Here is a 57,671-nt window from a genome sequence, read left to right as displayed (position 1 = left end):
TCCTGCAAAGCCACACAAATAGTGTTGGGCAACTCCCACTCTTGAGCAACACGGTAACTTAATAAGGCGCTGTTTTCAGATAGCATACCTACCAACGCTTCAGGAGGTGGCGGTACTTTTATTCCGGCGGTACTCATAATGCGGCACATTTCATGAAGCAAGGTTAAGCGCCCCATTTCATGCATAAGCCCCACAAGATAAGCATCTAGGCCATCCAGCTTACGGCTGCGAGCCAACATTTCCGCCAGAGCCGCCACCTGATGTGAGTGCAACCAAAGGTGTTTACCTGCTTCACCGAAAAAGGATGTCTGACGCTGTATCACCGGCTGCAATAACGCTGCCGTCATCACCAAACGTAGGCCATCCATTCCCAAATGCACCACCGCTTTGCGAATATCACTCACCCGGCGTTTACGAGGATTAAAATAAGCGCTGTTCACTTGGCGTAAGACCGTACTGAGCAGCAATGGATCTTGGATAATAATTTTTACAATGTCTTCAGTACTGGCGTTTTTATCCCTTAAACTCCGCATGAGCTTCGGCATCACACTGGGCATACGCGGTGCTATTTTGGTGAGAGGTTGATCTCTAACGGAGCGATTTAACAGTACGCGAATTTTTTTCGCTTTTTCCAATTGCGCCGCAGGAATAGCCACTTCCGCTGTTTTCTCAACATCAGGATCACCACCCAATAGAAACACCACAAATTGCTTATCGAGCTTCACAAGCGCTCGCGCATCCACCCCCAAAAATCCACAATCTTCCATCGACTCACGAGTGTTGGATGTTGAGGATTCTGAAAAAAGATTTTTAAAACGCCCAAGAAAGCCTGCCATCCAGATATCCCCTTTATCTTCAGTAAACAAATTATAGAGCAGAGGAATATTAAGTCTCACCCACAAAAAAGCCGCACCTCACGGCGCGGCTTCAATCAGAAAATGCATCTCCAAGAAATGAATGCCCTAAAGAGCATCAACTCTCGTTCAGTTTGGCCCGTAAACCGGGTAGTCGGCACACAGCCCGAGCACTTTCTCTTTCACTTCTGCAATGACTGAGTCTGAATTTCCATTTTCCAAACTCTCCAACACGTCACAAATCCAGTGGGTTAATCGCTCAACTTGTTCTTCTTTAAAGCCACGTGTCGTAATGGCCGGAGTCCCCACACGCAAGCCTGAGGTAATAAACGGAGAGCGAGGGTCATTAGGAACAGCATTTTTATTGACGGTGATATTCGCCTGACCAAGCGCTTCATCGGCATCTTTACCGGTGTATTCTTTACCAATTAAATCCACCAACATTAAGTGGTTTTCGGTGCCACCAGAAACAATTTTTATACCTCGATCCATAAAAGTATTGGCCATCGTTTTCGCATTGGCCACTACTTGTGTTTGATACGCCTTGTACTCATCGGTCATGGCTTCTTTAAAGCTTACCGCTTTGGCTGCAATCACATGCATCAACGGCCCACCCTGACCACCAGGGAAGACGGCAGAATTGAGCTTCTTTTCGATTTCTGGATTTGCTTTCGCCAAGATAATACCGCCGCGTGGGCCGCGTAACGTTTTATGGGTTGTGGATGTGGTGACATCTGCGATCCCCACAGGGCTTGGGTAAACACCCGCTGCAACCAGCCCCGCCACATGCGCCATATCCACTAATAAGTAGGCACCAACTTTGTCCGCAATATCACGGAAACGCTGCCAATCCATGATTTGCGAGTACGCAGAAAACCCGGCAACGATCATCTTGGGCTTATGCTCTTCGGCTAAACGCTCTACCTCTTCGTAATCCACCTCGCCGGTTTCAGCGTTCAAGCCATACTGCACAGCGTTGTAAATCTTGCCTGAAAAATTCACTTTGGCGCCATGAGTTAAATGACCGCCATGAGCCAAACTAAAACCCAAAACCGTATCCCCAGGTGCACACAATGCCTGATACACCGCCGCATTCGCCTGCGAGCCAGAATGGGGTTGGACATTGGCGTAATCCGCACCAAATAAGGTTTTAGCACGCTCAATCGCCAACACCTCAGCCTTATCAACGTACTCACATCCACCGTAATACCGCTTATTAGGATAACCTTCCGCATACTTGTTGGTAAGCTTGGTGCCTTGAGCCGCCATTACCATCGGACTGGTGTAGTTTTCTGAAGCAATCAGCTCAATATGCTCTTCCTGTCGACGATCCTCATTCGTAATGGCTTCCCAGAGCTCTGGATCGTACGTTTCTATTGTCAGCGATTTGTCAAACATGGCGTCACCCTACCGTCTGTTGGTCTTAGCACAATAAATGGCCCTGGCACAAAATGCGGGACTCGTTTTAAAGAAGCGCAGATTGTACATGAATTCACAAAATCGGCATCCAGATTTGCTCATCATGATGATGAACCTTGCTCAATCAACCATTTCTAATTCTAGCCACACTAACCGGTGGTCTGACGATGCCTCTCGCGACTCCACCAATCTATACAGGGGGCTGTTTTTTTCGGGCCAGAAAACAGCACCGTCGATAACATTGAAGCCTGATTTAGAAGGTAGAACATAATCAGCTCGGCTCTTCCACGCAGCCGTAAACTCTTTGGCATAAGGTAGCTCAGGAACAACTGCCGCCCCGGCCCGACTGGTCGGAATGAAATCGCTGTTCACTTTAGGGTGATTGAGCAAACGCTCCATTGCCCCTGGGTACGTGGCATCGCTATAAATACTCGCATTCAAATCCCCCAAGATGACAAATCGGTCACCCGACAACCCTCCTCTATTACCTTTATCGTCATAAATATAAGTCGAGGTTTCTTCAGAAAGGTAATCGGCGGTCAATCTCAACTCGTCATGGTTTCGCAATCCATTTCGATTTTCAGGCCCATCAAAGACCGGCGGTGTAGGGTGTTGAGCCAATACATGGATTCGCTTCTCACCCACCATAACCGGTACATCCCAATGAGATTTAGATGATAGTCGCAATGCCTGCCATTGCTCTTGTGAAAACCAAGGCTGATTGGTCTCAGGGTGCTTTGGCTGCAGCGCCCCAGGCATATCACTCCATTTAAATAATTGAAGTGTTCGCGCTTCCTCCTTATTAATAGGGAAACGACTCAGCAAAACCATTCCATATTGCCCCGGATATTTGCCAAAACCCCAAGCATCGCCTCCCACACCCGATGCCACACCATCCTGATCAAAATCGTATGGGCTGGGCGCACCCGTATTGGTAGGTGCGAGGAAAATATGAGGATAATTGATAGGGGACACGCTCTCATGCTGAGCGATAGACAGGTAATTTTGTTGAAAAGCATCAACTCCCTTAGATCGATCTTCTATAAAATCAAACTCATTCAATAACACAATGTCTGGTCGAGTGCGCTGTAATATTTCAGCGATATTACGCATCTGCTGATTCCTGCCAGTCGACAAATGATACTGCAAGACTGAACTGCCTTTTTCTAACTCCTGTTCAATTGGATAGTTTTCCTCCTCCATTGATACATTAAATGTTGCAATACGCACCACACTCAAATCGCCCCTTTTTTTAACATCGTTACATCCAACTGCACCAAAAATGAACAAAAACACAAAAATACATTTGGAAAACTTCACAGTTTCATCCCCAAAATTCTCATAACAGTAAAAATTAATCTATATAAGGAAATCATAATGGCTCTGCTTATAGCGGCGCCTAATTGAAAAATGAACTATATGGTCAGAAAAAAAAGCGCCGAACTTTAACATTTCTGTAACAATTTGGGATAAAAATTGCTATCCAAATTACTCTGAATACAAGCATACCTTGTAAAAAGGTAGCAAACACACTTCACAATTTAGGGCTGGAGCATTAAGCATTATGAAATTTCTTAACCGCAAATCTCTTGCGGCAGCGGTTTTAGTAGCCATTGGCTCGACCGGTGCTATAGCACAAGAAACTTCTTCCTCAATTCGAGGAAAAATTCTAGATACAGATGGTACTCCCTTAGAAAATGCCAGTATTTCTGTTGTCGATACTCGCACAGGGGTTACTCGCACATACTCCACGAACAACAGTGGTTCATTTATCGCTCCACGGTTACCTGTAGGCGGCCCTTACAACGTTATCATCAACGGTAAACAAAAGGTTGAAGTTACCTCTATTGGTCTAGGTGATGTATTTAAGCTCAACTACACCATGCAAGCATCTCAGCAAAACGGCATTGAAGAAGTAATTGTAGAGGCGGAAGCATACTCAGCCGAAACTGTTGCTGCTGGGCCCTCTGCTGTATTCGGGCTTTATGAAATGGAAACTGCAGTTTCTTTCGGACGCGATATCGCAGATGTCTATGCACTTGATCCACGTATCAGCATTGATCCAAGTGGTGGTGTGAACTGCGGTGGTAAACACCCTCGCTTCAACAGCACCACACTGGACGGCGTAAGCCAAAATGACCGATTCGGTCTGAACAATAATGGCTACTCTACCGCGACTGGTATGCCTTTCCCTTTTGATGCGGTTGAACAAATTTCCGTTGAGTTAGCGCCGTTTGATGTTGCCTACGGAAACTTTACCGCTTGTAACATTAATGCTGTTACCAAATCCGGCTCTAATGAGTTCCATGGTGGCGCTTTTTATGATGTTACCAATGAAAGCTTGCGTGGAGACAGCGTTGGCGATGGCCAAGATCTTTCCAGCCCAGATTACGACGAATTCCGCCGGGGGTTCAATGTAAGCGGCCCAATTATTCAAGATAAATTATTTTTCTCTTTGGCTTACGAGGAGTCAGAAGCACCAGAATTTACTGCAATGGGTTTCGATGGCTCCGGCAGTGGTGTTGAACGCCCCTGGTTAAGCCAATCTGATTACAACCGCATCTTAGATATTGCTCAGAATCAGTATGGCTACAATCCTGGTGGCCAACCTGGTAATGGCACTCTTGAAGATAAAAAGTATTTGGTTCGTTTAGATTACAATATCAACGAAAACCATGATTTAGCATTTACCTATAACTACTACGATGGTTCTCAGTTACGCTCCTCTGATGGAGACCGTGATGAGTTCGAATTCTCAAACCACTTCTATACAAAAGGTTCTGAGTCTGAAACTTACACCATTAAATATTCTGCTCAATGGACAGATATTTTCTCTACCGAAATCTTCTACAGCAATAACACCATGGATGACAGTCAAGTTACTATTGGTGACCCAAGCTTTGGTGATATGCAGATTGAAATAGATAACAATACTGTTTACCTAGGAGCAGATGATTCCCGCCAAGCCAACGGCTTAAATACTGAATCCGACTATTTCAAGTTCAGTGCACAATTACTCGCTGGAGACCACTTAATCTCTGGTGGATATGAGCGTGAAGCCCTGTCTATTTTCAACCTGTTCGTTCAACACTCACGTGGTGGAGAATATGACTTCAATGATGGCTCTGCCTCAAATCCAGATTACTGTGACGCCCTGACCGCAGCCCAACGCCAGAGCGATCCAGGGTGTGGGCTATCAGGAATCGATAGGTTCGAATTAGGTGCTGCAAGCTTCATATATTACGGCAGTGGTGGCGGAACCAATGTTGCTGCAGATGCAGCAGCGTCATTCGAAAACGTACTCCACACATTTTATGTTCAAGACGAATATTACTTCGCAGACATAGACTTAACGCTCGTTGGTGGACTACGTTATGAACGATTTGAAAGTGATGACAGCCCCAATGAAAACCCCACATTTACTGATGCATATGGCTTTAGCAACACAGGTACTATCGACGGAGTTGATTTGCTAATGCCTCGACTAGGCTTTACTTGGGGTTTCAGCGACCAAACAACCTTCAGAGGGGGGGTTGGCTTGTTCTCGGGGGGAAATCCAAACGTTTGGCTATCTAACGCTTGGAGTAACGACGGTCTAACTAATGTTCAAATCGATACTGAAGACCTATTTGGCGAGGACATGGTTCCATCCGTATTTGGAGGGCTTCCCCTTTCTGGTGCAGGGCGCCCAGGATTTGACGTTCCTCAAGCGTTAGTAGATTTTGTCGCAGGCGTAACTCCAAGTGATGCATCAAACAGCAGAGTCGTCTCAATCGACCCCAATTATGAACAACCATCCGAATGGAAGTTCGCTTTCGGCGGGACCCACGAGTTCAACAATGGTATAACTGCTGATTTCGATATACTCTACTCTGTTTCCAAAAACTCTGCCTATTATGTAGACATAACCCAAGAGATCAAAGGTTATACCCAAACTGGAACGCCTATTTACGGATATATAGACAGAGACACATTAGGCTCACAGAACCTGATGCTAACCAATAGCGATGAAGATGCAGAGTCTTTGGTATTCTCCGCATCACTTAATAAATCGTTCGATTTTGGCTTAGATGTTAGCGTGGGATACTCTTCTGCCAGTACCGAAGATATCAGCCCAATGACCTCTTCAACTGCAGGCTCAAACTTCCAAAATACAGCACTTAGAGACATCAATGACCCACAAGCAGGAACCTCTAACTATGAAGTTCCACACCGCTTTACTCTGAATTTAACCTACACCAAAGAGTTTATATCTGGGTTAGAAACACGAGTCACACTAAGTGGCTGGAGACAGGCTGGACAAGCTACTAGCTATACAATGTCTTCTGATGACCTTGAAGGACGTGGTCCTCGCTCAGGCCGTCACTTATTGTATGTCCCAACCGGTGCTGACGATTCAAACGTCGTATTTGCAGACACTTTCGATCAAGATGCCTTTTTCCAGTGGGCTAGTGACGAAGGTTTAGGTAGTGGCTACGTAAGTAGAAATAGCGCTGAAGCAAAATGGAGCACGCTATTCAACTTGCGTCTAGAACAAGAACTTCCAACCTTCATAGATGATACGTATGGTTCTGTTTACCTTAAGGTCTACAATTTGGGTAACTTACTCAATGACGAATGGGGTCACCAAAACGACGCTGCTTTCTTCTCTCAAGAAATCGTTGATGTTAGCGTGAATGATAATGGACAGTATGTATTTAACTCCTTCTCTGAACGCGATCCTAACGACTTCGATGAGCAAGCTTCATTGTGGGAAATTCAAGTTGGTGCTCGCTTCATGTTCTAATCGAAGATCGAAGTTAGCCTCGATAGTCAAAAAAAGCCAACCTTAGGGTTGGCTTTTTCTTTTCTGATATAGAATCCGTCATTATTTTAGATGCCTTTAATTTTTGCGGCTAGAATTCCATTCCTTCCCAATCCAAACTAATCAAAAAAAACAACCAAAACCAACTCCGGGTTCAGAAATTCTCCATACATGCGTAAAATGCAGCCCATCTACCGTACAAGCAAAGCATTAGAAAAATCTAATTTACTTAGGGATTCATTTTGACTAAGACCATTATTGCCATCGTTGGGGCTTCCGCATCCGGAAAATCGCTGTTTGCACAGACTATCTACCAAGAGCTTAGCGCTCAAATTCCCGCCAAAGATCTTGCGATCATTGAGGAAGATGCCTATTACCGGGATCAATCCCACCTGCCGATCAAAAATCGTACTGCAACCAACTACGATCACCCCGATGCTTTTGAACACGAACTGTTGGTGGAACACTTAGAATCCTTACGCAGTGGTCAGTCCGTCGATGTACCCGTGTATGACTACAACCTGCATACTCGCAGTGATATTACCCGACGCGTTGAGCCCGCAACGGTTGTTATTATTGAAGGTATCCTGCTATTGAGCGATGAAACACTTCGTGAGCAGTTCGATATAAAACTGTTTATAGATACGCCCCTTGATATCTGCCTACTTCGCAGAATTGCCCGTGATATTCAAGAGCGCGGTAGAACATTGGAATCGGTCTCACAACAATATGAATCCACTGTTCGTCCCATGTTTTATGAGTTCATTGAGCCCTGTAAGAATCATGCTGACATCGTTGTCACCCGGGGAGGCAAAAATCGTATTGCCATCGACTTGGTCAAACACAAAATCCGCGCTCTACTCAATACACATAATGTAAACGACTAGCGTACCGATACGCACTCTCATTCCAACCCATTGAGAGTGCATCAAACGAGCCAACCTTCACCTCGTTGATAAGGACACATGTAACAGCCCATGTAACTTAAGTAATTACCTAATTTTCCAATAAGAGGTTTACCATTGAATACCATCATTAGTTTGATCGGCATTGCAACGTTATTGCTGATTGCCTTCGCCTTTTCCAGCCATAGAAGCAACATCAATTGGCGTACTGTGGGAGTGGCCTTTGCCCTGCAATTTATTCTGGGTGGTATTGCACTCTATATTCCCGCTGGCAAAGCCGCATTGGAGGCTATTTCAATTGGCGTTTCAGGCATTATCAGCTACGCGCAAAGCGGTATTGACTTCGTCTTTGGTGATTTAGGCAGCATGAAATATGGTTTTATTTTTGCCATCAATGTACTCCCAGTCATCATCTTCTTTTCGGCATTTGTTTCTGTGCTTTATTACATCGGCATCATGAATTGGATCATCAAGATCATTGGCGGCGCCTTGCAAAGAGTGTTAGGAACCAGCCAGCCTGAGTCTATGTCTGCCACGGCGAATATTTTTGTCAGCCAAACCGAAGCTCCGATGGTAGTCAAACCCTTCATCGCTACCATGACCCGTTCTGAGATTTTCGCCGTCATGGTCGGTGGTATGGCCACGGTTGCGGGATCTGTGCTCGCCGGCTATGTCGGTTTGGGAGTAGAACTAAAGTATTTGCTCGCTGCCAGCTTTATGGCCGCACCAGGTGGATTTTTGATGGCAAAATTATTTTTGCCAGAAACACAAACCATCAACGATGGCGAGAAATCCGTTCAGTTTGAGCACGACCAATACGCTAATGTCATCGATGCCGCTGCTGCAGGGGCCAGTAACGGATTGCAATTGGCTTTGAATATCGGTGCGATGCTATTGGCATTTGTTAGCCTTATTGCCTTACTGAATGGTTTATTGGGATGGGCCGGCGGACTGATTGGCATGGATGATCTGTCGCTGCAATTTTTACTGGGTTACTGTTTTCAACCATTGGCTTTTCTTCTTGGTATTCCATGGTCAGAAAGCCAAATCGCCGGTAGCTTTATTGGCCAAAAGCTAGTGCTGAACGAATTTGTCGCTTTTGTAGATTTTGCTGAACAGAAGACACAAATGAGCGAGCATACCCAGGCCGTGGTTACATTCGCCCTATGCGGTTTTGCCAATTTCTCTTCCATTGCGATTTTATTGGGTGGCTTGGGGACTATCGCCCCTAATCGACGTAAAGATGTTGCTGAGCTAGGAATGAGGGCCGTTTGCGCGGGCTTTATGGCAAATTTAATGAGCGCTGCTATCGCTAGTTTTTTCCTGTCTATTATCTAAAAATGCTTTCCTCATAAACTTCAACGACTTTAATAGGGAAAAACTGTGAAAAAAAGCAGTTTTTTCCTTAAACCACTTCTTTTTTATTTTTCTGATTCTAGATTCAAGTTCCTTTAGATATCTCATTTAAATAAATTTAAATTTTTTAAAAAATTTAGTGAATAACCAAGCCAATAAATTTCCATTACCTTTCCACTTTAAAGTAAAAATTAAGAAAAACATCCGGAATGTGTCTATAACAAATAGTGTTGTTTAGGTATCCATGATTAAAAACACTTTGGAGTTTTCCGGTATGAAAGCGTTTTATCGTAATCCGTTAACTTATGGTGTCTTACTCGCACTAAGCACCACAGTAGCCCAAGCACAAGAAACCTCATCATCCATTAGCGGATACGTGAGCACACCAACAGGTGAGCCCGCTGCAAATACCACAGTCATTATCTTGCATGTTCCCTCCAATACATTGAAAACATTTGAAACCAATTCAGGCGGTCGCTATTCAGCAAAAGGGCTTCGCGTTGGCGGCCCCTATCGAATTACTATTGATTCAGATACTTATGACGATACTATTTTAGATGAGTTATACCTTCAGCTGGATCAAACGTTAACACTCAATACACAATTGGAGTCCCAAAGTATTGAGGAGTTGACTGTTATTGCGGAAGCCTCTGCGTACGAAAGAAATACTGGTACCGAAAGTTTATTCAATGCGGTAACGGTAGAAGTTTCCCCCTCGATGGATCGAGACTTAAAAGATGTGATTCGGATTAATCCATTGGCTGTAATTAGTAACAATGATGAATCAAGCTTATCCATAGCTGGCATAAACCCCAGATACAACAGTCTAACGGTAGATGGTATTAATCAGAACGATGAATTTGGATTAAATAATGGCGGCTACCCAACTCAACGTTCTCCAATTTCAACCCAGGCGGTTGAAGCCGTCTCCGTTTCTCTTGCACCCTTTAATGCTCGAAGTAGTGGTTTCTCGGGCGGGCAAATTAACGCAGTCACCAAAAGCGGTAGTAATGAATTCCATGGTTCTTTTTTCTATGAACGTAGAGATTCTGAATGGGGTGGAGAAGCTGAGAGTATAGAGCCTGGTAGTAATGATGTAGACGTAATAGAACTTGAGTATGAAAGAACCAACTGGGGAGCAACGTTTAGCGGCCCTATTATGGAAGACTCACTGTTCTTTTTCTTAAGTTACGAGTTTTTTGAAGAACCCACTTTCCAAGAATGGGGCCCGACTGGCAGCGGAAGACCTAATGAAGTCTACTTAACAGAAGAGCAGTACGATGAAATTCGCCAGATAGGTCTAGATGTATACGGCATTGATGTAGGTGATTGGAGGCTGTCCCCTCAAGAGGAAGACGAAAAAATTCTGGCGAAAATTGACTGGAATATCAATGAAGATCACCGAGCAAGCTTGACCTACCAATATACAAACGGTAATAGAACGATACTCTTTAATTCATCTTTATCTAGATTCAATAGCCGCAGTAATGCATATGATTTATCAGATGAAATGACCAATTACGCTATACAATGGTATGGCTATTGGTCTGACAACTTCAGCACCGAATTCAGTTTAGCGTACAAGGACCTTCAGAATGGGCAAGATCCTTATACAGACCTACCAAGCATATCGATAGACGCTATTACAAGAGCGGAGTGTGATTCCGGAAATGATGGTTTAGACCCTTGCGAAACCTTTGTACGTCTTGGTACCGATACATTTCGTCATGCTAATGAGCTCGAAAATCAAAGACTTAATCTAGAAATTGTTGGTGAATACCTGCTAGATAAACATACCCTAAATTTTGGACTTAAATGGGAACAATTAGATATCGAGAATCTATTTGTTCCTGGCTCCAAAGGATCTTATCGGTTCAATAGTATTGAGGACTTTCAAAATGGTTTAGCAGACCGAATCACCTATTCCAATTCTTTTCGAGACAACCCCAATGATGTGGCAGTTGAGATAGATTTATCAACACTTTCTCTATTTGTCCAAGATGACTGGTTCATAACACCTGACCTCGAAATGAATATAGGGTTACGGTACGAAACCACAATAAGCGATAGCGAACCTGAATTTAATGAAAATTTTTCTGCACGAAATGGGTTTAGCAATCAGGAGAATCTTGATGGTGTAGATATTTTTTTACCTCGTATTGGTTTTCGCTGGACACCTTCAGACGATATAACTATTAGTGGAGGCTTAGGCCGCTACAGCGGAGGGCGCCCAAATGTATGGCTCGGTAATTCATGGAGAACTGATGGGGTGACCTATATTGAAGCCGCCGATCTAACGAATTTTTCCATTACCAGAATAACACCCCTACCAAACGAAATTCTTTTCAATGAAGATGGCAATGGGGATTCATTTCGTGGCAACGGAAGTGTAGAGTTAATTGATCCTGATTTTGAATTACCAAGTGATTGGAGAGCGGTTGTTTCTGTAGACGCGGAACTTCCACAAGAATGGCAATTAAATGTAGCGTACACAAGAATAGAAGGAGAAAATGAAGTCATTTGGGTCGACTTAGCCAGAGAGGCCTCTCTTTCACTTGCTCAACAAGACGGACAACCTTTACGACGAACAGTAGACGGCGGCAGAATTATCTACCCTACTGCTACTTACCCAGTGGTTCCAGGAATGCCTGGAAACACTGATATAATGCTGACTAACGCTGACGATAATGGATATAGCAACATCTTTACAGTTGCTCTAAATAAATATTGGGATAACGGGTTTAGCTTAAATTTATCTTATGCCAGCCAAGATGTAACAAGCGGAAATAATGCTTCAGATTCGTCCGGTGTTCGCAATCTACGTTTTTCACCGTCGATCAACAGAAATGAAGTTGAAATTGGCCGATCTTTATACGAAATTGAACATCGATTCGTACTTAATTTAACCTATGCCACGACATTTATTGCAGATCTGCAATCAACCTTTAATTTATTCTTCGAACGCCGCTCTGGCACACCGTTTAATTACACATTAGGCGTAGATTTCGATCGCAGAACAAACGACGTTGGCCGAATTGTGGGAACTCAAAGCCTTGGAGACCAAGGTGTCTTTTTTGGATCTGAGTACTATTTACCATATATACCTTTTGGGCCTGATGACCCTGCCGTAGCATTTGGAGAAAATAACTCTCTTTCATATGAAGAAATTATGGCGCGTGCTGCTAGCGTAGGCGCCGATAGATATGCAGGGGGTTATGCCGAGAAACACACTGGTAGAACACCCTGGATTAGCCAAATGGACTTCAAGTTTACGCAAGAAATACCCGGTTTTATGGAAACACACAGGGGGCGTTTAGAATTAACTGTCCGAAATGTATTCGACTTCTTAGATGAAACTGGAATATATAGCAATGATCATGGAGTGGTTAGGGAGTCAGAATTCAGCGATAACACTCTTTTTGACTTTGATATAAATGACCAAGGTCAATATGTTTACTATATTCCTGAAGACAACATCACTCTTTACAACTGGGACACATACAACGCAGAGGCCTCAACATGGGAACTCAAGCTTGGTGTGGTATATGAGTTTTAAATCCAAATAAAAACTAACCAAATAGTCAGAAAAGTAGCCCTGCTTATTTTTTCTAAAAATGAGCAGGGCTACGGTTACTCACTTAGCAGAAAATCTATTGAAATCAGCTTTTTACACCCAATAATGAGAACCAAATCACAAAAAAAAGAAATAAAAATTTAAATTCTTAGAAAATAAAACTTCCTTCCTGGTCAAGTAATTGATTTACCTGCAACCATCCGTTATTTTTCGCGTCCATTTGTGGATAAATAACCGCCAAATACGGTTCTTTCTCAAAATTGATCATAAATCAACCAAATCATGCGAGATTTTTATTTTTGTCATATCAATCTTGTAGGTAGGCTTAGTTAATGATCTTCACAATGGAAGGCGGCGATGCCCATGTCTCTGTGATCCCATCCAAATAAGAAGCGATACCGCGTTGACGTTAAACGCTCACTCGCCAGAAGGAAGCAACATCACCTTCATGAGAGATCTCCTAAGAAGCAAGTAAACAGAAGCATCGTTGTGCCACAGCTGGTCGTGTTTAGACCTAACAAACCGAACCTCTTACTTACCCATCGTCATACCTGGGAGTTTTTCTCAATGAGTGTATTTACTCGCAATCGCTTGGCTGCAGCGACCTTAATGGCACTTTGTGCTGGAGGCGTTCACGCACAACAAACTTCATCTTCCATCAACGGTGCCATCACTACCCCAGATGGAACCCCTGCAACCAATACCACCATCGTGGTGTTGCATGTGCCTTCAAACACCATTAAACAATTCGTGACCAACAACGAAGGTCGTTTCTCTGCCAGCGGTTTACGTGTTGGCGGTCCATACCGCATCACCATTGATTCTCCTGTCTACAAAGACAAAACTTTAGATGAAGTCTATTTACAGCTCGATAAGCCATTCAACTTAGACATGTCTCTAAGTAACGAAAGCATTGAAGAGCTTACAGTGGTTGCAAATGCTTCAGCGTTTGAAAGAAATTCAGGTACTGACAGTTTATTTAATGCCGTTACCGTAGAAGTCTCTCCTTCTATGGATCGAGATCTTAAAGATGTTATTCGTAATAACCCATTTGCGGTCGTCTCTTCAGGAGACGACAACGAACTTTCAATCGCAGGTACAAACCCCAACTACAATAGCTTGACTGTAGATGGCATTAACCAAAACGATGAGTTTGGTCTGAACGGCAGTGGCTATCCAACATTGCGCTCACCCATTTCAACCCAAGCTATTGAAGCGGTATCTGTATCATTGTCACCTTTCAATGCTCGCAGTAGCGGTTTTTCTGGTGGCCAAATCAATGCTGTAACCAAATCAGGCAGCAATGAATTCCACGGCTCTATGTTCTATGAAGAGCGTCAAAGCAAATGGGGCGGTTCTGCAGAAAACCCACTCACAGGAAGAGATGCTGAGATAGATTACGAGCGCACTAACTGGGGGGCTACATTCAGCGGGCCAATCCTTGAAGACGAATTATTTTTCTTTCTTAGTTATGAATACTTCAAAGAGCCTTCAACTCAAAGTTGGGGCCCTGCGGGCAGTGGCACCAGCAATGAAACCTATCTTTCAGAAGCTCAATACGATCAAATACGTCAGATTGGCATGGACGTATATGGAGTAGACGTAGGTGACTGGCGTTTATCTCCAGAAGAAGAAGACGAAAAGATCTTGGTTAAGCTGGACTACAATATCAACGATGATCATCGTGCCAGCTTCACCTACCAATATACAAATGGAAATCGCACTAGCTTTGGAGGCTCTCGTCAATCGCGACTTCTTGGTGGAAGTGGCGCATTTGATCTGTCCAATGAAATGACCAGCTATGCATTTCAACTCTACTCATACTGGAGCGATTCATTCAGCACTGAACTCAGTCTTTCTTACAAAGATGTTGTAAACGGGCAAGACTCATTTTCAAGCCTACCCGGAATCATCATAACCGCTGACTCTGATTCAGAGTGCAACAATAGCAGAGGATGCGAAACAAGAGTAAGTTTAGGTTCTGATGCCAACCGTCATGCTGCTCGCTTAGACAACCAACGAATTAACTTTGAATGGGTCGGTGAGCTGCTCGTTAATGAACACACACTAAGCTTTGGAACAAAAATTGAGGATTTAGATGTTTTCAATTTATTTGTGCCCAATTCTCGTGGTACCTACCAGTTTAATAGCATCGAAGATTTTGAAAATCGCCAAGGCTACATAGAGTATTCAAACGCCTATACAAACGATGCTGAAGATGCCGCCACTGATATACAAATGCGGACAACATCTTTATTTATTCAAGATGACTGGTTCATTACCCCTAATCTAGAATTGAACCTAGGCTTAAGATACGAATTAACCAGCAGTAGTTCTCAGCCACAGCTTAATGAGCAGTTTGCAGAGCGGTATGGCTTTAGTAATACTGAAAACCTTGATGGTGTCGATTTATTCTTACCGAGAATAGGCTTCCAGTGGACAGCTAGCGATACGATAACGTTGAGCGGCGGCCTTGGTCGCTATAGCGGTGGACGACCAAATGTCTGGCTTGGGGATGCATGGGTACGGGATGGTGTTACGCTAGCCAGAGAAGAAAACTATGGGAGCGAAGAAAATACCCGTACAATAAGTTCATTTGACTCATTACCGAGTGAAATTTTGTACACTGACGACGATAGAGGCGATGGCAATGTCACTGCCATTGATCCCAACTTTAAAATGCCAAGCGATTGGCGTGCCTCTATTAGCCTTGATGCTCAACTCCCCTATGACTGGAACTTCAATGCTACTTATGTGCGTGTAGAACAAGAAAATGATGTTTATTGGGTTGACCTCGCAAGAGAGAGAAACATCGAGCAAGCAGGTGAGGTTACGACTACCGTAGACGGGGGAAGAATTATTTACCCGGTAAATTCTGACGACCCAGAACGCTTCGATTTATTAATGACAAACGCCGACAAAAGTGGTCACAGCAATTTATACAGCTTGTCCTTAAATAAATTTTGGGATACTGGCTGGAATGTTGGCATGTCCTACGCACACCAAGATATTGTTCAGGGTAACCCTGCGGCAGGAAACAACGCATTTAGCAACTATCAACGCAACCCATCGGTCAACCGAAATGAAGTGAGGCTTGGTCGATCTGACTTTGAGATAGAACATCGCTTTATCTTGAATGTTGGTTACGATGCGACGTTATTTGCAGACTACCGCTCTACATTTAGCCTCTTCTTCGAGCGCCGCTCGGGCAACCCTTTCAGCTGGGTATTGGCAGACCAAAGTACCTTTAGAAATGGGCCTGTTGGCGACCCCGGCCCCTTAAGAAACGTTTTCTCAAACGCTTATCTACCATATATACCAACAGGAGAAAGTGATAATGCAGTTGCTTTCGGCGAAAACGGATCGTTGACTTATTCCGAGGTAATGGAAGAAGTTTCCCAAGCCGGCCTAGAAGGTTCAGCTGGTAGCTATGTAGAAAAGAATTCAGATAGCACTCCTTGGATCAGCCAATTGGATTTCAAATTTACGCAAGAAATCCCTGGTTTCAGTGAGAATTACAAAGGCATCGTAGAAGTTACTCTTCGGAACGTTTTTGATTTCTTGGATGATAAGGGCATCTACACAAACGACCACGGACAAGTTCGTAGAATGAGCTTCCCAAGTCGCGCTTTGTTTAGATATGACATCAACGAAAACGGACAGTATCGCTATTATCAGCCCCCTAGCTTTAATGGAGCTTCAAACTGGAACCAGTTTGATGAAGAAGCATCATCTTGGGGTCTAAAACTCGGTGTTCGCTTCGAGTTCTAATCTCATTTAGAGATACTCCCATAGAGGGTTACCCGAACAAGGCAGCCCTCTTACGAAAAAGCCAGCATTCTTTGCTGGCTTTTTCATTTCCCCACTGAACATTCCCACTGTGGTGAATGGCAATTGAATTGCCACTTCAGTTCCGGTAAGTTGCCGTCATCTTAGATCTGCTAGCGCTTTAGATCAGCTAGTACCACAGATCTATGAGTACCATTGAGAATCCTATTCACCACGCCATAAGATGGCGAAGTGAAAAACCAATCAGCTATCCTATAAATTCACTGATTTCTGCAAATTAAAGGGGTGTATCGCCGCATGGCACAGTACGTCTACAGTATGAATCGCGTTGGTAAAGTGGTGCCGCCAAAACGCGAAATCCTTAAAGATATTTCTTTGTCGTTTTTTCCTGGCGCCAAAATTGGTGTATTGGGCTTAAACGGCGCGGGTAAATCCACACTACTGCGGATCATGGCGGGTGTAGACACCGACTTTAACGGTGAGGCACGCCCAATGCCGGGCATTAAAGTGGGTTACCTGCCTCAAGAGCCTCATCTTGACCCAGAGAAAGACGTTCGCGGCAACGTCGAAGATGGTGTTCGTGAAGCCCTAGATGCCATAGCAGGGCTTGAGCAAGTTTACGCCGATTATGCCGAACCCGATGCGGACTTCGATGCGTTGGCTAAAAAGCAAGGTCAGTTTGAAGACATCATCCAAGCGTGGGATGCGCATAATCTGGAGCACAAACTGGAAGCCGCCGCTGATGCCTTACGCCTGCCCCCTTGGGATGCGGATGTCACCAAGCTTTCTGGCGGTGAGCGTCGTCGTGTAGCTCTGTGCCGCTTGCTGTTGTCACGCCCAGATATGCTGTTGCTGGACGAGCCCACCAACCACTTGGACGCCGAGTCTGTCTATTGGCTGGAGCGCTTCCTAGTAGATTTCCCTGGCACGGTTGTGGCCATCACCCATGATCGTTATTTCCTTGATAACGCCGCAGGCTGGATTTTGGAACTCGACCGTGGACGCGGCATCCCTTACGAGGGCAACTACTCTGACTGGCTAGAAGCCAAAGAGAAGCGATTGGAACAAGAAGAGCGCTCCGAAGCTTCTCACCAGAAGGCGATCAAAGCGGAATTGGAGTGGGTAAGGCAGAACCCGAAAGGCCGCCAAGCCAAAAACAAAGCCCGTTTGGCGCGTTTTGAAGAAATGCAATCCCAAGAGTTTCAGCAACGTAATGAAACCAACGAGATTTACATTCCACCGGGTGAACGCTTGGGTGACAAAGTCATCGAGTTCCATAACGTGACCAAAAGTTTTGGCGATCGTGTACTTATCAATGACCTCTCGTTTACCGTTCCTAAAGGCGCAATCGTCGGTATCGTAGGGGGTAACGGTGCGGGTAAATCCACACTCTTTCGAATGATTGCAGGGGCCGAGACACCGGATTCCGGTAACATCGTCATCGGTGAAACCGTTCAAGTGGCCTTCGTCGAACAAAGCCGTGAAAACCTGGATGACAGCAAATCCGTGTGGGAAGAAATCTCCGGCGGTGCCGACATCTTAAAAATCGGTAATTACGAAGTAAGTTCGCGCTCTTACGTGGGCCGCTTTAACTTCAAAGGCACTGACCAGCAAAAACGCGTGGGTGAACTTTCTGGTGGTGAACGCGGTCGTTTGCATTTGGCCAATACGCTCAAACAAGGTGCAAATGTTTTGCTCCTCGATGAGCCGTCTAATGACCTCGACGTCGAAACCCTACGCGCACTGGAAGAAGCCCTTCTCAACTTTCCTGGTTGCGCCATGGTGATCTCCCATGACCGTTGGTTCCTCGACCGTGTTGCGACCCATATTTTGGCCTACGAGGGCGGCAGTGAGGCCGTATTCTTTGAAGGTAATTTCACCGAATACCACGAAGACTTTATTAACCGCAAAGGAAAAGATGCGGAACCAAAGCGGATGAAGTACAAGCCCTTAAAAGACTAATCCTAACAATAGGAATAAAAAGGCCCTGTTCTTTGAACTGGGCCTTTTTATTTTAGCGATGAAAATTTACCATAATTATTCCACATTATTATTTGCTCACCTTCCTGATATAAAACTCCCTTTTAAAAGCATTCTCACAGAGTAAACCTTGGCTAACAAACGGGTTTTTGCATGAAATCCGTCGCCAAAAGCACTACACTTTCTCATTACAATACAGTTAAAAGCGTGATGAATTAAGTTCATACATCATTGCATCACACCACCCAAATTTCAGAAAAATTATTAATGACAACCTTGGCAAATAATGAACGCAGACGATTTAATCGGGTAACGTTTCACTGCCCGGTAGAATTAACAACCACAGACTCCCATGATGAGCAGATGGATTCACCACCCTATTGGCAAGGTCAGCTCATTGATATTTCTTTGAAAGGCGTTTTAGTCAATGTAAAAGCATGGCAACACCAGCACTTGCCCACCACCCCGACGTCAGAATCATTACAGGTGGGAATAGAATTAGGGGGTGATGCTCGGATTCACATGTTTGGCCATGTCGTTCGTATTGATGGGGACATGCTCGCGATTACGTGTGACAAAATAGATATGGACAGCATCAGCCACCTTCGCCGCCTACTGGAATTAAACTCCAGTAACGAACAAGCACATCAACGGGAGCTTCACGAACTCATTGAACATCATATTTGAAGAAAGCACTAAAACGTGACTCTGTATTCAACTGTGTGATACCAAAATGGGAAATAGTAGGCAATCATTTATGTATTACACATCAGAAAGTGCCAAAAACTATGAACCAGCATTTCCTAATTCTATGAAAAGGTTTACTCTCTCGTCGGAATTAACTGATCGACAAAACCGTCGAAAAAAGCGAGAGTGTTCTGCAATTGAAAACTCATTTCATCCAATACCCACCAATCGTAGACGTAGATCTCAAGGAAGGGAGATTATGAGAAACAAACAGCGTGGAGATAGCTCAAGTCGTGAACGGAGATACTTCCCAAGGGTGAGATATCGTGCCAACGCATTATTGATTTCCGGGGAGAGTCGATGGCCCGTAGAAGTCATTGATATTTCTTATAATGGTGTGCTGGCAGCAACGCTCCAGCAATTGCCACTTCATACTCGTGACGAAGTGACTCTGCACTTACCTACTGATAGCGGCGAAACCATACGTCTTCAGGGTTCTTTGGCGCATCGTAATGGTCAATACCTAGGGTTACAGTGCAAAGCCACCAATATCGACTTCAGATCAAGATTAAGAGAGCTTATTGAGCAACGCCAGCCGCTTCAATAAGCGTCATAGCAACAATAAAAACCAAAATAATGCGCAATCGACCTTTTCAGGACGCAGTTATTCTCCAACAGACGCCCTGTAAATGCTTTATATGTAAATACTGTTGGAACAAAAATACATTAGGTGTTGGGCTGAATTCCTGACAAATATTCAATGAATTCAGTCTGCTTCGTGGTAAATAATTGACTTAGGCTTTGTTCCCAGATTGAACCAATCAACTTTCCATTTTCTTTAATCTCTTCTAACTCTTCAGTCATCACTGTCTCCCCCTGAAAAGGATAATTTAAAGGGAATACAGCGCCATCTTCACTGATAATTTCGGCTTGTAATTCAATAGACACCGGATCTTTTTGATCTCCCGGCGCTGATTTAAAACCATAACGAATAATCTTTAACTGTAACGTTAATGGTGAATGAAAACGCTCTTGTATCACCTCACCTTGTATTCGCTCTAAAGTTCTCTTTAACGATTGCTCAACGATATCTGGAATGTAAACCTGCTCTTTCTCAGCACTGGTTTGAATATCCTTGGAAATACCTTCATCAATGGCCACACCAATGGCAATTCCCATTGCCCCCATTGAACCCATCATCATCATTCCTGCTCCTGCGCCTTTTCCTTGAAAACGAATACGATCTTGTTCTGGTTTTATTATCGTCAACGAGTAAGGCGACATCTGGGACGTCATTGCCCCTTCATTCGCACAACCCCAAACGAAAAAAGAAAAAATTCCGATTAAATAAATCGACAATATTGATTTCATAATAAACGTCTCTCACAACTTTCAGCTGGGGCAAATAAACCGCTAGGCTAATTCAAAATCAGAGATATATTCAAAAACTAAGACAAATTAACCAGTCACTTTGCCAGCTAGCTCATAAATCAATTGCTCATGCTGTGTAATGATAGAAGGAAGGGCGCAGAATCCAAAATAGCATTGAAAGCTTTCATTGAATCTAAGATCGAGGCAGTAAATTAATTAAAATTCCTGACCAGTTAGTCGTAAAAAATAAGACTAATTGCTAGACAAAAAATACAAAAAATTTAAATATACCCCCTATATTTAGTGATTCAAATCACACTTTAGTCGTATTCATCACCACGCAATACAAAAAAGCTGGCTAATATGACAGCTTTCTCATCAAAAAATAATCATCCTTTATTGGATGATAATAAACATTAGGACACCAAATTTCGGGCCATCGTTAAACGTTAGCTCGACAAAACTGCAACACCTTGAACTATTCGGCTGACAAGCCAACAAAAAACGGGATTAAACTATGAATAAGTGGCTTTTTACTGCCCCTTTACTGGCAACCAGTATTGCTGCCAATGCAGGTTCTCCGCTTTGGAGCGCACTTGCTCAATGGAAGCACTCCATCTACTCATCACACGCCAAAACCAGTGAAAGCGCAGGCTTTTATGAGAACTCGCCCTCTGGTATCGGCCACTGCTTCTTTAGCCCGTCTACCGGCATTCACGATATTCAAGGCAGCGGCTCAGAAGTTAACTTTGCTGGCGAATCCGTTGTGGTAGAAGGGGTCGTCACCGCTATTCGTGACGGAGGCTTCTTCGTCCAAGAAGAAATTTGGGATACAGACCGCTCACGCGATACTTCGGAAGGCATCTTCGTCTCCAGTGACGATTCTGCAGTATATGTAGGCCAGAGTGTACGAGTTCAAGGTACACCGGAAGAGCGTTTTGGTAACAGCCAGTTAGTAGCAGAAGAAATTGCCGATTGTGGACGCTACGCCTTCAGCGTGAGAGTTGCCCAAATCCCAATGCCTTATGAAGGCAAAATGGATCTTGAATCCGTTGAGGGCATGTTAGTACGAGTCACCAACGCGACCGTTTACAGCCTAGATAACTTCACCCGTCATGGTGAAATCTTCTTAAGTGATGGCGTAAAATGGACACCAACCGATGTCGGCGCACCTTTCTCCGAAGAGTACGAAAAGGCCGTAGCCAACATCAACGCAAATATCCTGTACGTTGAAGACAACACCAGCGCCTCCTTCCCAGATACCATCAGCTATTACGCAACCGATGATTTCGATGGTTTAGACTACGCCAACGCCCCAAGTATCGGTGATACCGTGACGGCTATTGGTCCATTGAACTATGCCTTCGGTGCCTACCGTATCAACACTCGCAAAGATTGGTTTGATATCAAATCGTCTCGTGAAGAGTCACCACAAGTCAAATCTGGCGATGTCTCCATCGCAAGCTTCAACGTTTTAAACTACTTCAATGGTGAGTACTTGGAAAACGGTGAAGTCACTTTCGATTATGAGTCCAATCGTGGTGCCTTCAATGCTGAGCAATTTGCATTACAAAAGTCTCGCATCGTTGACGCCATTATCAGCCTAGATGCCGACATTATTGGCTTAATGGAAGTTGAAAACGACGGCTTCGGCGGACAATCTTCTATTGCCGATCTTGTGAATGCGCTTAATGTCAGTTTAGACGCCGATGTTTACGCCTATGCCACCCCTGAAGATGACAGCATCACCGGCGGTGACGCCATCACTAACGCCATTGTTTATCGCAAAGACGTTGTTGAATTAGATGGCCAGTTACAAGCAATCGAAATGCCTCGCCAAGTGGTAGATGACATCTTTGCCGCTATGCGCCCGTCGCTCGTTCAAAGCTTCAAACACACCGACACTGGTGAAAGCCTTGCTGTTGTAGTTAACCACTTCAAAAGTAAAGGTGGCGGCTGTATTGAAGACATTGAGCCAACAGATCAAGATGACATACAAGGTTCTTGTAACGCCTTACGTGTTTCTGCTTCTGTCGCACTTGCGGAAGGCTTAAAAGCGTTAGACTTACCAGAGAAACAAGTTCTGTTAGGCGACTTCAACTCTTACTCTGCTGAAGACCCTATGGCCGTTCTGACTACGTTTAACGCTGAAGAACGTGGTTATACCATTAACACCGCCGAGCAGACCTTCCTGAACGAAGGCCAATCCATCGAAGTATCAGAAGGGTACGGTTTCTTACCCGTCGCGAAAGACTTTGACGAGGATAGCTTTTCCTATTACTACTTCAGAAGTGACCAAGTGGGTTCTCTTGATCATGTCTTAGTCAGCCCAGCCACAGAAGAAAATGTTGTGGATGTCGCTCACTGGAACATCAACTCAACCGAAATGTTCCAATTGCAGTACAACCAGGCGTTACGATTCTACAATGGTCCAGAAGGCGCCTCGATCGACTTCACTCAGTCTGGCCCTTACCGCAGCTCAGACCACGACCCTGTCATTATCGTTTTAGACTTGGATAGTGATGGCGACGACGATTAATCCTCGTCTTCTTAAAAACCGGCTTTTTAGCCGGTTTTTTTATACTTTACCCGCAATGCTCTCATAGTGCAGATAACCAAGACGCTGCCAAAAAGCGGCCGCAGCCTCACTAGAAATATTTTCACGCTCTGAATGACGCCATGCCACTTGAAGTGCCTTAGCACCTTTTTCTCGCAATTGATTCTCTAGCGCCAAAACCAATGTTCTTCCCACACCCTGACGGCGGAACTCAGCACTTACCCAAAGGTTGTAGAGAATACCAAGAGGAGAGGTGTCGAACTCAGGCCTATCATGAATGTGGCCCGCAATACACCCGATGACGGCTTCATCAAGATTTCTTGATCCCACCTTTGTCTGCTCGCCCTTCCTTTTATTCCTCACAGAAGAGATCGCCAGCAGGGCAACACTGGCAGATGAAGAAGTCACATGCTCAGCCAATGACTGAAGCCGCTCTTTTTGCGCAGCTTGGTTGGAGGGAAATACAGATTCGGGGAGATGAGAGGACAATGCCTCCCAAAAAGACAAAAGTATCGGGATGTGCTTGGGTTTGGCCGTAATGATTTCGATCAATCACTCACCTCCACATCGTATTCGGCTGAATTAGTGCAATGTTTGATGCGTGTCTGGGAATAAATCGGGTAAATCCGCTTCCGTAAATTCATACTGCTGATTACAAAACTGACAATCAATTTGAATCACAGGGCTTTCTGCCAGCATCGCCTTAACCTCTTCCTCACCGGCTGACTTCAACGCATTCGCTGATCGATCACGCGAGCAACTGCACGCAAACACGATACTCTGTGAATCAAACACTCGTACCTGCAATTCGTGGAACAATCTAAACAGTAACTGCTGCTGATCCAACGCCAGCATTTCCTGAGATTTTACCGTTTCGGCAAGGTGCACGGCAGTTTCCCAACAATCTTGATAGGCGGTTTCACTGTCGCTAATTTGCCTAGGTAATGCTTGAACCAATAAGCCTGCGCAGGTGAAATTATCCGCTGCCAACCAAATACGGGTTTCCAATTGTTCTGATTGACGGAAATAATGCTCCAAACATTCTGCTAATGTATCGGCATCTATCGGGACAATGCCTTGATAACGCTCTCCCCCCTTTGGCTCTATCGTGATTGCCAATACCGCCTCCCCTAACAAAGAAGAAAGCTTACTGGTATCAAGAGTGGATAAGTCCACCCCTTCTGACAATCGCGCAATAGCACGCACTTCACACTGCTTAGAACACTCCGCCATCAGAATAGAAATCGGGCCTTCTCCTCTGGCTTGTATCGTTAATCTCCCATCAAATTTTAGTGTGGAGGATAACAAGGTTACCGCCGCCAAAAACTGGCCCAGTACAGGACGTAAAGGCGCAGGTAAATCGTTGTTGACGAGTACTTCTCTGTAGCTTTCATTCAGCGTCACGACTTCGCCACGAATATCTGCTTGGTCAAAAATAAAGCGACGTCGTTGATCAATATTCTTCATGTATTACCTGCATAGGTTGTCAACATCGGGGATGAATCTCATTGGGGTGGATTGCTATAACCACACCTTAACGGTGTTACCAGTCACATAGACCGCCAGTAAACACTCATTGCTGGATCATACGAAAGAAGCGGTACTTGTTGAGTATGGTTCAATTTGGCGCACTTACGCAGTGACACAGACACCCATTGGGTCATTATTTCTGCAAACCACTGCGTCTAAGACAATCTCACACCACAACAGTGCGGGCGACGGCGCTAAAAACAACCTATTGAGAGAAACAAAAGTTTCGAAAGAAAGCGAAATCAGGCAGAAGCCTGCCTATCCCGTAGAGGCTAGTGGGCTCCTGCATCATTTGGTTCAGCAACGGCTGAGGTGGTAATGACGGGTGCGCCCAAATGAGACCGAAACCGCTGCACGACCTGATCCCCTTTTAGTCGAGCAACTGTATCCAATAAGCCTTTCGAAAAGCTATTTGGCAAGCCGTATATGTCCCGAATCGCCCGCTCCTGAGATAAGGCATCTTGATGATCGATGACCATCTTGTACCCTTGGTCATCCTCCAATTGGACGTATTCTCCATCGTAGGCCAATAGGTTGGCCGCAAAGGAGGTGAAGTCCACAATCGGCTCATCGTTCAGCGATTCAACCACCCAATTTTTCCAATCGTGATAACCTAAGTTGACGTCTGCAGCGAGTACTTTCAACGCCACAACCGCTTCTCTCCGTTGGGGGCCAGACCACTTATTACGCGCCTGTAAAAAATCCACAGGCGCTTTACTGTGCCAATCACGCCCCCAACGTTTAATCAAATTCATATTCAGTGGGACAAACACCACCCCCCCATACACAAGGTAACGAGGAACTTCATCATACTGAATGCCTTGCACCAAAGTGCGACTTTTGACCACAGGCTCTGCCCGCACCGACAGAGTAATACGTTCACCTCGTCGAACCACCGTGATAGGGAGCGACTCTCCCGGCTGGTGATGATCCACCGCAAACTTAAAATTGGTGCGAAGGTCATCGGTTAGGGCAATGGTTTGATCGTCCGCAATGTCATAACCATCAATATTGACCAAAATATCATTGACGAGCACAACACCAAAATTGGCAGAATCCTCAAAGACTTTCGTCACTAATGCGCCACTCTCATCATCGCTCAGCCCATGAGCCCTTTTTGCAGCGGGGCTTTCCAAACTTTGAGTACGAAAACCAATATCCGGCGTGCCGTCAAACACCCCATCTTGTGCATCCTCCAGAAAATGAGAAATCACCGACGGTGGCACAAAATACCCCAAGTTTTCCGCACGCCCTCCCGCATTGGCCTGCATGACGATACCGACAATTTTATTGCCTACAATCACCGGGCCGCCGCTGTTACCTGGGTTAATGGCGGCATCAATCTGCCCCGCCAAAAGGAAGCTACCGGCATGGGCGTAGAGCTGATGCTCGACACGAGACAAAATGCCTTTGGTGATACTTAACGATTGCCCACCAAAGGGATAACCAAACACTGACACTTCCGTAAGAGGATCGGGCAATTTACCAAACTTCAATGCGTTCAAACCCTCAAAAAATTCGCCCTCATCCACTGTAAGCATCGCTAAATCGGCCTCATGAGACACAAATGCCACCTTGGCCAAATACTTCTTTGGGTCACCGTGTTTCTGCACTTGCAGGTAACGAGCATCCGCAATGACGTGGGCATTGGTCAAAATGCGCTGGCCATCAATCACTACCCCAGAACCACTGGTTTGATCGATATTTAACAGTCGCCAAGGGGTGAAGTAATCCGGTGCGGCTTGAGAAGTGTAAATTTTGATGACGGCCTGTTTGAGGCGGTGCAAAGATTTCGCATCATTAGACGCCGCCAAGGTCAACGGTGATAAGGACACAGCCCAGATTGAGATGATAAAAATAACGATTCGTGTAAACATAGAACAATAATAGCGTTGTTTGTGATTAACGTTGCTTTGAACCAAAGTTGTTTGGATCAAATGCGGTTTAACCAAATACAGTTATTGATTGGCAGTTATGTATTGTTGGTTGTTATGCATTGTTGGCTGTTATACATCGAATGCATCACAGCGGTTCTTTATCCCCGCCACTGTGATGAAAATAACGAGAGGGACTATTCGCCAGATCACTCGCCCCACATCGGACGAGCTATCACAATGTCACAAGTTCACCGTGAAACCAATACGTGTCGCTCATAGACCCGTGCTCTGGCGAATAATTCTTGTTAACTATGAACTTAAGGGGATTTTTCATGAAAATCATCATTGTTGGAGGTGGCGCCGGGGGTCTTGAACTCGCAACGTACCTAGGTCGTAAACTAGGAGCAAAAAAGAAAGCGGAGGTGTTGTTGATTGATCGGCAACCTACGCATCTATGGAAACCACTACTGCATGAAGTGGCCGCCGGCAGTCTCGACTCTGAAGTCGACAGCGTCAGCTATCGCGCCCACGGCCATCAAAACGGTTTCCAGTTCAAGCTCGGAGAATTCTGCGGCCTGGATTCGGATCGCCAATGTATTCAACTGGCGCCGTTACTGGATGATGAAGGTGAGGAAATCTTGCCTCAGCGGGAAGAGCCTTACGATCAGCTTGTACTCGCAATTGGGAGTGTCTCTAACGACTTCCGTATTCCCGGTGTTGCCGATCACTGCCGATTCTTAGACGGCACCGCTCAAGCGAAAAACTTTCATCGCAATCTGGTCAATCGCTTCATTCAATTGAACCGACAACTCAAAGATGACCCAGCCATGAAACTTCGCGTCGCCATTGTGGGCGGTGGTGCTACCGGTGTCGAGCTTACCGCAGAGTTGTTCAATGCCCGCGAGCTGTTCAACATGTATGGGCTAGAGCAAGTGACAGCAGACAACCTGGATGTCACCTTGATTGAGGCAGGCCCGTGCTTGGTGCCCGCACTCTCACCCAGAGTCTCCAATGCGGTGCTGGAAGAAGTGAAAAAACTGGGCGTAGACGTCCGACTGAATACCCAAGTCTCCAGTGCTGAAAAGGGGATTTTTCATACGAAAGATGAAAATAAAATAGAGGCCGATATTTTAGTGTGGGCAGCCGGCATTAAAGTCCCTGAATTCATCACTGATATTGAAGGCCTAGAGACCAATCGCCTGAATCAAATACTGGTGAAGCCCACATTACAAACCACCGTACACGACAATATTTATGCGATTGGCGATTGCGCAGGTTTGCAACTGTCGGAGAATAAATGGGTGCCCCCCAGAGCGCAGTCGGCACACCAAATGGCCTCATTAGTGGGTAAAAATATTGTAAAAACTCTACAAAATAAGCCTTTGGACGAATTTCAATATCGGGATCACGGGTCGTTGATTTCACTAAGTCGATACACCACCGTGGGTGTATTAATGGGGAACCTCGGGAAGGGTGGCAGCATTAATTTACGAGGCTGGCTGGCAAGAATGGCCTATATTTCTTTGTATCGCATGCATCAGGTTGCCCTTCACGGCTGGCCTAAAGCCATCTTGATGGTCGTAGCAGACCGTATCAACCACATCATTCGCCCACGCCTGAAACTGCACTAACCGTAAGCAAACACGCAGCAGACAAAAAACGATTGCCTGCTGCGTATTCATCTAATCTAAGCTCCAATTTAGGTTCTACTCTAATTGGTTCTACTCTCAATTAGCCCTACTCTTACTAGGCCCTACTCTTACTAGGCCCTACTCTAAATCCTGCTCTCGGAATCGAATGATCTGCCGACGTTCTTTCTTACTGGGCCGATGATCATGAACAATCCCCGAAACACCTGATGCTCGGCGTTCTGCCACTGTTTTTTCGCGTTTTTCTATGCTTTCGGGGGTTTCGTTATAGAGCAACTGTGCCTCAGGGGCACCTCGCCTTTGATCAGATAGGGCAATCACTTCCACTTCCCAAGTATCCCACCCTTTTTGAATGGACAACGTTAAACCCACCATTAAGTCTTTACTGGCCTTCACTCGTTGACCTTCACACCGAATTTTTCCACCTTCGATGGCCTGCTTGGCCAGACTTCGGGTTTTAAAAAAGCGCGCTGCCCACAACCACTTATCAATTCTTACTTTTTCCATTTGCCTATTTTTCAGCTACCCACAATGACTGACCTACGGATTACTCGGCTGTCTTCTTCAAGATTGAGAACACCCTCATTATAAAGAAACAACGACGGACTAATATAGAGGAAACAGTGAAAAGCGAATGAAAGACTTTCTACCAAGAAAAACTCTCGATAAGATTCTGGCCTGAAAGAGAGCGGGCAAATCGATTAAGGGCTAAGCGGTTGAAGGTTTTACAGGTATTACCAGAGTTAAATTCAGGCGGTGTGGAGCGAGGCACGGTGGAGTTTGCCCGCCACTTGGTAAAAACTGGCCATGAGTCACTGGTGATGTCTGCCGGGGGTAAACTCGTTCCCACTCTGGAACAACAAGGCAGCCAACACCTAACCTTTCCAGTGCACAAAAAAAGCCTACTGTCGTTACGCCATGTTTTACCACTGCGACGCCTTATTAAAAGCATCAAGCCCGATATTATTCACGTACGCTCGCGCTTACCCGCTTGGTTAATTTATCTTGCCATAGGCAAGTTCCCGCGTAATCAACGCCCCGGAATTGTATCGACCTTTCACGGTTTGTACTCCACCAACCGCTACAGCGCGGTCATGGGAAAAGCCGATAAAGTGATCGCGATTTCCGATTGCGTTAAAGAATACATCACCCACTTTTATCCATCCGTACCGGCCAGTGATATTACGGTGGTACATCGAGGTGTCGATACGGAAACCTTTCAGGCTAACCAAGAACCGCCAACAGAATGGCGAGAAGCGTTTTATCAGTCTTTTCCCGTGCTTGAAGGCAAACCACTGATTATCATGCCGGGGCGACTCAGCCGCTGGAAAGGTCAAACCGCCTTTATCGACCTGATTCATCGATTAAAATCATCAGGCCAAAGCTGTCATGGCATCATTATTGGTGGCACAACACCGGGAAAAGATCACTTTAAAGAAGAACTGCTATCAAAGATTCAGACACTTAACTTGAGTGACGACATTACCTTGCTTGGCCATCGCAATGACATCGAGCACCTCTTCCGAGAAGCCTCACTGGTTTGCAATCTCTCATTAAGACCAGAGCCTTTTGGTAGAACGGTGATTGAAGCGCTCGCCGTTGGCTGCCCAGTTTTGGCATTTGATATGGGAGGTCCGGCGGAATCCCTTCGATACAGCCTACCAACAGGCTTAATCTCGGTAACGCGCAAAGATGCCAATCCAAGAACAGAGATCGAGATAACCGATAGCATTCTGGAACGTCTAACCCAAACTGCCATTCAATTGCTCACCAGCCCACCCAACTTCACACTGGATTCACAATTCACACTGGATACTCAAGCCCGAAAAACATTGGAGGTATACCAAAGCGTGTATAACGCTGTCAGGAGATGAAATTGAAGTGGGCTAGGATAACCGCTATATTCGCCCTGTTTTTGCCGGCTGAGGTATCGTCGTTATTGACGAATTAATCGCTGAGTTAATAGCCAACTTAATAACGACATCCAGTCATAATGCAACGCGCCACCACCCAATACAGACTGAGACACCATGCGAATTCTTCACGTTGCCCATCAACAATTACGAAAATATGGACACAACCGCGTTAGTTGGGCACAGAAACTGTACTTTGGGTTAATTCGAAATGGCCATTGTGTTCAAGCTTTCAGTGATCGAGATGTGGCCGCTTTTGAAGCGCCCTTGGGCATTCGAGATTTGGGCAAGAAAAAAGCCAATCAACGTCTGTTACAAACCGTCGAAGCCTTCGAGCCGGATCTAATGATCGTTGGGCATTGCGATATTATTTCCAACGATACGCTCAACCAAGCACGGGCGCAGCAGCCCAATATGGCCATCGCCTGTTGCAATAATGACCCTTTGTTTGTACCAGTTAATGTCGAAAAAATTCACGCCCGCTGTGATGTGGCAGATGCCATGTTTGTCTCTACTGGCGAATCGCTGCTGGCTCCATTTTCTGGAAAACGCGCAAAACTCTGGCACATGCCTAACCCAGTAGACAGCTCAATCGAAACAGCAGACACCTCACAACAGGATCAGCTAGCCACCGATCTCATTTTTTGCAGCAAAGAAACAGCCTACACCTCTCGCGGGCAATTGGTGTCTTTTTTAAAAGACGAATTGAAAACAGCATTCAAAGACAAATTCACTTTTCGCACCCCTGGCAGTTTTAACGAACCCGGTGTGTGGGGCCGAGATTACGACAATGCCTTGGCCAACAGCGCCATGGGCTTAAATTTAAATCGGCAAGAAAACTTTGACTGGTATTCTTCTGCGCGCATGGCACAACTGGTGGGCAATGGGTTGTTAACCTTTACTCATGCAGCCAATGGGTTTGACCGACTCATGCCTGAGGAAACTCTCGTATACTTCACTGGTCAAGAAGAGCTACTCCAGAAAATCCGAGAGTTTTATCATGACGTCGAAAAACGCAAGGCATGGGCCAGTAACGCACGCACGTTTTTTCACCAAGAAATAAATTCGACGCTGTATGCACAATATATTGTGGAAGCGACGTTGCAGCAGCCTTTCAGCCATGATTATGTTTGGCTTAAGTCCAATTCTTAGCGATAGTTTGCAAAGCTGATCATTATCATGAATTCCAAAATAAACTCATCGAGTTCTTCTGATTTCGTTAACTTAGGCAGTATTGAAAATGCCTTCGCCCAAGGAGGAAACCGATTATGTTTTGTGGACCCTCGCAATCAGCATCGGTGTATCAAGGTTTGTCGGCCAGATCGTACACCAGCAATCAAACGTGCAAAGAAATCATTTCCGGCCTCACTCAAACCCTTGCACTGCTTTGACGACAACATAGATGAATTTCGAGTGTATGAACGAATCAACCATTCCATAGGTGAAGCCGCCTACCAGTTAATTCCTCGTTGCTTTGGATTTATTAACACTAACCATGGCACCGGTTTGACCACCGAAATCATAATGGATGACGATCAGCTTATCTCTCTTTCACTCAAACAATACATCTGGGTGAACGGCTTAACAGAGCATTTACAAGCCATCATCCAAGCGTTTCAACATTCCTGGGTAGAGCTAGGAATGCCATCACGAAATTTATTACTGCATAATCTGGTGGTTCAACAAAAACAACAACAACCTCACCGGATTGTGGTAATCGATGGAATAGGATGGGCAGACCCACTCCCGGTAGCGTACTGGAGCCGACACATTGCGCGAAAAAAATCATACCGCAAAGCGCAACGCCTGAACCAAGCAATTCAACAACTATTAGAAACGAAAGCACAGAACGGAGAATGGGGGTATCACGGGTGGATGGAAGAGCAACAACGACGCCTTCCGGAGATAGAAACACCGTGATAGCACTTCCACTTCAAAAGGAATACACAAGATGACAACATCCATCAAGCTCGCACAAGTGCTTGCTGGCGGCTCCGCAGGTGGCGCAGAAAATTATTTCACTCGCATGGCTTGTGCCTTGCAAGAGTATCCCAACCTGCAACAAAGAGCGTTCACACGACCGAACGTACTGCGGGAAGAGCGTCTTCAAAAGGCAGGCGTTGATTACAATACGTTTCGTTTCGGGGGAAAACTCAGCCTGCTAGATCATTGGCAGTATCGAAAAGCACTACGTGATTTTTCTCCCGACATTGTGCTCAGCTACATGAATCGAGCCACGTCACTGACACCGGCATCAACTCATTATCAACTGGTCGGGCGCCTAGGGCATTACTACGACTTAAAATACTATCGCCATTGCGATCATTGGATTGGTATAACGAAAGGGATTTGCGACCATTTAATACAAGGAGGGATGCCGCCAAGCCGGGTGACAAAAATCGGCAATTTTGTTGATGAAACCTCAGCTGACCCATTACCGCGATCAAGCTTTAACACGAATGGGCAAGAGCCTATTCTGCTTGCTACAGGGCGGCTTCACGAAAATAAAGCCTTTGATACTCTGCTGAAAGCCTTTAAAAAAGTGCCTCAAGGTACACTGTGGCTAGCAGGCTCCGGCCCGGAAGAAAAAGCCTTAAAATCATTGTGCTCCGCACTTGAGCTCAACGAGCGCGTTCGTTTTCTTGGCTGGAGAAATGACATCAATGCCTTATTGCGAACGGCGGATGTGTACATTTGCTCATCACGCCATGAAGGTTTAGGCAGCATTGTTCCTGAAGCGTGGTTCAATCAATGCCCCATTGTGGCTACACGCTCACAGGGCCCAGGAGAACTCATTGAGCATGAAACCACTGGATTATTGTGTGAAATTGATGACGATGGCGCCTTAGCAAGCCACATTAATGTGATACTGGATTCCCCTACGTTGGGTAAAAAGTTAGCTGTCAACGCAAAATGCCATTATGAAACACATTATTCTCAGAAAGTGATTACGGGTGCGTATTTGCAATTTTTCGAACATCTTACTCGTTAAGGTATATGGGTTTATTTTACCATTCTCCCTAACTTAATCATTAACACTACTAATTGTGAAGGACTCAATGACCGCATTACCAATTTCAGGAAGCCTATTTAAAGAAAAATGGATTGCATTTTGGCAATGGGCACTTTTAATCGGATTTTATTGTATTACCTGTGGCTTTTTTGTTTTCCCTGGAAACGCCGGCATTCAATCCAGTTATTATTCATTGATTGTCATTCCTCTTTTCATGCTATTACCCATTACTCGCCCCCAAACGCTCCCTTGGCGAAGTATCGGCGTATTTTTATTACTCCCGATTTATCTGGCTACCAGCCATTTTTGGGCAGACCCCGAACTTTCCACACGCCCTAAAAGTAGTGTGTTTTTTTTCAAAGTCGTTTTATTGCTTTTCTTACTCGCCATAGCCATTCAATTTCTACTCGAATCGCGTGAGAAACTATTTGAACACTGGATAAAAGGTATTGCCTGGATTGGCTCACTAAGTGCGATAATTGGGCTATCTCATTATTTTTATATCAATTTTGAGGCCCTATCAGCAGGGGAACTGATACGTTTTAAGGGCCTTGCCTGGGGAGGCGACACCAACCGAATCGCCATGTTTTATTTGACGAGCGTTTTAGCTAATGCGTACCTAATCACTCAACTAGATGGAAAATTACGACATTTATCGATATGTTCAATACTTCCGCCATTACTTTGCATCTTATTGACACAAAGTAAAATTCCTCTTGCCATACTCTTTTTAGTAACCGGAGTTTTCCTTATTAGCAGTATGCGTCATGGCAACAAACTTATCGGCTGCTTTGCTGTGGCCTTAGGAATTGCAATAAGTGCATGGCTAGCTTTTGGTACAAATACTTTTAGCCGAGTTTATAGCTTTTTTATTCGATGGGAGCTTTGGCAAGAAGCCATTAATCAAGTTGGTGATCGATGGTTATTCGGGAATGGATTGAATTACCGTGTAGATATCGTTGCAGATAACATCACATTTGGACAAGCACACAGCTTTATCTTCGACACCTATCGATTCGGAGGGTTGGTATCCATTGCTCTCATCTTCACGCAAATTACCTATACTTTTACGCAGGGCCTGAAATTTCTTAAAAATCACCCCAGCGGCATTTTTCTAATGGTATGGTTTTCGAGTGGTGTTATTGCTGCCTTAGTTTACTCTCAGCAGCCACTGACGAGACCAAGCTATACTTGGTTCCTCTATTGGATCCCCATGATGTCAATACTACTGCTCAGCCATTTTTACTCTTCGGCTAGAATAAACTCAAAAGACAATGTTGAAGCAATAAAGCAAATATGACGTTAAATTTAGTTTGCAAGGCATAGTTAACGTGAAATTACAAGTTCTTGCTTGGCCCAAGTCAAGTAACAAAGCCAACAACCCATACAATCATATATTGTATGCTGCCATGGAACCTCTTGCCGATGTACATGAGTTCCATGGACGTAAAATGTCCACCGCTAACGAACATATTTTACATCTGCATTGGCCTGATTTGATTTTAAGAGGACGGCATATTTGGAAAATCCGATGGCGCTTTTTTAAGTTGTTACGGGCAATGGAACGGATTCAAAAACAGGGAGGAAAAGTCATTTGGACCGTTCATAACTTGAAGCCACACACCGAGCGCCATCCGATCGTTACCTCAAAAATGATCAACCAGTTATTATCGCAATTGGATGGTTTGATTTTTTTGTCAGAAGCCAGCAGAAGTAAATTTTGTGAGATGTACCCAGACCATTGCTCTATTCCATTTTCGGTAATTCCACATCATCACTACCATGGGTGGTACCAAAATAAACTCAGTGAGTGTGATAGCGATGCATACTTCGAAAAAACAGGTACGAACCTACTTTCCTATGGCAAAATACGCTCACATAAAGGTATCGAGACTTTAGTGCGAGTCTTCAAACAACTAGACTCAAAGAGTACGCACCTTCACATTGCTGGTAATCTAGGAAAGCATGGTATTTCAACTGACGTGAAATCCACTATTGATCAAGATAACAATATAAGTGCTTGTTTTAAGCATATATCAGATGAAGAAACAGCGGATCTATTTCAATCTTCAGATGCCATTGTCCTTCCTTACACCACAGTATTAAATTCCGGCACAGCAATATTAGCCTTGACTTTTCATAAACCCATTATTGCCCCCGCTATCAGTACCTTTAATGATCTAAAAAAGGTGTTTGGTGAACAATGGCTCTATCTATATGAACAACCATTAACCGCTGAAAAGCTAAATGAAGCACTAAATTGGCTATCGCATAGAGATAAAAACGCCTCTTTAGATTTATCTTCGCTCTCTCCACAGGTCGTTGCGGAACAAACGGTTGATTTTTATAGGCAGGTAATAAATCACAATGATTGATCTCACCGTAGTTATTGTTTCCTTCAACAGTGCAGATTCAATTCTGTCTTGTTTAAAAAGTGTTGTTACTTCAAAGCACTTTAATGTCATTATTGTTGACAACTGCAGTAGCGACAACTCTCAAGAGAAACTACAATCAACCTTTCCATCTACTACAGTTGTGCAACTTAGTAAAAATGAAGGTTATGGAAGAGCGGCAAACGCTGGCTTCTCGAAAGCAGCCAGTCGATTTTGTTTATTATTAAATCCAGACATTAACGTTTCAGAAAAAGACATTATTGAATTTTATCGACTCGCCACTTCAAAAAACAATGAAAAAAATGCCATATTCGCACCTGCAATCACCGAAAAGCAGAAGAATCTGAGAGGCATAAATTCGGTAAACTTTGTGCTAGGTGCAGCAATGCTAATTGACTTCAATAAGTACGAAAAAAGAAAAATTTTTGATGAAAATATATTTCTTTTTTACGAAGAAAAAGATTTATGCTTAAGAACAGTCCATGAAAACAAACAAATTTTACGATTAAATGATATTTATTTTCCTCATATAAAGGGTACATCCTCCGGTACTTCGCCTGCTATCTCCTACTTTAAACAGTGGCACGTAGGTTGGTCTAGCATGTACTTCCTGAAGAAGCATCAACTAAACAACGGGCGACATAGCGCATTAGCCTTATACGTCCGGTACTCCGTAAAAAGGTTTCTTAGCTTCTCTAAAAACAAAAGAATGAAATATAAAGCAAGGCTAGGTGGTGTTTCAGCTTTTCTTCGCGGACAAGCTGCCTTTGATAAAAAAGGCAATCCAAGAATGCAACATATCTTAAAAAGATGAGTTACTTAAGTAACTCACCCAACCGATAATGGGCAAATGTCGCCTCAATTTTTTCTGTATTCCCACTTTTTTGTTTTTTATTATCTCGTTTTAAACTCACATTTTGAGATTCAAAAATAGTCGGATTTCTGCAAGGCCAATCACGGTCATCATCGATCGTACAGCATAGTGTACCTTGCAACATACTCATAGCCTTTAACCAGACATCATCAGCTTTAGGACTAAGATATTGGAATAGATCACGGTTAAAAGCATCTTCATGTAAACTTCCAGGTGGGTAAAGTACACCACCCACACCTGTTGGAAATATGCATAGAGAAGGTTGGCTATCTTTCGTAGACCACTCCCACTGTGAATACGGGAGTAACTCCCCTCGCCCATCAAACAACATTTTATGTGCTCGATTCGCATGAATGCACTCGGGTGATCGTAAATAGCTCCGATACAGACCATCAACTAAGTCATTGGCATACATAATATCGTCATCCACTGTAATCATCAGACTCTCGGGATATGCTTTCAAAGAATAATAGTATTTGGTATAAGGCCCTAAATCTTCAGGTACCCATAGTAACGTAAGCCCACGTTCTTGCTGTGCAGTTAATGTAGCAGGGATATCAAGCTCATCGATATCCTGTTTTGAAATACACAATATCACCATATCAGGCTTGAAAGATTGCTGTAATAAACTCTCAATAGTTAAGTAAACATCCGGCAATCGCTTTTTATGGGTAGTAAGCGTTACAACAAGGTGATGTTCAGAGTCATTACCAACACCACTTGTTGTATTAAGAAGAGCACTTTGCTCAAGTTGTTGCTGCCGTAATATCGTGCGAGTATCCGACACTTCCGACATTCGTTTCTTTGCACGCCGTAGGCGTCGTCTATCTTTATGAGCGCTAATAATCACGAATATTTCAATTCATTTATGAGTGTAGTGAGTAACCAGCCTTTTCTTAATGAGTAAAGCCCCATTTTACCACTCCTTAATTTAGCTTCCTGCTTATATTCCAACAACAACTCCTAATAACACCCCCATCAAATAAAGAACAATCAAAAAGTGCTTATATCTAACTATTTTTGTATCGATTCCAGTATAGATCTCGCCACAGAAAGATGTGCATTAACAGGCTGTGAACGAATCGGCCCTTCTTTCAACTCAGTGCCAGAACAGTCACCAACCCACCCAGACGACAGCAAGGTTTGTCGAAATCGTTGCATTTTTGTTGAGCTTTCTCCGCCTTGAAGATTTAACATGCCAACACGCGCTTTCGTATTCAGTGCTTCGGCTAACATAGACACCGAATCCACTGTAATCCAGATATGGCCGGCTGTCTCATATTCTTCGTCCAACCAACTTTTTGGCAAGGCCGCCACATCAAATACATCTAAATTTTCCCTATTAATTAACAATAATTTTTGCAATGCCGATTCAGGCGTACGCCTTGAAGTAGAAAGCTTCCAATGCACATTGGGATAATGAGCACACAAGGTTTCAATTTGCTGCACTAGGCGCTCATCTTCCCATTCATAATGTTTACTTACCCCCCCCAGTACAATCAAGCCACGCTGAGGATCAGGGTGACTGTCCAATGCAGGAGCAAGGGAAGGCGTACAAATGATTCGCTTACTTGAGGCCTTAAAATTATCATGGGCGGGTGTAATTATGTGATCAAACAAACAGGCTGGTAGGGATGGGTTCATAATGACAACGGCTTTTCCGCCATGTCGTCGCCTAGCAACCAGCATCGGCAAATGCGTTTTATGCCCCGCTCCAATTAGGTAATCCGGTGAGGGTAAACTCGCGTCAAAAATGGGCTGATTCGAAAATACGTGCTTAAGATAATGAGCTCCAGAATATTCAATGGCAATATCAAAAACTTCACATTCCCGATGACACTGCAACCCCTGCACTAACGCTAAACTTTGTTTTTCATGACCCGGCTTTCCATCCATTAATCGCCACAGGATTAATGTCGAACTCATTGACAACCTCGCTCCGTCATTTTTCCAGGCATAATTTCGTCAAAGTGTCGAATGGCCGGGTACTCGGCAATGATGCGTGAGCTTTGGCTATCGGGCTGATGAACACACAACAAATGTTGGATACCATAACATTTGGCGCTGTCTAAAACTCTTAACGTGTCATCAATAAAGAGCGTCCGCTCTGGATCAAACTGCTCTATATCTTGCAGTGCATACCAAAAGGCTTGAGCTTCTTTGGGCTGCTGAAATTCATGGGACGAAATCACCACATCCAACCAACGATCAATATGGGTCACCTCTAGTTTTAATTCCAAGCTCTGTGGATGAGCATTGGTAATCAGAACCGATTTCTTATCTGCTTGATTTAACGCCTGTAAAAATTCCTCGACGTAAGGGCGTACTCGAATTTTATGCTTCACTTCTTCTTTGATTGAGCGAACATTCAAACGTAATGCCTCTGACCAAAACTCCAAGCAATACCAATTCAATGTTCCCTCATGAGATCGAATATGCTGCATGAGGCATTCACGTGCCTCTTCTAAAGACACGTTGTGAATATGTGCATAGCGCTTCGGTAAATACTCTAACCAAAAAAAATTGTCGTAGTGCAAATCGAGCAGCGTACCGTCCATATCCAACAATACCGTATCGATGTTATCCCAATTGATCATGAATGAGCCTGCCATCACTAAAAAACCGGTCGTTAGTATGCCTTCTGCGCATGGCATTATGAAGATGCTCAATGGATATGCGTATAATGATGGAGAATACCCTTTTATTTCGCCAACTTTTAACCTTCACCTGACGAGGAGCATTATGAATAAAGCATTGTTGGATCAAGTAGTGAAAATCAGTCGTAACGCAGGTCACGCAATACTTGAGGTCTACAATCGCAGCGAGGGTTTTGAAGTTGATGCCAAAGCTGACGATTCCCCGGTAACGGAAGCAGACTTAGCCGCACACGCTATTTTAGAGCCTGCTTTGGAAGCATTGATTCCTGGAGTACCGGTGCTGTCGGAGGAAAGTCATCTTCCACCCTATTCCATCCGCAGCCAATGGCAGCGTTACTGGATTATCGATCCATTGGATGGCACCAAGGAGTTTATCAAACGAAATGGCGAGTTTACCGTCAATGTCGCACTGATAGAGAATGGGAAACCCGTTTTAGGTGTGGTGTATGTTCCCGTGCTGGACATTACCTACACAGGTTTAGAAGGTAAAGGCGCCTGGAAAATCACCGAAGGGCAAGAAACACCAATACACGTTCGCACGGTTCAATCTCGCCTTGATAGCAAAGCACCCATTGAAGTCGTCGCCAGCCGCAATCATGGCGCAGAAGAAGTGGTGCATCTAATGGAGCGTTTGCAATCGCAGGTTGGTCCAGTTGAAACAAAAAATATGGGAAGTTCATTGAAGTTATGTCTTGTCGCAGAAGGACAAGCCGACCTTTATCCGCGCCTAGCATTAACCTCTGAGTGGGATACCGCTGCAGCACAAGCTGTTGTTGAAGCAGCCGGAGGGCTGGTTGTTGATACCAACTTTACGATTCTACGCTACAACACAAAAGAAGATATTCTCAATCCCTTCTTTCATGTCATTGGCGATACACAATTCAATTGGCGCGATTATTTAATTACACAGTAAACCTTTTGTGCATCATTGCTAGGTGTCCCATCGAGCCTGCAATGATGTGAAAACATTTTTTCACTCTTCCAGGTTTTATCTCTTCCATCACACCTTAACTCTTCCAGATTAGATAAAGAAAACTCCAGCTTTTTCTCGAAAACATTCTTCAAAGAAAACGTCTAACCCGTACGTTATCGATTACATGTTAATTTTAGGTAGTTTTTTGCGCCAAAATGGCAAATCCCTCTCGTCTAGCAATGTTTTAATAACTAAAATGAAGTGTTTTTTCAAATTTTACGAGTACCACCTTGCGATCAGATAAAGTTTACATAAGTAGCGTAAAAAGTTATCTATAGATCGCTATAAAAGCATCCTCTGATAAGGCTGAAAGCCATAGGGGGTAAGGGCGCTATCGTCCGCAAAGATTTGGCATTACTTATAACAAAACATACGACTAATGCAGTATTTGATGTAGCCGTCAGGCTCCTTATAATGAACTTAGGACAATAAAAACAAGAAGTTCAAACAAGCTCAGGTATACACCCCATGGTCAGGTATACACCCCATGGATAGTGACGAACCCATTGCCAACTTATTTAAAATGGTTTCGTACACAGAATATGATGCTTTTTTAGCAAGAATGACTAAACACAATAGGAAATATCATGAAAGAGCACTACAAATTCACCAGCAGCACGTTAAATCAACAAAAAACCAATATTGAGAAAGCAAAAATTGAAGGTGAAATTATTAGCTTGCGTCGTCAACTTGAGCAGTTGAACATCGACGCAGACGGTGTCGATTTTTCAATGAAGCAAACCTATAAAGAAATGATCCAATCACGACAGGAAGCTTTATCTCAACTACCCGCTAGCCGCTAGCTCAGTTGTTGATATTAACTCAAAATATAAAATGTGACTCATATTTTTGTGGCCTATCCGAGGCTCTGCAAAGTGGCAAAACATTACGATAACAATTTAAAAGCAATAATTTAAAAATAACAGTTTAAACAATAGTGGTTTATTTAAAAAACAGTGGCTCATTCAAAAAAACATCAGCCATGAAAAATCATTTTCGTGGCTGATTTTCATTAAGTACAACCACTACGCCACCAACGAAACTTTCTCATCAATTAATAGAAGTGATCAATGTAAAGTAATGTTAAAAAATCTTTATTCCCTTACAGCTACCATTACATCACCTTCCACATCACGCTTTATGAACAAACCAATTTTGAATGAAAATAAGCCTTATCACAAAAAAAGCATAAAAAAAGAAAGCTTTTATCATAGCTTTTGTGAACAATATATCAAACTTTAAATCAAACCAGACAACACAATGCTTTTAGCGCCAAACAGGTGACAAAAACACCAACAACTTCAAAAAAAATTATTTTTTTCAGTGCACACCACAAATTAAATGCTAAATTGTTTTTAAAGGAGAATGTGCGAAATTTTAAAAATTCAGGGAGATAACACTAGGATTTTCATCATGCAAAAAGAAGAGATTTACGATCCAAATTTTTGGTATGTAGTTAACCAACACTACAAGCATATTGTTTACCGAAGTAAAGATAAATCGAAAGCACTACGGTATGCAGAGCGTAAAAATGTGCACGCACTAGAGTCAAACATGTACTACAGTGTGCTATCAGGTGTGCAAGTTCAGTCTGATAACATCATTGTTAAAGCACATAACATGTAAGACCTTAGCGAGCCTTGCCAAATCTATAATTCTAATGCGAGGCTTTATTGTTGAGTACAGATTTGGTTGAGTTATGATTTGAGCACAAAAAAATACAAAGTACGTTAAATACTTTGATGCCTTCTTATATTTTTCTATCGAAACCTCCCCTCAACTATATTCTTTTTCGTGTTGACCAGTAGCTTTTTGAGCGCTGTTCTTTCTTAATATCGCCTTAAATCCAAAGTCGAGACAAAGTAGGCGTATCAAGCATCAATAAGTTGACTCAACGCTGTAGAACAGTCCATTTCCACTTTACATGATAAAAGTTCATCTGCTCTTGTGACCCCCTTATTAATGGCCGCAATTGGCAACATTTTCTCTGCCGCCAACCGGCAAAACCGAAACCCGGAGTAGACCATTAGGGAGCTGCCAACCACCAACACTGCATCAGAACTCAATAATGCAGAAGTGACTTTTTCAACACGGGCCTTGGGTACTGAGCCACCGAAAAAAACAACATCCGGCATCAATATACCATCGCACGATGGACACGAAGGACAACGTACCTCTTCGCAATAAGGATACTCCACATAAGCATCACCATCTGGAGCCGAAGGGTGTACTCTCTGCTCAACCCAATCAACCAATCTCGGATTATCAGCGACCAATTGCGCCTGCACCGTTTCCCGCTCATCACGCCGACCACAATTTAAACACACCACATAATGAATACTGCCATGCAGTTCTAATACAGAATGGGAGCCTGCTCGCTGGTGTAAACCATCCACATTTTGTGTCACCAATAAACTGATGGCTCCTTTTTGCTCCCACTTTGACAAACAAAAATGCGCATCACCAGGAGCAGCAGGCCCTAAGGCTTTCCAGCCAACTAAACTGCGAGACCAATAGCGCTGCCTCGCCGAACGTTGCTCAATAAATTCTTGATGCTGAATGGGCCGACTCCTCTGCCAATTCCCTTTATGATCTCGATAGGTTGGAATGCCACTTTTCGCACTGATACCGGCACCGGTGATGACCAACCAACGCGGGTATTGAGCCATCATCTCTTTCAGTTGACATAATGATTTATCCACAATCTTCCTCGTTATCGATTTATCTTTCAGTTTTATCACTGAATAGCCACAAACATCGTTTAATCAACCTAAAAACCCTATCAAGAGCCCTCAATATTCAATAAGCCATCATCATGCTCTACACTGACGACTCAGTTAGGCATAATTCAACGACTTTACTATCCCGATTTCATCACTTCCAAACCCTGATAAAGTTGAATATCCGTATGGAAAAACCCAGCTCCTCTAGCCTCACCGCTCCTTCATACGCAAGAGTATTACCAACGGCACCTTTGCAACGTATCTTTGATAACTTACCCGATGACATTGTCAAAACGTTCTCTCCCGAGCAAGTGGAGGCTCTCAACAATGCGCTGGGCGCCAGGGGCGGTCGCGTACACAGCCTTGACCTTAGGCCAACCATGCGCATCCCCTTATTGCCATGGAGCTTTTACGTTGTCCTGTTAGTTGGCCGCAACCGACGGGATATGTCTGAGCGGGAAAAAAAAGCCGCTGCACTGGTCTTGCTCTACAGCATCTTCTTGTTTTTGAGCATTTCCGTACTACTGGGCTTACTGGTGTTGTATCTGGTGAAATCGGCCCTTGGTATCAATCTTTTCCCTAATTTCTCACTCGGCATTTGGGATTGGTTTGTTGAAAACTTCTTACGATAATCATCAACAAAAAGCGCTTTTATCGGCCAGCAAATTACGCATAATATTGCCCACAACACACTACCGGATTTGATGAAGACGTATTATCAGCCCGTGACAACAAGATTGATTCATTCTCCTAGCCCTTGGGCTTTCCAGCACCTTATTCAGTTCATTGGCGGCCCGCTCCCCCTCTGGACGCCTTCATGGTTGTGCGCCTATGTTGAGGTGCATTCACCGTTACAAACCCGCATTTCAATAAAAACTCAGACTGAGATTTAAAAACTGTATGAATAGTATCCACCAGCGTATCGCCGAAGAACTCAGTGCTCGCGTCGAGCAAGTTACCGCCGCCGTCTCTTTACTTGATGAAGGCGCAACAGTTCCGTTTATTTCTCGCTATCGAAAAGAAGTGACCGGTGGGCTGGACGATGGACAGCTTCGAACCCTGGAAGACCGCTTACGCTACCTAAGAGAATTGGAAGAGCGCCGAGCCAGTATTCTGGCCAGCATTGAAGAACAAGGAAAACTCACCGATGAGCTGGCTGCCGAAATCAACTCTGCGGAAACCAAAAACCGCTTGGAAGACCTTTACTTACCGTACAAACCCAAGCGTCGAACCAAAGGCCAAATCGCCATTGAAGCGGGCCTCGAACCCCTAGCAGATAGCTTGCTGGCAGATCCGACCTTGGCGCCCGAACAAGAAGCTGAGAAGTTTTTCAACGAAGAACATAAAATCACGACCATTAAAGAAGCGCTGGATGGCGCGAAATACATTTTGATGGAGCGTTTCAGTGAAGACGCCAACTTACTGCAAAAACTGCGTGACTTTTTGAAATCGGAAGCACAAATCTCGGCGCGAGTCATGGACGGTAAAGAAAGCGAAGGCGCCAAATATCAAGATTATTTCGAGCACGACGAGCCCATCAAATCGATTCCGTCTCACCGAGCATTGGCCATGTTGCGCGGGCGCAACGAAGGCATTTTAAGCATCAGCATTACCGTGGATACCGAATCCGATGCCCACCCCTGCGAAAGCATGGTGGCCGACTACTGGGACATCGAAAACCAAGATCGAGCGGCCGATAAATGGCTATCTGAAGTTGTACGCTGGACCTGGCGGGTCAAATTACTCACACACCTAGAAACCGATCTACTCGGCGAGATGCGTGACGGCAGTGAAGAAGAAGCCATCAAAGTCTTTGCCAGCAATCTAAAAGACCTTCTGCTTGCCGCCCCTGCGGGTGCAAAATCGACCATCGGCCTCGACCCAGGCTTGAGAACCGGAGTGAAAGTGGCCGTGGTGGACTCCACCGGTAAAGTGTTGGATCACGGCGCCATGTTCCCCACCCCACCCCAAAATAGAATTCGCGAAGCCGAAGCCATGTTAGTGGCCTTGTGTAAAAAGCATGACGTGGAACTCATCGCCATTGGCAACGGCACCGCTAGCCGCGAAACCGATAAATTTGTCGGCGATGTGCTCAAGGCACATCCTGATCTCAAAGCCCGTAAAGTGATGGTCAACGAAGCGGGCGCATCGGTGTATTCCGCCAGTGAATTTGCCGCCAAAGAGTTCCCAGACTTGGACGTTACCATTCGTGGCGCCATCTCCATTGCCCGACGCCTGCAAGACCCACTGGCAGAGCTGGTAAAAATTGAGCCAAAGTCCATTGGTGTGGGCCAGTATCAGCACGACGTATCCCAATCCCAATTGGCTCGCTCTTTGGATGCGGTAGTTGAAGACTGTGTGAACGCCGTCGGCGTTGAAGTAAATACCGCCTCGGCACCACTATTGGCCAAAGTCTCGGGCCTATCGCAAAGTATCGCTAACAACATCGTCGATTACCGCGACCAAAATGGCGCTTTCAGTAGTCGTAAAGAACTGATGAAAGTCACCCGCTTTGGAGCCAAAACCTTCGAACAAGCCGCCGGCTTCCTTCGTGTGGCAGGCAGTGATAACCCTCTCGATAACTCTGCGGTTCACCCAGAGTCCTATTCCGTTGTCGAAAACATCGCTCAAGTCAGCGGCCGAGAAATCAGAAGCCTCATCGGTGAAACCACCTTCTTACGTGCATTAAATGCAGCGGACTACACCAATGAGCAGTTTGGTGTCCCTACCGTGACCGACATCATTCAAGAACTCGATAAACCCGGACGCGACCCGCGCCCTGAGTTCAAAACCGCGCAATTCCAGGATGGCGTAGAAAAAATCTCCGACCTGAAACCCGGCATGGTATTGGAAGGTACCGTCACCAACGTCGCCAACTTCGGTGCTTTCGTGGATGTGGGTGTTCACCAAGACGGTCTCGTCCACATCTCAGCTTTGGCCGAACAATTCGTTAAAGACCCACGAGACGTGGTGAAAGCCGGTGATATTGTCAAAGTCAAAGTCATGGAAGTAGATGTGCCACGTAAACGCATCGGCCTTTCTATGCGCATGAGCGACGAACCCGGCGAGAAAATTTCCGGTAACCAAGGCGGTGCAGGAAAAGGCAAGCCCAATAACACCAACAGAAAAGGTGGCGGGAATCGCTCGTTTGGTGGAGGAAATCAAAAATCGTCTGGTGGTGGAATGGGCAGCATGGGAGCGTTGTTGCAACAGGCGATGAAGAAAGGGAAGTAAAAAGTTGAGTTTGACAACTTAAAAAAGAAAAAAGGCCGCATTTGCGGCCTTTTTTACTTTTTAATTGTAGAACTTAGTCATTAACCGCCCATGTCCTGACGTAACCTATCCCTTCCGTTGTTTCAACTTCTAACGTTAATACTCCAGAATCAGATGTATCATCAGCACTCACGTTCACACACCACTGTAATGGGCCAGTCTCGTTACCATCATAAGAAAATGAACTAGGACCATTAATTTGGCCATTGTCCGTACTGAAATCTACAGTAGTACCATTCGGGGCTGGATTCCCTCCAAAGGCACTAACCAAATCATTGTCCTCTTGAATCGTTACACAAACTACTTGAGGCCCGCCTGTTACATCCACAGGTGATGCCGTGTCTCGATTAACAATCAAGTTAGATGTGGGCGTGTAAATAATGAAAGACTTCCAAATGGATATGGAATCTTCCCCTGAGCAATCAGCAGAGGCGCTAACCTCATCTAAACAAGGTCCATCCCAAAGGTTATTCCCCATATCAAAGGCATTGTTATTATTGGTATCGAAAAATAGCTCACCAACGTTATATTCACCATCTTCATTGGCATCAACATAGGGTTCAGATAGATCAGTGCCTGCAGTATCCGTTGTCTCATACACATTATTACCATTAGTATCGACAAAATCCTCAGCACCATCCATATAGGTCAAAACAGTAATGCGGCCTTCCGGTGGACGAAACTCCGCACTACGCCATGTGATTGAGCACTCCCCACTACTGATCACGCAAGAAGAATCGATATTGCCACCCTCTGATGTGAAGAACACTCTTCGGCCATCTGGCACATCTTGTTGAAAATAATCACTCGCAATAATGCTTATCTGTACTTCAATCCCGTTCGTATTTACCGCTCGGTCTGGGTTAAAGGGTGAATAAGATGGAGAAAAGTTAGCAAATACTGGAACACCTGTGGTTACGGCAATGCTGTCTGAAGTACCTGAGTTATTTGTACCGGCATGTGTTGCGGTTACCTCTAATGAAGTCGGTACAGTACCCGATTGAACAACCGTAGATACTTCACCGTTATTATCTGTTTCACCTTCAGTAGAAGTGAGTGTTACGCCACCTACATCGGTATTAAGCTCAAAAGTCACTTGCTCGCCAATAATGGAAGCACCTAACTCCCCAGTTAACCGGAAGACAACTTGAGAGGTTTCCGTTCCGCCTAAACCTTTCAAGGAAATCTGTTCTGGAGTAGCTGAAACAAATTCCACTGCAAGCACGGTATCCGCTTCAATCGATAAGGTAACCGATGCACCAAGATTTTCGTTATCAACCGTAGCACTCGCTGTTACCACATCAGTGCCTGAACACCCGTTGGCCGTATATTGAACTGTACCGAAACCACTTGTATTAGTGGTAATTGAAGTTGCACTAAAAGTGGAAATCCCATTAGCGAAACAATCGGAAGTAAATGAAACATCAACTGCACTGGTAATTGCTTCACCGTCACCATCGACAAAATTGACTATGAGTGTGGTGGAGCCTCCAGCAGGTAAACTTGTTTCTTCTGCTCCTAGAGCTCCCTCCTGAAAAGATGCTCCTGTGCCATTACCAATACGAATTCCCGTTGTGGTCACTGTGTCGTCATCATCGTTCGTATCGGTACTGTCATTGCCAGCCGTATTATCACCACCCGTATTTTCCCCTAAACTTCCACTACTGAGGCTGCTATCACCCCCACCACCACCCCCACAACCGGCGATGCCTAAAGCGGTACAAAAAAGAGCAGCCAACGCGATACGTCCGAACTGCATGGGCAAGATTTGCTTTAATTCCATCTCTTGTCTCCCAGGTCTCTACCTGCAACTTAACACTTTAAAAACACTAATCATTACCACTCCGAATTACGCCATGTAAATCAACACACAATTTGTCAGATGATTATCATGATTTTCGGAGCATTAAATTCTAGAAATTACATTAAGACTACAACACAAGTGGCTATTTATCATTCATTTTTATTGCCATTATGTACTGTTTAACCGGTTTTTTCATACACCAATCGAGTCTACCCGCAGTGTAGTTGATATAGAAAGGTCACGTAACCGTAGCCAATTGATTCAAACACATAATGTGACATGTGCCTGAATTTTTTTGTAACAGTAAGTAAACCCTCCTCAAAAGAAGGGCTAGAGAAAATAAGACGTGGAAAACAAAGCTACACCGTCGCGGTTTTACGACGTGTTTTTTTCACGACTGAAGGCTTTCCAAGTAGAGGCTTTAAAAAACGTCCTGTGTGAGACTCTTCCATATTACCCACAGTTTCCGGCGTCCCTTCTGCGATGATTTGACCTCCTCCACTGCCACCTTCTGGCCCCAAATCCACAATCCAATCGGCGGTTTTGATTACGTCGAGGTTATGCTCAATCACAACTACGGTGTTGCCATGATCTCGCAAGCGATGCAACACGCTAAGCAATTGCTCAATATCGTGAAAATGCAATCCAGTGGTTGGCTCGTCGAGAATATAGAGAGTATTTCCGGTATCGCGCTTCGATAACTCCTTGGCAAGTTTGACCCGCTGAGCCTCGCCACCCGATAAGGTATTCGCGGCTTGCCCTAAACGAATGTAGCTCAAGCCAACATCCATCAGCGTTTGCAGTTTTTTTGCTACGGAAGGAATCGCATCGAAAAACTCACGCGCATCTTCAACCGTCATATCGAGCACTTCATGAATGCTCTTTCCTTTGTATTTCACTTCCAACGTTTCTCGGTTGTAGCGTTTGCCTTTGCATACATCGCAAGGTACATAAATATCGGGAAGAAAATGCATCTCGACTTTTACAACACCATCCCCTTGGCATGCTTCACAACGCCCGCCTTTCACATTGAAGCTAAATCTACCCGGCTTATACCCCCTAGAGCGTGCTTCTTGGGTTCCGGCAAATAGCTCTCGCACGGGTGTAAAAATACCGGTGTAGGTAGCAGGGTTTGATCGAGGGGTTCTTCCAATCGGGCTTTGGTCGATATCCACGCATTTATCGAAATGCTCGATACCGTAGATCGCTTCGTAAGGTGCTGGCTTTAACGTCGTCGCGCCATTTAACTCGGTGGCGGCGATAGGGTAGAGCGTGGAATTAATGAGTGTGGATTTGCCTGAACCAGATACCCCTGTTACACAGGTCATTAACCCAACAGGCAACGTTAAGCTCACTTCCTGTAGGTTATTGCCCGTTGCGCCTTCAAGCACCAATAGACGACCTTCATCCATCGGTGTTCTCTTTTGCGGTACCTCGATGGCACGTTTACCAGACAAATACTGTCCAGTGATGGACTGACGATTGGCCATCACTTGCTTCGGCGTCCCTTGAGCTACCACCGAACCACCGTGCACACCCGCACCCGGCCCAATATCGATCACGTGATCTGCCAAACGAATGGCATCTTCATCGTGCTCTACCACAATCACCGTATTGCCTAAATCACGCAAGTGAATAAGGGTGTTTAATAGTCGGTCGTTGTCACGCTGATGTAGACCAATAGAAGGCTCGTCCAAAATGTACATCACGCCTACTAGGCCAGCGCCAATTTGACTCGCTAGTCGGATACGCTGCGCCTCACCACCAGAGAGAGTTTCAGCACTGCGATTGAGCGTGAGATAGTTCAATCCCACATCCACTAAAAAACGGAAGCGATCTCGAAGTTCTTTGAGAATTTTTTCAGCAATCTCCCCCCGAGCACCCGGTAATTTCAACGCAGAAAAGTACTCATAAGCTTCACCCACTGGCATTTTAGTGATTTCGGGTAACGTTCTCTCATCGACAAAGACATGGCGAGCATCACGACGTAATCGAGAGCCGTTACACTCAGAACATTCCTGACTCGACAAGTACTTCGCCAGCTCTTCACGCACTGAGTTTGACTCGGTTTCTTTGTAGCGACGCTCAAGATTCGGTAGAACACCCTCAAAGGTATGTCGACGCTGGATGACATCGCCACGGTCGTTCACGTAGCTAAAATCAATCACTTCTTCTCCGGAACCTTCCAAAATGGCTTTTCGGTGTTTGACTTTGAGCTTCTTCCAAGGCGTATCCACATCAAACCCATAATGTTCCGCCAGAGACGTCAACATATGGAAGTAATAAATATTGCGTTTGTCCCAGCCTCGAATCGCCCCTTCACTCAAAGAAGCGTCTGGGTATAACACCACTTTTTCTTCGTCAAAGTATTGCCTTACCCCCAACCCATCACACGCGGGGCAGGCACCAGCTGGGTTGTTGAACGAAAATAATCGAGGCTCTAGCTCCGCAAGGGCATAATCACAAATTGGGCAAGCGTGGCGAGCTGAAAAGGTTTTATCCGCTACCTTACCATCCATATCACTAATGACCGCAATACCATCACTGAGAGCCAATGCTGTTTCGAACGACTCAGCCAATCGAAGTTGGAGGTCATCACGCACCTTGAAACGATCCACCACGACTTCAATCGTATGCTTTTTCCGCTTATCCATTTTCGGGATATCGTCTAAATCCACCACGAGACCATTAATTCGCGCTCGAATAAATCCATCACGCCGCAAAGACTCGAAGACATGCAAATGTTCGCCTTTTCGGTCTTTCACCACCGGCGCGAGCAACATACGCTTTGACCCTTCAGGTTCGGCCAAAACTTGATCCACCATCTGGCTGACCGTTTGCGCATCCAGAGGCTCACCATGAATCGGGCAGCGCGGCTCACCCACACGGGCAAAAAGTAATCTCAGATAATCGTAGATCTCGGTAATAGTACCGACCGTGGAGCGCGGATTATGAGACGTGGACTTTTGCTCGATCGAGATGGCCGGGCTTAATCCTTCCACATGGTCTACATCCGGCTTTTCCATCATGGAAAGGAACTGACGAGCATAGGTGGACAATGACTCCACGTAGCGACGTTGACCTTCTGCATACAGGGTATCGAACGCCAAAGAGGACTTACCAGAACCAGATAGCCCAGTAATTACAATAAATTTGTCGCGAGGAATATCGATATCAATGTTTTTGAGGTTGTGGGTTCGCGCACCACGGACGTAAATAGTATCCACAAATTGCTTCCGGTCTTTAAGAATCGAAGGTCTAATCGGCAAGTATACGCCGTCTCTCAAAAGAATGGATGAAAGAATTAGGAAGTGGTAATACGTAAAAAAGGCGCTAAATGCGCCTTTTTTACGATTCATTCAAGTATTAGAAAACCCTCATGCTCGACCATAAAGGTCTGAGAAACGAACAATATCGTCTTCACCTAAATAACTACCAGACTGAACTTCGATCAATTCCAGAGGAATTGATCCTGGGTTTTTGAGCTGGTGCTTCTGGCCAATCGGGATGTAAGTTGACTGGTTTTCGGTCAACATTATTTCCTTCTCTCCGTTAACAACAACGGCTGTACCAGACACAACGATCCAGTGCTCCGCTCGATGATGGTGCATCTGTAATGACAACTCAGCACCTGGGTGAACTACAATACGTTTTACCTGAAAGCGCTCACCGGCATCAATCGAATCATAATAACCCCAAGGGCGGTAGACTTTCCGGTGCAAACTGGCTTCGCTGCGGTTTGACTGCTTGAGAGATGACACAATTTTCTTCACCTCTTGCACGCGGTCTTTACTGGCAATCAGTACTGAATCATCAGTATCCACAACCACCATGTCTTGGATACCGACTGTCGCAATTAATTTTTTATCTGCTTGGATGTAACAATTTTCGCTGTCGTGGGTAATAACGTCGCCTTTACAGGTATTGCCGTTTTCATCTTTATCAGACACTTCCCATAACGCAGACCATGAACCCACATCACTCCATTGAGCATCCATGGGCACCACAACGGCAGCATCCGTTTTTTCCATCACAGCATAATCAATGGAATCTTCTGGACACGCCTCAAACGCAGCCTTATCCACTCGGGTAAAGTCCAGATCACAGGCAGCGCCATCGAGTGCAGCTCGGCAAGCACTCAACATTTCAGGACTGAACCTTTCTAACTCTTCCAAGTATCGCGATGGTCGGAACATGAACATACCACTGTTCCAATAATACTGGCCGGACGACACGTAGTCTTCTGCAGTCGCTAAATCTGGTTTTTCGACAAACTGATCTACACCGAAAACACCTTCTGCATATTCATTCGAACGCTTGATGTACCCATAACCGGTTTCTGGCGCGGTTGGCACAATGCCGAATGTCACCAATTTACCGGACTCGGCCTGCTCTTTTGCAATCAATACCGATTCATGGAACGCTGCGACATTCTCGATAACATGATCTGCCGGTAACACCAACATGACAGAATCATCGCTCTTCGCTTTTAAAGCCAGTGCTGCCAATGCAATGGCTGGAGCAGTATTCCTACCCACTGGCTCTAGAATAATACCCGCTGGAGTCGCCCCCTCACTTCTCAGTTGCTCAGCCACCATAAAGCGATGGTCTTCATTGCAAATTACCCACGGTGCGCCCACTGACAATCCGTCTAACCGCAATACGGTCTCTTGAACCATTGTAAGTTCAGAAGTAAGTGGTAAAAATTGTTTTGGATAAAGTGATCGCGAGTAAGGCCATAGTCGTGTGCCAGAACCACCTGAAAGTACCACTGGTACCATTTAATTCTCCTCAATTTTTTAGGTGTGATATACACATGCATCCCTGATTTACCTCTTCTCGATACAGAATAAGGTATCAATACACTTTGAACCTATTAGTTTACAAATCTAGGTTTCGTTAAACCAGTGCAGAATACAATATAAAGAACCGAATAAGACTACAAAATAATGAGCTCTCATAGTCTGCAATAGTATTAACAACTCTCGATGATAATGTTGTGATATAACAAACTCTTTCTACATTACAGAGATGAGCATATGAAAGTAACTTTCTCAAAACTCAAGGGTGTTGCCATCATCGACCCCAAAGTGTTTGGCGATGATCGCGGGTTTTTCTTGGAAACGTTCCAAGCTGAACGATATCGTACAGAAGCAAAAATTGATCTGCCCTTCGTACAAGACAACCATTCTCGCTCCTCAAAAGGCGTCCTAAGAGGCCTACATTTCCAAAAAACGAAACCACAAGGCAAATTAGTTCGTGTGGTTCAAGGTGAAGTCTATGATGTCGCAGTAGACATCAATCCCGAATCACCCACCTACGGACAATACGAAGGCGTTATATTGAGTGCAGAAAATAAACGTCAATTTTGGGTTCCGCCCGGCTATGCTCATGGGTTTGTAGTGCTATCAGACACGGCTGATTTTGAATATAAATGTACCGACTATTACGATCCAACAGACGAAGGCAGTCTCATTTGGAATGATCCAATAGTGAATATTCAATGGCCTCTGCAAGATCCACTACTTTCAGAAAAAGACGCAAAAGCACCGACTCTCGAAGAAATGCATAAAACAGACATCAATCAATAAGGACGACAACACGATGAAAATAGTGTTATTTGGGCATAATGGTCAAGTTGGCTCGGAGCTAAAGCTGGCGCTTGAACAAACTGAACACATCATCATGACATATGAGCGTTCCATCGTTGATTTTAGCCAGCCATCACAAGTTTCCAACGCCATTAAAGGCTCTAATGCAGACCTAGTCATCAATGCTTGTGCCTATACCGCCGTCGATAAAGCAGAGTCAGAGCACGCTCTGGCTGACAATGTCAACCATGTGTCAGTAGCTGAAATAGGCAAAGCAACGGCAGAATTAAATATTCCTGCCATCCACATTTCCACAGACTATGTTTTTGATGGGACTGCAAATACACCTTACCGAGAAGATCACACCACCAACCCACTGGGCACCTATGGATCCTCAAAATACTTGGGTGAACAAGCCCTCATTGCGGTGAACCCCAAACATATTATCTTGCGTACCAGCTGGGTTTTTGGCGTACATGGAAATAACTTTGTTAAAACCATGTTGCGATTATCCGACAGTCGAGATGAGTTGAATGTAGTTGCAGATCAAACTGGAAGACCAACATTTGTGGGCGATATTGTTCAGTCAATATTGGCGTTTGTAAGCGCTCTTTCAAAAAATAGTTTTGAAAGCTACGGTATCTACCACTGCAGCAGTGAAGGTGAAACCACTTGGTGTGATTTTGCCAAAACGATTTTCACTACGGCACTCAATACTGGCTTGCTCTCCAAATCGATGACGGTCAATGGTATTACGACTGACGATTACCCAACACCGGCACCTAGGCCCGCATACTCAGTTCTCGATACACAAAAGCTCGAACAGTTTCTTGGCCATCCCCTTCCACATTGGCAAGAGGGCCTCAGCACCATGCTTCACCACCTCAAAAACGGATAAACCCTTTCTGCCCCTGTGACGTTAATGGGCTTCTGCTAGAATGCGCGCAAAATTTCATTAATGTCATAACGGGGTTTCAATGTTCAACCTTCTTGATCGGCGTCCCACTAACGTCAAAAACGATGTGCTTTCCGGCATCACAGTGGCACTTGCGCTTGTACCAGAAGCTGTCGCCTTTGCCTTCATTGCAGGTGTAGAACCCATGGTGGGCCTTTACGCTGCGTTTATGATGGGCCTTCTCACCTCTCTCTTTGGTGGTCGACCCGGAATGATCTCCGGTGCAACCGGCGCCACTGCGGTGGTCATGGTCAGTCTTGTTGCAGTACATGGTGTCCAATACTTATTTGCCGCCGTGATACTTGCCGGCCTTATTCAAATATTGGCTGGCGTCTTCAAACTGGGAAAATTCATTCGTATAGTCCCCCATCCCGTGATGCTTGGGTTTGTGAATGGTTTAGCCATTGTGATTTTTCTCTCTCAAGTCGGACTCTTTAAAGAAGAAATCTCGGAAGGCGTTTGGCAATGGATACAAGGTGAAGATCTGTATTTGATGGGCAGCTTAATTGCCATCACCATGCTCATCATGCATTTCCTGCCTAAATTGACCACAGCCATTCCAGCTGGGCTTGTGGCAATTGTCAGTGTGTCATTAGCCGTCTTCCTTTTCGATTTAGATGCACGCACCGTTATTGATTTTGTTGCCGATAAGCTTCCTGCCGACCAAGCATCTTCCGCCTCCCTACAGGGCGAACTGCCAAGCTTTAACATTCCAAGTGTGCCATTTACCTTGGAAACACTGTGGGTCATCCTTCCCTACTCTGCCATCATCGCCGCTATTGGTCTCATCGAGTCCTTACTCACACTCACCTTAATTGATGAGCTTACCAATACTCGTGGAAGAGGTAATAAAGAGTGTGTCGGACAAGGTATTGCAAACACCGTTAATGGTTTTTTTGGTGGAATGGGCGGCTGTGCGATGATTGGGCAAAGCATGATTAACATCAATAATGGTGGTCGCGGACGTCTTTCTGGAATCACTGCTGCTGTGGTTTTACTCGGGTTTATCTTATTTGCCGCAGGCCTTATCGAGATAATTCCCCTAGCCGCGTTAATTGGCGTGATGTTTATGGTTGTTCTAGGTACGTTCGAGTGGTCTAGCTTTCGTATTATGCGAAAAGTACCGTTGAGCGATGCTTTCGTTATCATTTTGGTTTCGGGCGTTACCGTCGCTTTTGACTTAGCCATCGCAGTCATTATTGGCGTGATTGTCTCCGCGCTTATTTTTGCATGGCAACATGCTCAGCATATCTATGCAGACACATACACTGATGAGCAAGGGTGGAAGGTATATGATTTAAGAGGCCCTCTTTTCTTCAGCTCAGTCTCTAACTTCAAAGACCTCTTCTCACCTGAGTCTGATCCCAACGATGTTGTTATCGAATTTCGCCGGTCACGAATCTGCGACCATTCTGGCATCGAAGCACTGGATGGTTTAGCTGAAAAATATCAGAGCCATGGAAAGACGCTGCATATCAGACATCTAAGCCCGGAATGTCGTGTATTACTGGAGAAAGCGGGTGAGCTTTGTGAAGTAAACGTGATTGAAGACCCAAATTATCGAGTTGCTACAGATAAGCTTGCCTAGAGTAAAATCACAAAAAAAGCCCTCTACATGAGCACAATGCTGTTCACTTAAGCGGAGCCGCATAGCGATCTACCGGATATAGGGTTTTTGATATCTTCATCGTTCGAGGCGTGGTTGGCCTCGAACGCCTTTCCAAAAATAAACTCCCTATCCCTGATCTTAACTCCAACAACCGTCGACCTGTTCCAGATAGTGGATTGGATGCCGCCATGACGATTAATTGGACGGCGATATAATCACATACCACCTTAAAACGTATATCTGAAGGTGCTCGATCAAATTGAATGGCTGCCATAGCCGCTTCGCGCCTGATGACGTTGTAACTGAGCAATAGACCCCACAATTCTTGATAGACAAGATCTACTTTTTTACTTCGCAACGTGATCGCGTTGCCTTGCATGGAGCTTTTTATATCACGAAAACCTAATTCGATTTCCCAGCGCTCCTTATAGAGAAGTGCGATAGCTTCTGCGCTGTATTCAGCTGCCGGTAACGAGGTGAGGATGGTCTTATGTCCAGTTTTCGTTTTATACGTTACACGACGAGCTTGCCACGTTTCACCTAGGTAGGGATGCTGTTTTCTTGCTTGGGAAGGGCTTACCTGTGCATCGACTATTATGTGAGAACGCACGTTCATCAGTGCAACCAGTCTCAGCATAGGAAACGGGGTTTGACGTTTTGTTGACGTATTCCCAGAGCCGAAGCGCTCTCTCAATTCTGGTGTGTCGTGAGTACGGAATAGCGCCCCATCCATTGCAAACACCTGTAATCCGTTCCACTCATCTTCAGGATAACGCTCGTGTCCCCAGGCCCACCGGTCTCACGAAAAAGCCACTCGACCGGCTCCGAACCTAAACGCTAGCGGGCATGGCTGATACCACTACGTGCGAGTAAGCTGTCTGAGGCAAGACCCTTTGCACAAATATTCAATCGGCGTGCGACTTCATGAACTGGCTCCTCTCGGAAAATGGCCATACCAAGCACCAGCACTTGATCTGACGGCAGTCGTCGTCTTCTTATAACCCACTCGACTGGAATGTTGTGAGTAAACGAACTTAGGTTAGAGAAGTTAAAGAGGTCGCTGAGGTCTAATAAATCGTGCTGGAAAGGCATAAAAAAATCCGAAGTCATTTCTAACTTCGGATTTTCTATTAAGCCAACTTTATACTCAAATACTTAAGTGAACAGCATTGCCTCTACATGAGGGCTTTTCTTATTAGTGGAAAATCATATGCGACTAGAAAGCATTTTTTCCGATAAAGCCTTTAAAGATCGTCAGAAATATAATTTTTATATCCCACAGTACTGACCAGTTACGTATGTAATGCAAATCATACTCTACGCGGCGCTCCATCTTATCCAATGTATCCGTCTCTCCCCTAAGGCCGTTTATCTGCGCCCAACCGGTGATCCCCGGCTTAATCTTATGGCGCAACAGGGCTCCCTAGTAATAAATAACCAAATGCACTAAATTTTCAGCATCTTGATACCCTAAAATGTGATTAGCTGTGAATTTATCCAAAATTACCCTCCATGTGACCGACCCCAGAGATACAAAGAAT

At 44.8% G+C, this 57,671-nt stretch carries 41 protein-coding genes and 1 pseudogene (1 of these 42 running past the window's edge); 25 read left to right on the top strand and 17 right to left on the bottom strand.

From position 1 onward, the window contains the following. From LU351_RS15895 to LU351_RS15885, 3 genes are all read right to left on the bottom strand, one after another. On the bottom strand, positions 1 to 836 hold the 5' portion of the coding sequence (locus LU351_RS15895; protein ID WP_232595074.1) for an HDOD domain-containing protein. The gene continues 190 nt to the left of window position 1, outside the view; 836 of the gene's 1,026 nt are visible here — the first part of the coding sequence; its start codon is at positions 834 to 836; its stop codon lies beyond the left edge, outside the window. Positions 837 to 983: 147 nt separating this feature from the next. After that, complete coding sequence (gene glyA, locus LU351_RS15890; RefSeq protein ID WP_232595073.1) at positions 984 to 2,252, bottom strand: serine hydroxymethyltransferase; 1,269 nt, start codon at positions 2,250 to 2,252, stop codon at positions 984 to 986. A 141-nt stretch (positions 2,253 to 2,393) separates the two neighbouring features. Further along, positions 2,394 to 3,593: an endonuclease/exonuclease/phosphatase family protein gene (locus tag LU351_RS15885; RefSeq protein ID WP_232595072.1), complete on the bottom strand. Its 1,200-nt coding sequence runs from the start codon at positions 3,591 to 3,593 to the stop codon at positions 2,394 to 2,396. Between the two features lie 244 nt (positions 3,594 to 3,837). Between LU351_RS15885 and LU351_RS15880 the strand changes: the two genes are divergently transcribed. From LU351_RS15880 to LU351_RS15845, 8 genes are all read left to right on the top strand, one after another. Then, the gene (locus LU351_RS15880) at positions 3,838 to 7,059 is read left to right on the top strand and encodes a TonB-dependent receptor (RefSeq protein ID WP_232595071.1); all 3,222 of its coding nucleotides are present in this window, start codon (positions 3,838 to 3,840) and stop codon (positions 7,057 to 7,059) included. Positions 7,060 to 7,319: 260 nt separating this feature from the next. Then, positions 7,320 to 7,964, top strand: a complete 645-nt coding sequence (gene udk, locus LU351_RS15875) for a uridine kinase (RefSeq protein WP_232595070.1) — start codon at positions 7,320 to 7,322, stop codon at positions 7,962 to 7,964. Positions 7,965 to 8,099: 135 nt separating this feature from the next. Beyond that, the gene (locus tag LU351_RS15870; RefSeq protein ID WP_269783493.1) at positions 8,100 to 9,320 is read left to right on the top strand and encodes a NupC/NupG family nucleoside CNT transporter; all 1,221 of its coding nucleotides are present in this window, start codon (positions 8,100 to 8,102) and stop codon (positions 9,318 to 9,320) included. Between the two features lie 292 nt (positions 9,321 to 9,612). Continuing rightward, positions 9,613 to 12,894 carry a TonB-dependent receptor gene (locus tag LU351_RS15865; RefSeq protein ID WP_232595069.1) on the top strand — a complete coding sequence of 1,094 codons (3,282 nt, stop codon included), beginning with the start codon at positions 9,613 to 9,615 and terminating at the stop codon, positions 12,892 to 12,894. A 585-nt stretch (positions 12,895 to 13,479) separates the two neighbouring features. Continuing rightward, on the top strand, positions 13,480 to 16,683 hold the full coding sequence (locus LU351_RS15860) for a TonB-dependent receptor (protein WP_232595068.1): 3,204 nt from the start codon (positions 13,480 to 13,482) through the stop codon (positions 16,681 to 16,683). A gap of 315 nt (positions 16,684 to 16,998) precedes the next feature. Continuing rightward, the gene (gene ettA / locus LU351_RS15855) at positions 16,999 to 18,663 is read left to right on the top strand and encodes an energy-dependent translational throttle protein EttA (protein WP_232595067.1); all 1,665 of its coding nucleotides are present in this window, start codon (positions 16,999 to 17,001) and stop codon (positions 18,661 to 18,663) included. Between the two features lie 285 nt (positions 18,664 to 18,948). Further along, the gene (locus LU351_RS15850) at positions 18,949 to 19,368 is read left to right on the top strand and encodes a PilZ domain-containing protein (protein WP_232595066.1); all 420 of its coding nucleotides are present in this window, start codon (positions 18,949 to 18,951) and stop codon (positions 19,366 to 19,368) included. A gap of 259 nt (positions 19,369 to 19,627) precedes the next feature. After that, on the top strand, positions 19,628 to 19,975 hold the full coding sequence (locus LU351_RS15845; protein WP_232595065.1) for a PilZ domain-containing protein: 348 nt from the start codon (positions 19,628 to 19,630) through the stop codon (positions 19,973 to 19,975). A gap of 119 nt (positions 19,976 to 20,094) precedes the next feature. Here the strand turns inward: LU351_RS15845 and LU351_RS15840 are convergent, their stop codons facing one another. After that, positions 20,095 to 20,739, bottom strand: coding sequence for a hypothetical protein (locus LU351_RS15840; RefSeq protein ID WP_232595064.1), 645 nt, complete (start codon positions 20,737 to 20,739; stop codon positions 20,095 to 20,097). A 517-nt stretch (positions 20,740 to 21,256) separates the two neighbouring features. On the opposite strand from LU351_RS15840, the gene LU351_RS15835 reads away from it, so the two are divergent. Then, positions 21,257 to 23,278 (top strand): ExeM/NucH family extracellular endonuclease, encoded by a 2,022-nt coding sequence (locus LU351_RS15835; RefSeq protein ID WP_232595063.1) that lies wholly within the window; start codon positions 21,257 to 21,259, stop codon positions 23,276 to 23,278. A gap of 39 nt (positions 23,279 to 23,317) precedes the next feature. Here LU351_RS15835 and LU351_RS15830 read toward each other — a convergent pair whose 3' ends face one another. From LU351_RS15830 to LU351_RS15820, 3 genes are all read right to left on the bottom strand, one after another. Further along, positions 23,318 to 23,848 (bottom strand): GNAT family N-acetyltransferase, encoded by a 531-nt coding sequence (locus LU351_RS15830; RefSeq protein ID WP_232595062.1) that lies wholly within the window; start codon positions 23,846 to 23,848, stop codon positions 23,318 to 23,320. Positions 23,849 to 23,878: 30 nt separating this feature from the next. Continuing rightward, the gene (gene hslO / locus LU351_RS15825) at positions 23,879 to 24,763 is read right to left on the bottom strand and encodes an Hsp33 family molecular chaperone HslO (RefSeq protein WP_232595061.1); all 885 of its coding nucleotides are present in this window, start codon (positions 24,761 to 24,763) and stop codon (positions 23,879 to 23,881) included. A 335-nt stretch (positions 24,764 to 25,098) separates the two neighbouring features. Next, positions 25,099 to 26,661 carry a S1C family serine protease gene (locus LU351_RS15820; RefSeq protein WP_232595060.1) on the bottom strand — a complete coding sequence of 521 codons (1,563 nt, stop codon included), beginning with the start codon at positions 26,659 to 26,661 and terminating at the stop codon, positions 25,099 to 25,101. Between the two features lie 374 nt (positions 26,662 to 27,035). Between LU351_RS15820 and LU351_RS15815 the strand changes: the two genes are divergently transcribed. Then, the gene (locus LU351_RS15815) at positions 27,036 to 28,334 is read left to right on the top strand and encodes an NAD(P)/FAD-dependent oxidoreductase (protein ID WP_232595059.1); all 1,299 of its coding nucleotides are present in this window, start codon (positions 27,036 to 27,038) and stop codon (positions 28,332 to 28,334) included. Positions 28,335 to 28,472: 138 nt separating this feature from the next. Here LU351_RS15815 and LU351_RS15810 read toward each other — a convergent pair whose 3' ends face one another. Further along, positions 28,473 to 28,859: an RNA-binding S4 domain-containing protein gene (locus LU351_RS15810; protein WP_232595058.1), complete on the bottom strand. Its 387-nt coding sequence runs from the start codon at positions 28,857 to 28,859 to the stop codon at positions 28,473 to 28,475. 209 nt (positions 28,860 to 29,068) lie between these two features. On the opposite strand from LU351_RS15810, the gene LU351_RS15805 reads away from it, so the two are divergent. The 7 genes from LU351_RS15805 to LU351_RS15775 all read left to right on the top strand — a co-directional run bounded on the left by LU351_RS15805 (position 29,069) and on the right by LU351_RS15775 (position 36,485). Further along, positions 29,069 to 30,226 carry a glycosyltransferase family 4 protein gene (locus LU351_RS15805; RefSeq protein ID WP_232595057.1) on the top strand — a complete coding sequence of 386 codons (1,158 nt, stop codon included), beginning with the start codon at positions 29,069 to 29,071 and terminating at the stop codon, positions 30,224 to 30,226. Between the two features lie 156 nt (positions 30,227 to 30,382). Continuing rightward, entirely contained in the window at positions 30,383 to 31,417 is a 1,035-nt protein-coding gene (locus LU351_RS15800; RefSeq protein WP_232595056.1) for a glycosyltransferase family protein, read from the top strand. Positions 31,418 to 31,444: 27 nt separating this feature from the next. Next, entirely contained in the window at positions 31,445 to 32,185 is a 741-nt protein-coding gene (locus tag LU351_RS15795) for a YrbL family protein (protein ID WP_232595055.1), read from the top strand. 31 nt (positions 32,186 to 32,216) lie between these two features. Next, positions 32,217 to 33,257 (top strand): glycosyltransferase, encoded by a 1,041-nt coding sequence (locus tag LU351_RS15790; RefSeq protein ID WP_232595054.1) that lies wholly within the window; start codon positions 32,217 to 32,219, stop codon positions 33,255 to 33,257. A 67-nt stretch (positions 33,258 to 33,324) separates the two neighbouring features. After that, positions 33,325 to 34,578 carry a hypothetical protein gene (locus LU351_RS15785; RefSeq protein WP_232595053.1) on the top strand — a complete coding sequence of 418 codons (1,254 nt, stop codon included), beginning with the start codon at positions 33,325 to 33,327 and terminating at the stop codon, positions 34,576 to 34,578. A gap of 31 nt (positions 34,579 to 34,609) precedes the next feature. Beyond that, positions 34,610 to 35,653, top strand: a complete 1,044-nt coding sequence (locus LU351_RS20965; protein WP_232595052.1) for a glycosyltransferase — start codon at positions 34,610 to 34,612, stop codon at positions 35,651 to 35,653. Further along, complete coding sequence (locus tag LU351_RS15775) at positions 35,646 to 36,485, top strand: glycosyltransferase (protein ID WP_232595051.1); 840 nt, start codon at positions 35,646 to 35,648, stop codon at positions 36,483 to 36,485. The genes LU351_RS20965 and LU351_RS15775 overlap by 8 nt, the downstream gene beginning before the upstream one ends. A 1-nt stretch (position 36,486) precedes the next feature. Here LU351_RS15775 and LU351_RS15770 read toward each other — a convergent pair whose 3' ends face one another. The 3 genes from LU351_RS15770 to yrfG all read right to left on the bottom strand — a co-directional run bounded on the left by LU351_RS15770 (position 36,487) and on the right by yrfG (position 39,142). Next, on the bottom strand, positions 36,487 to 37,395 hold the full coding sequence (locus tag LU351_RS15770) for a hypothetical protein (protein ID WP_232595050.1): 909 nt from the start codon (positions 37,393 to 37,395) through the stop codon (positions 36,487 to 36,489). Positions 37,396 to 37,559: 164 nt separating this feature from the next. Then, positions 37,560 to 38,471, bottom strand: a complete 912-nt coding sequence (locus LU351_RS15765; RefSeq protein WP_232595049.1) for an ELM1/GtrOC1 family putative glycosyltransferase — start codon at positions 38,469 to 38,471, stop codon at positions 37,560 to 37,562. Then, on the bottom strand, positions 38,468 to 39,142 hold the full coding sequence (gene yrfG / locus LU351_RS15760) for a GMP/IMP nucleotidase (RefSeq protein WP_232595083.1): 675 nt from the start codon (positions 39,140 to 39,142) through the stop codon (positions 38,468 to 38,470). Before yrfG ends, LU351_RS15765 begins: the two co-directional genes overlap by 4 nt. A 145-nt stretch (positions 39,143 to 39,287) precedes the next feature. On the opposite strand from yrfG, the gene cysQ reads away from it, so the two are divergent. The 3 genes from cysQ to LU351_RS15745 all read left to right on the top strand — a co-directional run bounded on the left by cysQ (position 39,288) and on the right by LU351_RS15745 (position 41,801). Then, positions 39,288 to 40,115 (top strand): 3'(2'),5'-bisphosphate nucleotidase CysQ, encoded by an 828-nt coding sequence (gene cysQ, locus LU351_RS15755; RefSeq protein ID WP_232595048.1) that lies wholly within the window; start codon positions 39,288 to 39,290, stop codon positions 40,113 to 40,115. Between the two features lie 647 nt (positions 40,116 to 40,762). Further along, positions 40,763 to 40,978, top strand: coding sequence for a hypothetical protein (locus LU351_RS15750; protein WP_232595047.1), 216 nt, complete (start codon positions 40,763 to 40,765; stop codon positions 40,976 to 40,978). Positions 40,979 to 41,588: 610 nt separating this feature from the next. Then, positions 41,589 to 41,801, top strand: a complete 213-nt coding sequence (locus LU351_RS15745; RefSeq protein WP_232595046.1) for a hypothetical protein — start codon at positions 41,589 to 41,591, stop codon at positions 41,799 to 41,801. A 245-nt stretch (positions 41,802 to 42,046) separates the two neighbouring features. On the opposite strand, the gene LU351_RS15740 is transcribed toward LU351_RS15745, so the two are convergent. Then, the gene (locus LU351_RS15740; RefSeq protein ID WP_232595045.1) at positions 42,047 to 42,877 is read right to left on the bottom strand and encodes an NAD-dependent protein deacetylase; all 831 of its coding nucleotides are present in this window, start codon (positions 42,875 to 42,877) and stop codon (positions 42,047 to 42,049) included. Positions 42,878 to 43,083: 206 nt separating this feature from the next. Between LU351_RS15740 and LU351_RS15735 the strand changes: the two genes are divergently transcribed. Both LU351_RS15735 and LU351_RS15730 read left to right on the top strand, forming a co-directional pair. Beyond that, a complete protein-coding gene (locus tag LU351_RS15735; protein WP_232595044.1) occupies positions 43,084 to 43,530 on the top strand; it encodes a hypothetical protein in 447 nt (148 codons plus the stop codon). Positions 43,531 to 43,798: 268 nt separating this feature from the next. Beyond that, positions 43,799 to 46,132: a Tex family protein gene (locus tag LU351_RS15730; RefSeq protein WP_232595043.1), complete on the top strand. Its 2,334-nt coding sequence runs from the start codon at positions 43,799 to 43,801 to the stop codon at positions 46,130 to 46,132. A 73-nt stretch (positions 46,133 to 46,205) separates the two neighbouring features. Here LU351_RS15730 and LU351_RS15725 read toward each other — a convergent pair whose 3' ends face one another. The 3 genes from LU351_RS15725 to LU351_RS15715 form a co-directional block, all read right to left on the bottom strand. Beyond that, positions 46,206 to 47,954: a PH domain-containing protein gene (locus LU351_RS15725; RefSeq protein ID WP_232595042.1), complete on the bottom strand. Its 1,749-nt coding sequence runs from the start codon at positions 47,952 to 47,954 to the stop codon at positions 46,206 to 46,208. A gap of 380 nt (positions 47,955 to 48,334) precedes the next feature. Beyond that, on the bottom strand, positions 48,335 to 51,202 hold the full coding sequence (gene uvrA / locus LU351_RS15720; protein WP_232595041.1) for an excinuclease ABC subunit UvrA: 2,868 nt from the start codon (positions 51,200 to 51,202) through the stop codon (positions 48,335 to 48,337). A gap of 150 nt (positions 51,203 to 51,352) precedes the next feature. Continuing rightward, entirely contained in the window at positions 51,353 to 52,756 is a 1,404-nt protein-coding gene (locus LU351_RS15715) for a mannose-1-phosphate guanylyltransferase/mannose-6-phosphate isomerase (protein ID WP_232595040.1), read from the bottom strand. Positions 52,757 to 53,014: 258 nt separating this feature from the next. Between LU351_RS15715 and rfbC the strand changes: the two genes are divergently transcribed. From rfbC to LU351_RS15700, 3 genes are all read left to right on the top strand, one after another. Continuing rightward, positions 53,015 to 53,566 carry a dTDP-4-dehydrorhamnose 3,5-epimerase gene (rfbC, locus tag LU351_RS15710; RefSeq protein WP_232595039.1) on the top strand — a complete coding sequence of 184 codons (552 nt, stop codon included), beginning with the start codon at positions 53,015 to 53,017 and terminating at the stop codon, positions 53,564 to 53,566. A gap of 13 nt (positions 53,567 to 53,579) precedes the next feature. Next, entirely contained in the window at positions 53,580 to 54,464 is an 885-nt protein-coding gene (gene rfbD, locus LU351_RS15705) for a dTDP-4-dehydrorhamnose reductase (protein WP_232595038.1), read from the top strand. A 79-nt stretch (positions 54,465 to 54,543) separates the two neighbouring features. Next, entirely contained in the window at positions 54,544 to 56,109 is a 1,566-nt protein-coding gene (locus tag LU351_RS15700) for a SulP family inorganic anion transporter (protein ID WP_232595037.1), read from the top strand. Between the two features lie 43 nt (positions 56,110 to 56,152). On the opposite strand, the pseudogene LU351_RS15695 reads toward LU351_RS15700, so the two are convergent. Then, positions 56,153 to 57,240: pseudogene (locus LU351_RS15695) on the bottom strand (transposase domain-containing protein). 106 nt (positions 57,241 to 57,346) lie between these two features. Then, positions 57,347 to 57,544, bottom strand: coding sequence for a sugar transferase (locus tag LU351_RS15690; protein ID WP_332840162.1), 198 nt, complete (start codon positions 57,542 to 57,544; stop codon positions 57,347 to 57,349). Positions 57,545 to 57,671: the final 127 nt, after the last annotated feature.

This window comes from Marinibactrum halimedae, assembly GCF_021234875.1.
GTDB classification, from domain to species: domain Bacteria; phylum Pseudomonadota; class Gammaproteobacteria; order Pseudomonadales; family Cellvibrionaceae; genus Marinibactrum; species Marinibactrum halimedae.
Note: the sequence above shows the minus strand (reverse complement) of the source record. Positions and strands in the feature narration are given on the sequence as shown.

Excerpts from the sequence above, each read along its gene's own strand:
- glyA (WP_232595073.1), bottom strand. The coding sequence starts at position 2,252 with ATGTTTGACAAATCGCTGACAATAGAAACGTACGATCCAGAGCTCTGG.
- LU351_RS15880 (WP_232595071.1), top strand. The coding sequence starts at position 3,838 with ATGAAATTTCTTAACCGCAAATCTCTTGCGGCAGCGGTTTTAGTAGCC.
- LU351_RS15865 (WP_232595069.1), top strand. The coding sequence starts at position 9,613 with ATGAAAGCGTTTTATCGTAATCCGTTAACTTATGGTGTCTTACTCGCA.
- LU351_RS15860 (WP_232595068.1), top strand. The coding sequence starts at position 13,480 with ATGAGTGTATTTACTCGCAATCGCTTGGCTGCAGCGACCTTAATGGCA.
- ettA (WP_232595067.1), top strand. The coding sequence starts at position 16,999 with ATGGCACAGTACGTCTACAGTATGAATCGCGTTGGTAAAGTGGTGCCG.
- LU351_RS15850 (WP_232595066.1), top strand. The coding sequence starts at position 18,949 with ATGACAACCTTGGCAAATAATGAACGCAGACGATTTAATCGGGTAACG.
- LU351_RS15845 (WP_232595065.1), top strand. The coding sequence starts at position 19,628 with ATGAGAAACAAACAGCGTGGAGATAGCTCAAGTCGTGAACGGAGATAC.
- LU351_RS15840 (WP_232595064.1), bottom strand. The coding sequence starts at position 20,739 with ATGAAATCAATATTGTCGATTTATTTAATCGGAATTTTTTCTTTTTTC.
- LU351_RS15835 (WP_232595063.1), top strand. The coding sequence starts at position 21,257 with ATGAATAAGTGGCTTTTTACTGCCCCTTTACTGGCAACCAGTATTGCT.
- hslO (WP_232595061.1), bottom strand. The coding sequence starts at position 24,763 with ATGAAGAATATTGATCAACGACGTCGCTTTATTTTTGACCAAGCAGAT.
- LU351_RS15815 (WP_232595059.1), top strand. The coding sequence starts at position 27,036 with ATGAAAATCATCATTGTTGGAGGTGGCGCCGGGGGTCTTGAACTCGCA.
- LU351_RS15810 (WP_232595058.1), bottom strand. The coding sequence starts at position 28,859 with ATGGAAAAAGTAAGAATTGATAAGTGGTTGTGGGCAGCGCGCTTTTTT.
- LU351_RS15800 (WP_232595056.1), top strand. The coding sequence starts at position 30,383 with ATGCGAATTCTTCACGTTGCCCATCAACAATTACGAAAATATGGACAC.
- LU351_RS15795 (WP_232595055.1), top strand. The coding sequence starts at position 31,445 with ATGAATTCCAAAATAAACTCATCGAGTTCTTCTGATTTCGTTAACTTA.
- LU351_RS15790 (WP_232595054.1), top strand. The coding sequence starts at position 32,217 with ATGACAACATCCATCAAGCTCGCACAAGTGCTTGCTGGCGGCTCCGCA.
- LU351_RS15785 (WP_232595053.1), top strand. The coding sequence starts at position 33,325 with ATGACCGCATTACCAATTTCAGGAAGCCTATTTAAAGAAAAATGGATT.
- LU351_RS15775 (WP_232595051.1), top strand. The coding sequence starts at position 35,646 with ATGATTGATCTCACCGTAGTTATTGTTTCCTTCAACAGTGCAGATTCA.
- LU351_RS15765 (WP_232595049.1), bottom strand. The coding sequence starts at position 38,471 with ATGAGTTCGACATTAATCCTGTGGCGATTAATGGATGGAAAGCCGGGT.
- yrfG (WP_232595083.1), bottom strand. The coding sequence starts at position 39,142 with ATGATCAATTGGGATAACATCGATACGGTATTGTTGGATATGGACGGT.
- cysQ (WP_232595048.1), top strand. The coding sequence starts at position 39,288 with ATGAATAAAGCATTGTTGGATCAAGTAGTGAAAATCAGTCGTAACGCA.
- LU351_RS15750 (WP_232595047.1), top strand. The coding sequence starts at position 40,763 with ATGAAAGAGCACTACAAATTCACCAGCAGCACGTTAAATCAACAAAAA.
- LU351_RS15745 (WP_232595046.1), top strand. The coding sequence starts at position 41,589 with ATGCAAAAAGAAGAGATTTACGATCCAAATTTTTGGTATGTAGTTAAC.
- LU351_RS15735 (WP_232595044.1), top strand. The coding sequence starts at position 43,084 with ATGGAAAAACCCAGCTCCTCTAGCCTCACCGCTCCTTCATACGCAAGA.
- LU351_RS15730 (WP_232595043.1), top strand. The coding sequence starts at position 43,799 with ATGAATAGTATCCACCAGCGTATCGCCGAAGAACTCAGTGCTCGCGTC.
- LU351_RS15725 (WP_232595042.1), bottom strand. The coding sequence starts at position 47,954 with ATGGAATTAAAGCAAATCTTGCCCATGCAGTTCGGACGTATCGCGTTG.
- LU351_RS15715 (WP_232595040.1), bottom strand. The coding sequence starts at position 52,756 with ATGGTACCAGTGGTACTTTCAGGTGGTTCTGGCACACGACTATGGCCT.
- rfbC (WP_232595039.1), top strand. The coding sequence starts at position 53,015 with ATGAAAGTAACTTTCTCAAAACTCAAGGGTGTTGCCATCATCGACCCC.
- rfbD (WP_232595038.1), top strand. The coding sequence starts at position 53,580 with ATGAAAATAGTGTTATTTGGGCATAATGGTCAAGTTGGCTCGGAGCTA.
- LU351_RS15700 (WP_232595037.1), top strand. The coding sequence starts at position 54,544 with ATGTTCAACCTTCTTGATCGGCGTCCCACTAACGTCAAAAACGATGTG.